General features: G+C 70.3%; 50 protein-coding genes and 1 pseudogene (2 of these 51 running past the window's edge). 26 read left to right on the top strand and 25 right to left on the bottom strand.

The annotated features are described in order from the left end of the window. The 3 genes from ACTMVF_RS11165 to ACTMVF_RS11155 form a co-directional block, all read right to left on the bottom strand. Positions 1-259, bottom strand: the beginning of a protein-coding gene (locus ACTMVF_RS11165; protein WP_441270789.1) for an ABC transporter permease. 761 nt of this gene lie to the left of the window's left edge; 259 of the gene's 1,020 nt are visible here — the first part of the coding sequence; its start codon is at positions 257-259; its stop codon lies off the left edge, out of view. Then, the gene (locus ACTMVF_RS11160) at positions 256-1,776 is read right to left on the bottom strand and encodes a sugar ABC transporter ATP-binding protein (RefSeq protein WP_441270788.1); all 1,521 of its coding nucleotides are present in this window, start codon (positions 1,774-1,776) and stop codon (positions 256-258) included. The genes ACTMVF_RS11165 and ACTMVF_RS11160 overlap by 4 nt, the downstream gene beginning before the upstream one ends. A gap of 133 nt (positions 1,777-1,909) precedes the next feature. Next, a complete protein-coding gene (locus tag ACTMVF_RS11155; RefSeq protein WP_062700740.1) occupies positions 1,910-3,091 on the bottom strand; it encodes an ROK family transcriptional regulator in 1,182 nt (393 codons plus the stop codon). A 258-nt stretch (positions 3,092-3,349) separates the two neighbouring features. Here ACTMVF_RS11155 and ACTMVF_RS11150 point away from each other — a divergent pair, with 258 nt between their 5' ends. Both ACTMVF_RS11150 and ACTMVF_RS11145 read left to right on the top strand, forming a co-directional pair. Further along, positions 3,350-4,165 (top strand): NAD(P)H-binding protein, encoded by an 816-nt coding sequence (locus ACTMVF_RS11150; protein WP_441270787.1) that lies wholly within the window; start codon positions 3,350-3,352, stop codon positions 4,163-4,165. A 43-nt stretch (positions 4,166-4,208) separates the two neighbouring features. Beyond that, positions 4,209-4,469 carry a hypothetical protein gene (locus tag ACTMVF_RS11145; protein WP_441270965.1) on the top strand — a complete coding sequence of 87 codons (261 nt, stop codon included), beginning with the start codon at positions 4,209-4,211 and terminating at the stop codon, positions 4,467-4,469. Here the strand turns inward: ACTMVF_RS11145 and ACTMVF_RS11140 are convergent. The 4 genes from ACTMVF_RS11140 to ACTMVF_RS11125 form a co-directional block, all read right to left on the bottom strand. Then, positions 4,466-5,143: a GntR family transcriptional regulator gene (locus tag ACTMVF_RS11140; RefSeq protein ID WP_441270786.1), complete on the bottom strand. Its 678-nt coding sequence runs from the start codon at positions 5,141-5,143 to the stop codon at positions 4,466-4,468. The genes ACTMVF_RS11145 and ACTMVF_RS11140 overlap by 4 nt on opposite strands. Before the next feature lie 172 nt (positions 5,144-5,315). Next, a complete protein-coding gene (locus ACTMVF_RS11135; RefSeq protein WP_441270785.1) occupies positions 5,316-6,254 on the bottom strand; it encodes a beta-ketoacyl-ACP synthase III in 939 nt (312 codons plus the stop codon). 149 nt (positions 6,255-6,403) lie between these two features. Further along, positions 6,404-6,538: an MFS transporter small subunit gene (locus tag ACTMVF_RS11130; protein ID WP_441270784.1), complete on the bottom strand. Its 135-nt coding sequence runs from the start codon at positions 6,536-6,538 to the stop codon at positions 6,404-6,406. Beyond that, entirely contained in the window at positions 6,519-7,859 is a 1,341-nt protein-coding gene (locus ACTMVF_RS11125; protein WP_441270783.1) for an OFA family MFS transporter, read from the bottom strand. Before ACTMVF_RS11125 ends, ACTMVF_RS11130 begins: the two co-directional genes overlap by 20 nt. A gap of 235 nt (positions 7,860-8,094) precedes the next feature. On the opposite strand from ACTMVF_RS11125, the gene ACTMVF_RS11120 reads away from it, so the two are divergent. Genes ACTMVF_RS11120 through fdhD form a run of 5 tightly spaced genes read left to right on the top strand, consistent with a single transcriptional unit; the run spans position 8,095 to position 14,590 of the window. Further along, positions 8,095-9,066, top strand: a complete 972-nt coding sequence (locus tag ACTMVF_RS11120) for a 2-dehydropantoate 2-reductase (RefSeq protein ID WP_441270782.1) — start codon at positions 8,095-8,097, stop codon at positions 9,064-9,066. Next, positions 9,063-11,012 carry a molybdopterin oxidoreductase family protein gene (locus ACTMVF_RS11115; protein WP_441270781.1) on the top strand — a complete coding sequence of 650 codons (1,950 nt, stop codon included), beginning with the start codon at positions 9,063-9,065 and terminating at the stop codon, positions 11,010-11,012. Before ACTMVF_RS11120 ends, ACTMVF_RS11115 begins: the two co-directional genes overlap by 4 nt. A 10-nt stretch (positions 11,013-11,022) precedes the next feature. Continuing rightward, the gene (locus ACTMVF_RS11110; RefSeq protein WP_441270780.1) at positions 11,023-12,855 is read left to right on the top strand and encodes an NAD(P)H-dependent oxidoreductase subunit E; all 1,833 of its coding nucleotides are present in this window, start codon (positions 11,023-11,025) and stop codon (positions 12,853-12,855) included. Then, positions 12,852-13,712, top strand: coding sequence for a 2Fe-2S iron-sulfur cluster-binding protein (locus tag ACTMVF_RS11105; RefSeq protein WP_441270779.1), 861 nt, complete (start codon positions 12,852-12,854; stop codon positions 13,710-13,712). The genes ACTMVF_RS11110 and ACTMVF_RS11105 overlap by 4 nt, the downstream gene beginning before the upstream one ends. Positions 13,713-13,735: 23 nt before the next feature. Beyond that, positions 13,736-14,590 carry a formate dehydrogenase accessory sulfurtransferase FdhD gene (fdhD, locus tag ACTMVF_RS11100; protein ID WP_441270778.1) on the top strand — a complete coding sequence of 285 codons (855 nt, stop codon included), beginning with the start codon at positions 13,736-13,738 and terminating at the stop codon, positions 14,588-14,590. A 194-nt stretch (positions 14,591-14,784) separates the two neighbouring features. Here the strand turns inward: fdhD and ACTMVF_RS11095 are convergent, their stop codons facing one another. Both ACTMVF_RS11095 and ACTMVF_RS11090 read right to left on the bottom strand, forming a co-directional pair. Then, positions 14,785-15,309 (bottom strand): isochorismatase family protein, encoded by a 525-nt coding sequence (locus ACTMVF_RS11095; RefSeq protein ID WP_441270777.1) that lies wholly within the window; start codon positions 15,307-15,309, stop codon positions 14,785-14,787. Between the two features lie 19 nt (positions 15,310-15,328). Then, positions 15,329-15,766, bottom strand: coding sequence for a MarR family winged helix-turn-helix transcriptional regulator (locus tag ACTMVF_RS11090; RefSeq protein WP_441270776.1), 438 nt, complete (start codon positions 15,764-15,766; stop codon positions 15,329-15,331). 100 nt (positions 15,767-15,866) lie between these two features. Between ACTMVF_RS11090 and ACTMVF_RS11085 the strand changes: the two are divergent. The 3 genes and pseudogenes from ACTMVF_RS11085 (at position 15,867) to ACTMVF_RS11075 (ending at position 19,949) form a co-directional block, all read left to right on the top strand. Continuing rightward, a pseudogene (locus ACTMVF_RS11085) lies at positions 15,867-16,678 on the top strand (quinone oxidoreductase family protein). A gap of 132 nt (positions 16,679-16,810) precedes the next feature. Next, the gene (locus ACTMVF_RS11080) at positions 16,811-18,691 is read left to right on the top strand and encodes an exo-alpha-sialidase (protein WP_441270775.1); all 1,881 of its coding nucleotides are present in this window, start codon (positions 16,811-16,813) and stop codon (positions 18,689-18,691) included. A gap of 19 nt (positions 18,692-18,710) precedes the next feature. Further along, positions 18,711-19,949 (top strand): DUF4185 domain-containing protein, encoded by a 1,239-nt coding sequence (locus ACTMVF_RS11075; protein WP_441270774.1) that lies wholly within the window; start codon positions 18,711-18,713, stop codon positions 19,947-19,949. Here ACTMVF_RS11075 and ACTMVF_RS11070 read toward each other — a convergent pair. Then, on the bottom strand, positions 19,885-20,928 hold the full coding sequence (locus ACTMVF_RS11070; RefSeq protein ID WP_441270773.1) for a bile acid:sodium symporter family protein: 1,044 nt from the start codon (positions 20,926-20,928) through the stop codon (positions 19,885-19,887). The genes ACTMVF_RS11075 and ACTMVF_RS11070 overlap by 65 nt on opposite strands. 194 nt (positions 20,929-21,122) lie before the next feature. Here ACTMVF_RS11070 and ACTMVF_RS11065 point away from each other — a divergent pair, with 194 nt between their 5' ends. Next, positions 21,123-21,986, top strand: coding sequence for a LysR substrate-binding domain-containing protein (locus tag ACTMVF_RS11065; RefSeq protein WP_441270772.1), 864 nt, complete (start codon positions 21,123-21,125; stop codon positions 21,984-21,986). On the opposite strand, the gene ACTMVF_RS11060 is transcribed toward ACTMVF_RS11065, so the two are convergent. Next, the gene (locus ACTMVF_RS11060; protein ID WP_441270771.1) at positions 21,983-22,318 is read right to left on the bottom strand and encodes a hypothetical protein; all 336 of its coding nucleotides are present in this window, start codon (positions 22,316-22,318) and stop codon (positions 21,983-21,985) included. The genes ACTMVF_RS11065 and ACTMVF_RS11060 overlap by 4 nt on opposite strands. 306 nt (positions 22,319-22,624) lie before the next feature. Between ACTMVF_RS11060 and ACTMVF_RS11055 the strand changes: the two genes are divergently transcribed. After that, positions 22,625-24,451, top strand: coding sequence for an AMP-dependent synthetase/ligase (locus tag ACTMVF_RS11055; RefSeq protein WP_441270770.1), 1,827 nt, complete (start codon positions 22,625-22,627; stop codon positions 24,449-24,451). Between the two features lie 103 nt (positions 24,452-24,554). Continuing rightward, entirely contained in the window at positions 24,555-25,388 is an 834-nt protein-coding gene (locus tag ACTMVF_RS11050) for an aldo/keto reductase (RefSeq protein WP_441270769.1), read from the top strand. Positions 25,389-25,464: 76 nt separating this feature from the next. Here the strand turns inward: ACTMVF_RS11050 and ACTMVF_RS11045 are convergent, their stop codons facing one another. Beyond that, entirely contained in the window at positions 25,465-26,076 is a 612-nt protein-coding gene (locus ACTMVF_RS11045; protein ID WP_441270768.1) for a hypothetical protein, read from the bottom strand. 144 nt (positions 26,077-26,220) lie between these two features. On the opposite strand from ACTMVF_RS11045, the gene ACTMVF_RS11040 reads away from it, so the two are divergent. Continuing rightward, positions 26,221-26,964: a glycoside hydrolase family 75 protein gene (locus ACTMVF_RS11040; protein ID WP_441270767.1), complete on the top strand. Its 744-nt coding sequence runs from the start codon at positions 26,221-26,223 to the stop codon at positions 26,962-26,964. Positions 26,965-27,028: 64 nt separating this feature from the next. Here the strand turns inward: ACTMVF_RS11040 and ACTMVF_RS11035 are convergent, their stop codons facing one another. After that, complete coding sequence (locus tag ACTMVF_RS11035; protein WP_441270766.1) at positions 27,029-27,928, bottom strand: class I SAM-dependent methyltransferase; 900 nt, start codon at positions 27,926-27,928, stop codon at positions 27,029-27,031. Between the two features lie 136 nt (positions 27,929-28,064). On the opposite strand from ACTMVF_RS11035, the gene ACTMVF_RS11030 reads away from it, so the two are divergent. Further along, positions 28,065-28,835, top strand: coding sequence for a phytanoyl-CoA dioxygenase family protein (locus tag ACTMVF_RS11030; protein WP_441270765.1), 771 nt, complete (start codon positions 28,065-28,067; stop codon positions 28,833-28,835). A gap of 26 nt (positions 28,836-28,861) precedes the next feature. Here ACTMVF_RS11030 and ACTMVF_RS11025 read toward each other — a convergent pair whose 3' ends face one another. Both ACTMVF_RS11025 and ACTMVF_RS11020 read right to left on the bottom strand, forming a co-directional pair. Beyond that, complete coding sequence (locus tag ACTMVF_RS11025) at positions 28,862-30,580, bottom strand: glycoside hydrolase family 6 protein (protein WP_441270764.1); 1,719 nt, start codon at positions 30,578-30,580, stop codon at positions 28,862-28,864. 36 nt (positions 30,581-30,616) lie between these two features. After that, positions 30,617-32,122, bottom strand: coding sequence for a cellulase family glycosylhydrolase (locus tag ACTMVF_RS11020; protein ID WP_441270763.1), 1,506 nt, complete (start codon positions 32,120-32,122; stop codon positions 30,617-30,619). Positions 32,123-32,373: 251 nt separating this feature from the next. Between ACTMVF_RS11020 and ACTMVF_RS11015 the strand changes: the two genes are divergently transcribed. After that, positions 32,374-35,289 (top strand): glycoside hydrolase family 48 protein, encoded by a 2,916-nt coding sequence (locus ACTMVF_RS11015; RefSeq protein ID WP_441270762.1) that lies wholly within the window; start codon positions 32,374-32,376, stop codon positions 35,287-35,289. Between the two features lie 282 nt (positions 35,290-35,571). Next, positions 35,572-38,238, top strand: coding sequence for a cellulose binding domain-containing protein (locus ACTMVF_RS11010; RefSeq protein WP_441270761.1), 2,667 nt, complete (start codon positions 35,572-35,574; stop codon positions 38,236-38,238). Positions 38,239-38,287: 49 nt separating this feature from the next. Here ACTMVF_RS11010 and ACTMVF_RS11005 read toward each other — a convergent pair whose 3' ends face one another. The 3 genes from ACTMVF_RS11005 to ACTMVF_RS10995 form a co-directional block, all read right to left on the bottom strand. Then, complete coding sequence (locus tag ACTMVF_RS11005; RefSeq protein WP_441270760.1) at positions 38,288-38,890, bottom strand: DUF4352 domain-containing protein; 603 nt, start codon at positions 38,888-38,890, stop codon at positions 38,288-38,290. 147 nt (positions 38,891-39,037) lie between these two features. Continuing rightward, entirely contained in the window at positions 39,038-40,912 is a 1,875-nt protein-coding gene (locus ACTMVF_RS11000) for a rhamnogalacturonan lyase (protein WP_441270759.1), read from the bottom strand. Positions 40,913-40,952: 40 nt separating this feature from the next. After that, the gene (locus tag ACTMVF_RS10995; RefSeq protein ID WP_441270758.1) at positions 40,953-41,903 is read right to left on the bottom strand and encodes a helix-turn-helix transcriptional regulator; all 951 of its coding nucleotides are present in this window, start codon (positions 41,901-41,903) and stop codon (positions 40,953-40,955) included. A gap of 39 nt (positions 41,904-41,942) precedes the next feature. On the opposite strand from ACTMVF_RS10995, the gene ACTMVF_RS10990 reads away from it, so the two are divergent. Together ACTMVF_RS10990 and ACTMVF_RS10985 are read left to right on the top strand one after the other, a co-directional pair. Beyond that, positions 41,943-42,440, top strand: a complete 498-nt coding sequence (locus ACTMVF_RS10990; RefSeq protein WP_441270757.1) for a hypothetical protein — start codon at positions 41,943-41,945, stop codon at positions 42,438-42,440. Continuing rightward, positions 42,437-42,913 (top strand): hypothetical protein, encoded by a 477-nt coding sequence (locus ACTMVF_RS10985; protein ID WP_441270756.1) that lies wholly within the window; start codon positions 42,437-42,439, stop codon positions 42,911-42,913. Before ACTMVF_RS10990 ends, ACTMVF_RS10985 begins: the two co-directional genes overlap by 4 nt. Here the strand turns inward: ACTMVF_RS10985 and ACTMVF_RS10980 are convergent. The 3 genes from ACTMVF_RS10980 to ACTMVF_RS10970 are packed head-to-tail and all read right to left on the bottom strand — an operon-like array spanning position 42,882 to position 44,132. Next, positions 42,882-43,625 carry a class I SAM-dependent methyltransferase gene (locus tag ACTMVF_RS10980; protein ID WP_441270755.1) on the bottom strand — a complete coding sequence of 248 codons (744 nt, stop codon included), beginning with the start codon at positions 43,623-43,625 and terminating at the stop codon, positions 42,882-42,884. The genes ACTMVF_RS10985 and ACTMVF_RS10980 overlap by 32 nt on opposite strands. Before the next feature lie 5 nt (positions 43,626-43,630). Further along, entirely contained in the window at positions 43,631-43,933 is a 303-nt protein-coding gene (locus ACTMVF_RS10975) for a 4a-hydroxytetrahydrobiopterin dehydratase (protein WP_441270754.1), read from the bottom strand. Positions 43,934-43,967: 34 nt separating this feature from the next. Then, positions 43,968-44,132, bottom strand: a complete 165-nt coding sequence (locus tag ACTMVF_RS10970; protein ID WP_441270753.1) for a hypothetical protein — start codon at positions 44,130-44,132, stop codon at positions 43,968-43,970. A 30-nt stretch (positions 44,133-44,162) separates the two neighbouring features. On the opposite strand from ACTMVF_RS10970, the gene ACTMVF_RS10965 reads away from it, so the two are divergent. Beyond that, the gene (locus ACTMVF_RS10965; RefSeq protein WP_441270752.1) at positions 44,163-44,993 is read left to right on the top strand and encodes a helix-turn-helix domain-containing protein; all 831 of its coding nucleotides are present in this window, start codon (positions 44,163-44,165) and stop codon (positions 44,991-44,993) included. Here the strand turns inward: ACTMVF_RS10965 and ACTMVF_RS10960 are convergent. Then, complete coding sequence (locus tag ACTMVF_RS10960; RefSeq protein ID WP_441270751.1) at positions 44,975-45,400, bottom strand: hypothetical protein; 426 nt, start codon at positions 45,398-45,400, stop codon at positions 44,975-44,977. The genes ACTMVF_RS10965 and ACTMVF_RS10960 overlap by 19 nt on opposite strands. A 260-nt stretch (positions 45,401-45,660) precedes the next feature. Here ACTMVF_RS10960 and ACTMVF_RS10955 point away from each other — a divergent pair, with 260 nt between their 5' ends. From ACTMVF_RS10955 to narI, 6 genes are all read left to right on the top strand, one after another. Further along, positions 45,661-46,524 carry a helix-turn-helix domain-containing protein gene (locus ACTMVF_RS10955; protein WP_441270750.1) on the top strand — a complete coding sequence of 288 codons (864 nt, stop codon included), beginning with the start codon at positions 45,661-45,663 and terminating at the stop codon, positions 46,522-46,524. Between the two features lie 157 nt (positions 46,525-46,681). Then, positions 46,682-47,497 carry an SAM-dependent methyltransferase gene (locus tag ACTMVF_RS10950; protein WP_441270749.1) on the top strand — a complete coding sequence of 272 codons (816 nt, stop codon included), beginning with the start codon at positions 46,682-46,684 and terminating at the stop codon, positions 47,495-47,497. 77 nt (positions 47,498-47,574) lie between these two features. Next, positions 47,575-51,150, top strand: coding sequence for a nitrate reductase subunit alpha (locus tag ACTMVF_RS10945; protein WP_441270748.1), 3,576 nt, complete (start codon positions 47,575-47,577; stop codon positions 51,148-51,150). Then, on the top strand, positions 51,150-52,667 hold the full coding sequence (locus ACTMVF_RS10940) for a nitrate reductase subunit beta (RefSeq protein WP_441270747.1): 1,518 nt from the start codon (positions 51,150-51,152) through the stop codon (positions 52,665-52,667). The genes ACTMVF_RS10945 and ACTMVF_RS10940 overlap by 1 nt, the downstream gene beginning before the upstream one ends. Next, positions 52,667-53,161, top strand: coding sequence for a nitrate reductase molybdenum cofactor assembly chaperone (narJ, locus tag ACTMVF_RS10935; RefSeq protein ID WP_441270746.1), 495 nt, complete (start codon positions 52,667-52,669; stop codon positions 53,159-53,161). The genes ACTMVF_RS10940 and narJ overlap by 1 nt, the downstream gene beginning before the upstream one ends. Next, entirely contained in the window at positions 53,158-53,880 is a 723-nt protein-coding gene (gene narI, locus ACTMVF_RS10930; RefSeq protein WP_441270745.1) for a respiratory nitrate reductase subunit gamma, read from the top strand. Before narJ ends, narI begins: the two co-directional genes overlap by 4 nt. On the opposite strand, the gene dnaK is transcribed toward narI, so the two are convergent. The 3 genes from dnaK to ACTMVF_RS10915 form a co-directional block, all read right to left on the bottom strand. Then, entirely contained in the window at positions 53,877-55,733 is a 1,857-nt protein-coding gene (gene dnaK / locus ACTMVF_RS10925) for a molecular chaperone DnaK (RefSeq protein WP_441270744.1), read from the bottom strand. The genes narI and dnaK overlap by 4 nt on opposite strands. Positions 55,734-56,010: 277 nt before the next feature. Then, the gene (locus tag ACTMVF_RS10920) at positions 56,011-56,439 is read right to left on the bottom strand and encodes an OsmC family protein (protein ID WP_441270743.1); all 429 of its coding nucleotides are present in this window, start codon (positions 56,437-56,439) and stop codon (positions 56,011-56,013) included. 74 nt (positions 56,440-56,513) lie between these two features. Further along, on the bottom strand, positions 56,514-56,944 hold the 3' end of the coding sequence (locus ACTMVF_RS10915) for a vWA domain-containing protein (RefSeq protein WP_441270742.1). It continues 1,378 nt past the right edge of the window; only the last 431 of its 1,809 coding nucleotides appear in the window; the start codon falls outside the window, past its right edge; its stop codon occupies positions 56,514-56,516.

The following is a 56,944-nucleotide window of genomic DNA, read 5'->3' as shown; positions in this document are numbered from 1 at the left end:
CGGAGACGATGACGAAGGTCATGCCGACGGTGACGACGCCGATCACGGAGGCCTGGGTGAGGACGAGTTGGAGGTTGCGGGTGTCCAGGAACTCGTCCGGCTTGGTGATGCCGCCGATGACGATCAGTGCGGCGAGGACGCCGAGCAGGGAGAGGGTGCGCAGGTCGGCGCGGGCCATCAGGCCCCGCCAGGCGGGCGGTGCGCCGGCCGACGGCACCTTGCCGGTGCTGTCCCGGGGCGGGGAGGCGTGCTGCGTCATGACGCCGGGCTTCCTTCCATGACGAGGTCGAGGACACGGTGTTCGTCGAGTGCGCGGGCCGGTGCGGTGTGGACGACGCGGCCTTCGCGGAGCACCAGCACGCGGTCGGCGAGGCCCAGCACCTCGGGCACTTCGCTGGATACGAGCAGTACGGCGAGGCCTTCGTCGGCCAGCCGACGGACGACCGCATACAGTTCCGCGCGGGCGCCGACGTCGACGCCGCGGGTGGGTTCGTCGAGCAGCAGGACGCGGCAGCCGCGCAGCAGCCAGCGGGCCAGGACGGCCTTTTGCTGGTTGCCGCCGGAGAGGGTGCGCACGGGCACGGACGGGTTGTCGGGCCGCAGCGACAGCTCGCGGGTCGCGGCCCGAGCGGCCCCCAGTTCGGCGGCCCGGTCGATCCAGCCGCCGCGCGAGAAGCGGGACATGGAGGAGACCGAGACGTTGCGGGTGACGGACTCCAGCATCAGCAGCGCCTGCGCCTTGCGTTCCTCGGGGGCGAGCCCGAGGCCGGCGCGGACGGCGGCGCGTACGCTGCCCGGCTTCAACGGCCGGCCGTCGACCAGCACCTGACCGGCTGTCGGCTTCCGTGCACCGTAGACGGTCTCCAGGATCTCGGAGCGCCCCGAGCCCACCAGTCCGGCCAGCCCGACGATCTCGCCGGGCCGCACGGTCAGGTCGAAGGGCTCGAACTCACCGTCCCGGGCGAGACCTCGGACCTCCAGCAGCGGCTTCCCGTCCGTCACCTCCCTTGTCGGCCGCTCAGGGAAGACGTACTCCACATTGCGGCCCGTCATCAGCGCCACGACCTCACGAGTCGGCGTCGTCTTCGCCGGAAGCCCGCCCGCCACGGCCCGCCCGTCCTTCAGCACCGTCACCCGGTCGCCGATGCGTCGGATCTCCTCCAGCCGGTGCGAGATGTAGACCACGGCGACGCCGTCGGCGGTGAGGTCGCCGACGATGCGGAAGAGGTTGTCGACCTCGTCCGGGTCGAGGGCGGCGGACGGCTCGTCCATCACGATCAGCCGTACGTCGTGGGAGAGCGCCCGCGCCATGGAGACGATCTGCTGCTGCGCCGCCGACAACTCGCCGACCAGGCGGGCCGGATCGATCTCCGGATGCCCAAGTCGCTTGAGCAGCTGGGCTGTTGACGCCCGGGCCACCTTTCCTCGTACGACGAAGCCGGCGGCCGTGGGTTCATGGCCGAGGTGGACGTTCTCGGCCACCGACAGGTGCTCCACCAGGTCGAGTTCCTGGTAGATGGTGGCGATGCCGAGGCGCATGGCGGCGATCGGCGAGCGGAGCGTGACCGTCTCGCCGCGCCAGTGGATCGTGCCGGTGTCGGGCTGGTGGGCGCCGGCCAGGACCTTGATAAGGGTGGATTTGCCGGCGCCGTTCTGGCCGAGCAGGCAGTGCACTTCACCGGCCTGGACGTCGAGGTCGACGCCGTCGAGGGCGCGGACTCCGGGGAACGACTTGGTGATGCCGGACATGCTGAGCAGCGGTGGTTCTGATGCCATGAGGTCCCCTTGGCGGGCGTGCGGGCCGGTTTCAGGGCGCTGTCGGGCAGGCGTGATCGAGACAGGGCAGAGCAGGGCGAAGCAGAGCGCTGTGCGGGGTGCTGTGCGAGTGAGCCGTATCGAGTAAGTGGCTTTACGCGGGTGAGAACAGGTGGTCGCTGATGAGCCGGGCCGCGCCGATGACTCCGGCGGTGGGGCCCAACTCCCCCAGAACGATGGGCAGGTTGCCGGTCGCCAGGGGCAGCGACTGGCGGTAGACCTGGGTGCGGATCGCGGCGAGCAGGGTGTGGCCGAGGCCGGTCACCCCGCCGCCGATCACCACCAGGCCGGGGTTGAAGAAGCTGACGAGTCCGGCGATGACCTGGCCGACGCGGTTGCCGCCCTCGCGGATCAGGTCGAGGGCGGTGGCGTCACCCGCGGCAGCCGCGGCGGCGACGTCCACGGCGGTCAGGGTGCCGTTCGCCGCCAGCCGCGAGGCGAGTTCCTCCGACCGCCCCTGCTGGGCCGCCTCGACGGCGTCCCGGGCGAGGGCCGCCCCGCTGAAGTGGGCCTCCAGGCAGCCCCGGTTGCCGCAGGCGCAGGGGCGGCCGTCGGGCACGGCCTGGATGTGCCCGATGTCGCCCGCGCTGCCGGTGACACCGCGGTGGACGTCACCGCCCGCGACGATCCCGCAGCCGATGCCGGTGCCGATCTTGACGCAGAGGAAGTCGCCCACGGAGCGTGCGACGCCCGCGTGCTGCTCCCCCATCGCCATGAGGTTCACGTCGTTGTCGACCATGACAGGGCAGCCGAGTTCCTGGCTGAGCGCCTCCCGCACCGGGAAGCCGTCCCAGCCCGGCATGATCGGCGGAGCCACCGGGACGCCCTCGGGGAAGCGGACGGGGCCCGGGACGCCGATGCCGGCGCCGTCGTACCCCTCCGCGAGCCCGGAGGCCCTCAACTTAGCTGCCATGGACAGGACTTGCTCGAAGACCGCGACCGGGCCCTCGCGGACGTCCATGGGCTGGTTGAGGTGTCCCAGGATCTCCAGTTCGGCGTTGGTGACGGCGACGTCGACCGAGGTCGCGCCGATGTCGACGCCGAGGAAGCGCAGTCCGGGGTTGAGCCGGACATTGTGGGAGCGGCGGCCGCCGCGCGAGGCGGCGAGTCCGTCGGCCACGACCAGGCCCGTCTCCAGCAGGCGGTCGACCTCCACGGCCAACTTGGACCGCGAGAGGTCGATCTGGTCGCCCAGCTGGGCCCGGGAGTTGGGCCCTCCGTCGCGCAACAGCTTGAGCAGCCGGGCCTGATGGGCGTTCGCGGGTCGCGCCGTCATGCGTCTCACGAGCCCCTCCCCGCCTCAATCGGCCTGCGCGCGCCGGGTTTCGGCCACTCGCGTGGCCTGCTTTCGAGGGGAACGTAGCAGCGGCTGCCGGGAGTGGGAAGAAGTTGCGCAGAGATTGCCCTCAACTTTCTCCACTCACAGGACAAAGCATCGGGGTGCCCTCTGGTGTGATCGGACCCGGCCCCGCAGGATGGGCCCACGCCGGGCCTGCCGCGGCTCGAGGCGGGGAGGGGGGACCGGGTGTTTCTGGTGACGGGTGCCACGGGGAATGTGGGTGCCGAAGTCGTCCGGGCGCTGGCGGAGGCCGGGGAGCCGGTGCGCGCGCTGAGCCGCTCGGGCCGGGCGGAGGGGTTGCCGCCGGGGGTGGAGGCCGTGGCGGGCGACCTGAACCGGCCCGAGACGGTACGGGACGCGCTCGACGGCGTACGGTCACTGTTCCTGATGCCCGGATACGAAGGACAGAGCCGGATCCTGGCCGACGCGCGGGCGGCGGGCGTCGAGCACGTCGTGCTCCTGTCCGGGAAGTCGGCCGGGATCGACGACGACAACGCGGTCACGCGCTATCTACGGGCGGCAGAGTCGGAGGTGCGCGCGTCCGGGATGGCGTGGACCTTCGTGCGGCCGGTGAGCTTCATGTCCAACGCGCTGGCGCTGGCGGACCAGATCCGCAAGGGCGACGAGGTGCGCGTACCGTTCCCGGGCGTGCGCACGGCGGACATCTCCCCCTACGACATCGCCCAGGTGGCCGCCCGCGCGCTCCGCTCGGCCGGGCACGAGGGCCGCGTCCACACGGTGACCGGACCCGAATCCCTGCTGCCCTCGGACCGCGTCCGCATCCTCGGCGAGGTGCTCGGCCGTGAACTGCGCACCGTCGGCCTCACGGACGACGAGGCCCGCGCGGCGATGGGCGCCCACTTCCCGGCCCCGTACGTCGACGCGTTCTTCCGCTTCTTCGTCGACGGGATCCTGGACGAATCCCAGGTGCTGCCGACCGTGCGGGAGGTCACGGGGCGGGCGCCGCGCACGTTCGAGCAGTGGGCCCGGGCCCACGCGGACGCGTTCTGAGAAAACCCTTCGTGGCGCGTCGTCATGGGCTCGCCGATGAGTCGTGGGCGGCGATCGGGCCGTTGCCGGGTCCGCCGCGGTTGCCCACGGCTACCGGGCGAGGCGATCGGCCAGGTCCCGTGGCGGGCTGACAACGAAGATCGAGCAGGCCGTTGCCGACAAGGGCTGCTCCTCCACGAAGATCCGCGCCTACCCGCACAGGCGAGGCATCAAGGCCGCGATCCCGGAACGAATCGACCAGATCAACGGCCGCACCCGGCACGGCAACAGCCTCTGCCGGCTCCACCGGTCGGGCACGACCTAGGACTTCGGCCGGGCGTGGTACGACCGCCGGGTGTGCTCCGTGTGCTCCCGCATCAGCTCCGTGGCCCGCTGCTCGTCCCGCGCGGTGATCGCGGCGATCATGCCCCGGTGCTCGATCCAGGACTGCTGTCCGCGCTGGCGGGCGACGGGCGTGTAGTACCAGCGAACGCGGCGGTCCACCTGTGCGGCGAGCTCGGCGAGGACCGCGTTGCCCGCCAGTTCCATGATCTTCGCGTGGAAGCGGGCGTTGAGGGCGACGGCCGCGTCCACGTCGTCGGCGGCGACGGCGTTCTCGCCCTCCGCGCACAGCGACTCGAGGGCCGCGATGCCGGCGCTGTCGGCGTGGGCGGCGGCGAGCCGGGCGGCCTCGGCCTCCAGAAGGGTACGGACGGTGAGGAGCTGGTCGGCCTCCTGCTCCGTCGGCTCGTGCACGAACGCGCCCTGCGCGGGCCGCAGATCGACCCAGCCCTCGGTGTTCAGGCGCTGCAGCGCCTCGCGCACCGGCTGCCGTGACACGCCGAGATGACCTGCCAGTTCGCTCTCCACCAGGTGCTGGCCCGGCTGGAGGGCGCGGGTGGTGATGAGTTCGAGCAGCGCCTCGTAGACGCGGTCGCGCAGTGGACCGGGCCGTTCGAGCTTGGGCACCGCACCCTGCGGCAGTCCTGTCGACAACATCGGTCCCCCTCCTGGGCGAACTGCGGGCAGCGACTGCATCCGGTAGCCGACCGTCACTGGAAAGCCAGTATCGATTGTCTTTCGTCTACAGTCTACGGCGCACAGAGGCCAGGGGACCGGGGAGTTGGCCTCGTCACACGGGCGCGCAGGGCCGACAGCGAAACGACAGCGGTCAGGGGCAGCGGACGACCTGACCCGCGTACGACAGGTTCCCCCCGAACCCGAAGAGCAGCACCGGATCCCCGGACGACATCCGCCCCTGTTCCACGAGCTTGGAGAACGCCAGCGGAATGCTCGCCGCCGACGTGTTCCCGGACTCGGAGACATCGCGCGCGACCACGGCGTTGACGGCACCGAGCTTGAGGGCAAGGGGCTCGATGATGCGCAGGTTGGCCTGGTGCAGGACCACTCCGGCGAGGTCCTCCGGGACGAGGCCCGCCCGCTCGCAGGCCCTGCGGGCGACGGCCGGCAACTGCGTCGTCGCCCAGCGGTAGACGCTCTGCCCCTCCTGCGCGAACCGCGCGGGCTGTCCCTCGATACGCACCGCGTGCCCCATCTCGGGCACCGACCCCCACAAGACGGGCCCGATGGCGGCCTCCTGGGACGCCTCCACGACGGCCGCGCCGGCCCCGTCCCCGACCAGCACGCAGGTCGTACGGTCGCTCCAGTCGGTCACGTCGGACATCTTGTCGGCGCCGATCACCAGCGCCCGGGCCGCGGCGCCCGCGCGGACGGCGTGGTCGGCGGTGGCCAGGGCATGGGTGAAGCCCGCGCAGACGACGTTCAGGTCCATCGCGGCGGGCGACGGGATGCCGAGCCGGGCCGCGACCCGGGCGGCCATGTTCGGGGAGCGGTCGATGGCGGTGGAGGTGGCGACCAGGACCAGGTCGATGTCGCCGGGCGCGAGGCCCGCCGCCGCGAGCGCCTTGGCGGCGGCGTGCGAGGCCAGTTCGTCGACCGGCTCGTCGGGCCCGGCGATGTGGCGCGTACGGATGCCCACCCGGCTCTTGATCCACTCGTCACTGGTGTCGACCATGCCCGCCAGGTCCTCGTTGGTGAGTACCTTGGCGGGCTGGTAGTGGCCGACTGCGGCGATGCGCGAGCCGTTCATCGATGGTGATCCCCTCGAACCTCGGGTAGCGGGATTCACCAGTCTGATCAGTGACTCACCGGTACGGCTGCACGTGATGCCACAGGAATCGGGCGCCCCTGTTGTCGGCTTCCATCAGGCCCTCGGACGCCCGAACATCTCCCGAACGCCTAGCCGGTGAACAGCTGCGTCGCCTTTTGTACGAGTTCGTAGAGCCCGTACGCGAGCGGTACTCCCACCCATACCCAGGCGAAGGCGATCAGCCCCCGTCGGCCAGTCGGACTGCTAGTGCTGTCGCTGGACATCCGCGGCCTCCTTCTCCTTCTGCTCGTTCGACGCCGGGGCGGGAACGTGGTGGCGGGGATGCACGGGCCGGACGAGTTCGTTGGCGACGAAGCCGACGGCGAGCAGCCCGATCATGATGAACAGGGACATCGTGTACAGGGACGAGCCGCCCTTGCCGGCCTCCTCCTGCCGGTCGGCGATCCAGTTGACGATCAGCGGGCCGAGGACGCCGGCCGTGGACCAGGCGGTGAGCAGCCGTCCGTGGATGGCGCCGACCTGGTAGGCCCCGAAGAGGTCCTTCAGATACGCGGGGATCGTGGCGAAGCCGCCGCCGTAGAAGGACAGGATCACCAGCGCGCACAGGACGAACAGCGGCTTGGACGAGTCGCCGGCCAGCGCGATCAGCCCGTACATGAGGGCGCCGGCGCCCAGGTACAGGCGGTAGATGTTCTTGCGTCCGATCAGGTCGGAGGTCGACGACCAGCCGATCCGGCCCGCCATGTTGGCGGCGGACAGCAGGGCGACGAAGCCGGCGGCGGCCGACGCCGACACCGTTGTCGAGGTGTTCGCGAAGAAGTCCGTGATCATCGGCGCGGCCTTCTCCAGGATGCCGATGCCGGCGGTCACGTTCATGCAGAGCACGATCCACAGACACCAGAACTGTGGTGTGCGCACGGCGTTGCGGGCGGACACCTGCGGTCCGTCGAAGGCGCCGGGCCCGTCGCCGACCGGCTTCTCGGTGCGTGGCACCCGGACCAGCAGCACACCGAGCAGCATGAAGACGGCGTACGACAACCCGTGCACGAGGAACGCCAGCGCGATCCCGGAGCTGTCGCTGCCGAACGACTCCAGCATCTGCGCCGACCAGGGCGAGGCGATGAGCGCGCCGCCGCCGAAGCCCATGATGGCTATGCCGGTGGCCATGCCGGGCCGGTCCGGGAACCACTTGATCAGTGTCGAGACCGGTGAGATGTAGCCGATGCCGAGGCCGATCCCGCCGACGAAGCCGTAACCGAGGACGATCAGCCAGTACTGCTCGGTGGCGGCGCCCAGCGCGGAGAGCAGGAAGCCGGACGAGAAGCAGATCAGGGCGACGGTCATCGCCCAGCGTGGCCCGTTGCGCTCCACCAGCGTGCCGCCGAACGCGGCCGACAGACCGAGCATGACGATGCCGAGCTGGAACGGCAGCGCGCTCTGGGTGCCGCTGAGGCCGAGCGCGGACTCGAGCGGGGGCTTGAACACACTCCAGGCGTAGGCCTGGCCGATGGACAGATGGACCGACAGAGCGGCGGGCGGAACCAGCCAGCGGCTCCATCCCGGGGGAGCTACAGGGGGACTCATGATCCCGAACGGTAGGGAGGAGCGGGAGAGTTGAGAAGGCGGCGCGTCGACGGTATGCGATGAACGGTATGCCGGACGCGACGAACGGTCGAACGCCGTGCGCGAACCCTTGCTGACCCCTCATCCATACTGTAGACAATATTCCGTCGACAGGATTCGGCCCCCGTCTCTGGCCGGTCCGAGAACTTCCCAGCCACCTCCGCGGTACTCCCTCGACCGAACGGAGCGTTCCGAAGTGAAAGTTGCAGTCCTCGGCGCCGGTGCCATCGGCGCCTACGTCGGAGCCGCGCTGCATCGCGCGGGCGCCGACGTGCATCTCATCGCCCGTGGACCACATCTGGCGGCCATGAGGCAGCACGGCGTGCGAGTGCTCAGTCCGCGTGGTGACTTCACCGCCCGTGCCCACGCGACCGACGACCCGGCCGAAGTCGGCCCGGTCGACTATGTCTTCCTGGGCCTGAAGGCCAACTCGTACGCGGCGTGCGGGCCGCTGATCGAGCCCCTTCTGCACGACACCACGGCGGTCGTCGCCGCCCAGAACGGCATCCCCTGGTGGTACTTCCACCGGCACGGCGGCCCGTACGACGGCCACCGCATCGACAGTGTGGACCCGGACGGCGCGGTCAGTGCGGTGCTCGCGCCCGAACGGGCCGTCGGCTGTGTCGTATACGCGGCCACCGAACTCGAAGGGCCCGGTGTCGTAAGGCACTTGGAAGGCACCCGCTTCTCCATCGGCGAACCCGACCGCAGCATCTCCGGGCGCTGTGCCGCGTTCAGCGAAGCCATGGTGGCCGGCGGCCTGAAGTGCCCGGTGGAGCCCGACCTGCGCAACGACATCTGGCTCAAGCTGCTCGGCAACATCTCCTTCAACCCGATCAGCGCGCTGGCCCGCGCCACCATGCGGCAGATGTGCCTGCACGGCGGCACCCGCAAGGTCATCGAGATCATGATGACCGAGACGCTCTCGGTCGCCGAGGCCCTCGGCTGCGAGGTCGGCGTCTCCATCGAGCGCCGGCTCGCGGGCGCGGAGCGGGTCGGCGACCACCGCACCTCCACGCTCCAGGACCTGGAGCGCGGCAAGCCGCTCGAACTCGACGTGCTCCTCGCGGCGGTCGTCGAGTTGGCGGACATCACCGGCGTGGACGTGCCCACCCTGCGCACCGTGCACGCCATCTCGGACCTGCTCGCGCTGAGGAGCGCCGCATGAACTCTGACGAACGCCGCACGAGGAAACGCGATCGGACCCCGAAGACCTACACCCGGCTCACCCATCCCCTCGTGCGGGACTCGCGCGACGAGCCCTTCCGGCAGGCGAGTTGGGAGGAGGCGCTGGACCGTGCCGCCCGCGGCCTGGCGGCGGCCCGCGGCGCGTTCGGCATGTTCTCCTGCGCCCGTGCGACCAACGAGATGAACTACGTCGCCCAGAAGTTCGCCCGCGTCGTCATGGGCACCAACAACGTCGACTCCTGCAACCGCACCTGCCATGCCCCCAGCGTGGCCGGCCTGTCGGCGGCCTTCGGCTCGGGCGGGGGCACCTCGTCGTACGAGGAGATCGAGCACACGGACGTCATCGTGATGTGGGGCTCCAACGCCCGCTTCGCGCACCCGATCTTCTTCCAGCACGTGCTGAAGGGGATCAGGAACGGCGCCCGCATGTACGCCGTCGATCCGCGCCGCACCTCCACCGCCGAGTGGGCGGAGAGCTGGCTCGGGCTGAACGTCGGCACGGACATCCCGATGGCGCACGCGATCGGCCGCGAGATCATCCACGCGGGCCTGACGAACGAGGCGTTCATCGAGCGGGCGACCAGCGGCTTCGAGGAGTACAAGGCGCTGGTCGAGCCGTGGACGCTGTCCCTCGCCGAGAAGGTGACGGGCGTACCGGCCGCCGCCATAAGGGAGTTGGCCCACGCCTACGCCCGCGCCGAGCGCGCCCAGCTGTGCTGGACCCTCGGCATCACCGAGCACCACAACGGCACCGACAACGTCCGCGCGCTGATCAACCTGTCCCTGCTGACCGGGCACGTGGGCCGCTACGGCAGCGGGCTGCAGCCCCTGCGCGGCCAGAACAACGTGCAGGGCGGCGGCGACATGGGCGCGATCCCCAACCGCCTGCCCGGCTTCCAGGACATCCTCGACCCCGCCTCCCGCCTGAAGTTCGAGTCGGCCTGGGACACCGTCATCCAGCCCCACTACGGCCTCAACCTCACCGAGATGTTCGAGGCGATGGAGGAGGGCACGCTCAAGGCCGTCTACTGCATCGGCGAGAACCCGGCGCAGTCGGAGGCCGACAGCGAGCAGGCCGTACGGCGGATGCGGCAGCTGGACTTCCTGGTCGTCCAGGACATCTTCCTGACCAGGACGGCCGAGCTGGCGGACGTCGTCCTCCCCGCGACCGCCGGGTGGGCCGAGACCGACGGCACCACCACCAACAGTGAGCGGCGCGTCCAGCGGGTGCGGCGTGCAGTCACCCCGCCCGGCGAGGCGCGCGAGGACATCGACATCATCTGCGAGCTGGCCGCGCGGCTCGGCCACGACTGGAAGTACGCCGACGCCGAGGCCGTCTGGAACGAGCTCAGGGCCGTCTCGCCGGACCACTACGGGATGACGTACGAGCGCCTGGCGGAGCACCAGGGCATCCAGTGGCCGTGCCCGAGCACCGATCAGCTCGAACCGACCTACCTGCACGGCCGGTTGTGGGAGGCGGACCCGGCCAGGCGTGGCATGCCGGCGCCGTTCGGGATCGTCCAGCACGATCCGCCGGTCGACCTCACCGACGAGGAGTACCCGATCCGGCTCACCACCGGGCGGCGGCTCGACTCCTACAACACCGGTGTGCAGAGCGGGAGTTTCGCCTCCCCGCTGCGGCGCGGCGAGTTCGTCGAGCTGTGCCCGGAGGACGCCGAGCGGTACGGGGTCGTGGTCGGCGAGGAGGTCCAGGTGACCTCGCGGCGCGGTTCGGTCGTCGCGCCGGTGTGGATCGACACCGCGCTACGGCCCGGGCTCGCCTTCATGACCATGCACTTTCCCGACGAGGTGGACACCAACCAGCTGACGATCGAGGCGAACTGCCCGATCGCGGGGACGGCGGAGTTCAAGGCGTCGGCGATCCGGATCGAGAAGCTCCCCGTCGCGACCGTAGTGACGAACTGAGGTGACGTAAGTGGACCTGCACTTCGGCGACAGCAAACCGACGGACGACGAACGGGCGGCCGTGGACGCCCTGTTGGGCCCGCCGGAGTCCTCCTGGGAGGGCGCCGCCCGCGATGAGATGAGGGCCGCCGACCTGCGCTGGGCGCGCGGCGGACGCGAGGCCCGGGACCGCCGCGAACTGCTGTTGCCGGGGCTGCACGCGATCAACGACCGGGTCGGCTGGATCAGCGAGGGCGCCCTCGACTACCTGTGCCGGCGGCTGACGGTGCCGCCGGCGGAGGCGTACGGCGTCGCCACCTTCTACGCCATGTTCTCGGTCAAGCCACGCCCCGCCACCGTGCTCCACGTCTGCACGGACCTCGCGTGCGCGGCAGCCGGGGCGAGCGAGCTGTGCGCCGGCATCGAGGCGCGGCTCGGGCTCGGCAGCGGGGTGAGCGTGGAGCGCAGCCCCTGCCTGGGCCTGTGCGAACGCGCTCCGGCGGCGCTCGCGATCAAGGCGGGCGACCCGGTGCGTACGGCGGTGTCGGCGCCGGCGACCGTGCACGACGCCGTCCTTGCCGCGAGCGCGCCGGACTCGGCGCCCGAGGAGCCGCCCGCCGCGATGGCCGTACCGCAGGCGGGGGATCCCGCGCTGACCCTGCTGCGGCGCGTTGGAGTCGTCGACCCGTCGTCGCTGGACGACTACCGCGCCCACGGCGGCTACACCGCCCTGCGCCGGGCCTTCGGCCTCGGTCCCGCCGGAGTCATCCGCGAGGTCACCGACTCCGGCCTGGTCGGGCGCGGCGGCGCCGCCTTCCCCACCGGCCGCAAATGGCAGGCCACGGCGTCGCAGCCCGACCATCCGCACTACGTCGTCTGCAACGCCGACGAATCCGAGCCGGGCACCTTCAAGGACCGCGTGATCATGGAGGGGGACCCGTACGCGCTGGTGGAGGCGATGACGATCGCGGCGTACGCGATCGGCGCGCACAAGGGATACGTATACCTGCGCGGCGAATACCCGCGTGCCTTGAGCCGTATGCAGTACGCCGTCGACCAGGCGCGTGGACGCGGTCTGCTCGGCGACGACATCCTCGGGCAGGGATACGCCTTCGACATCGAGATCCGCCGCGGCGCCGGGGCATACATCTGCGGTGAGGAGACGGCTCTCTTCAACTCCATCGAGGGCTACCGGGGCGAACCGCGCTCGAAGCCGCCGTTCCCCGTGGAGAAGGGCCTGTTCGGCAAGCCGACGGTCGAGAACAACGTAGAGACGCTGGTCAATGTCTTGCCCATCCTGACGAGGGGTGCCCCCGCGTACGCCGCGATCGGCACGGCGAAGTCCACCGGGCCGAAGCTGTTCTGTGTGTCCGGGAGTGTGGACCGGCCCGGCATCTACGAACTCCCCTTCGGTGCGACGCTGGGCGAACTGCTGGAACTGGCCGGAGTGCGGGGGCGGCTGCGGGCGGTGCTGCTCGGCGGTGCGGCGGGCGGCTTCGTGCGGGCCGACGAGTTGGACATCCCGCTCACCTTCGAGGGCACGCGGGAGGCGGGCACGACACTCGGCTCGGGCGTGGTCATGGCCTTCGACGACACGGTCCCGCTGCCCCGGTTGCTGTTGCGCATCGCCGAGTTCTTCCGCGACGAGTCGTGCGGGCAGTGCGTGCCGTGCCGGGTCGGGACCGTACGGCAGGAGGAGGCGCTGCACCGGATCGTGGAGCGCACGGGTGCGGCGGCCGCCGATGACATCGCCCTGCTCAGGGAGGTCGGCCGCGCGATGCGGGACGCCTCGATCTGCGGTCTGGGACAGACCGCGTGGAACGCCGTGGAATCCGCCATCGACCGTCTGGGGGCGTACGAATGACCGCGATACCGCTGGGAATCCCGCGCCGACTGCTGGAGTTCACCCTCGACGGGGAGCCCGTGCGCGGGGCGGAGGGCTCCACGATCCTCGACGCCTGCCGAGCCGTCGGCAAGGACATCCCGACCCTGTGTCACGGGGACACCCTCACGCCCAAGAACGCCTGCCGGGTGTGCGTCGTCGAGGTCGAGGGGTCCCGGACCCTGGTCCCCGCCTGCTCACGCAAGGCCGAGCCCGGCATGGAGGTGAAGACCGACACCGAACGCGCCCGGCACAGCCGCAAGATCGTCCTGGAGCTTCTCGCGTCGTCGGTCGACCTGTCGACCACCCCGAAGGTCGCGGAGTGGATCAAGGAGTACGAGGCGAAGCCGGACCGCTTCGGCCCCGACGCGGCTCGTCTCGACGAGGAACCGAAGATCGACAACGACCTGTATGTGCGCGACTACGACAAGTGCATCCTCTGCTACAAGTGCGTGGACGCCTGCGGCGACCAGTGGCAGAACAGTTTCGCGATCTCCGTCGCCGGGCGTGGCTTCGACGCCCGCATCGCGGTCGAGCAGGACGCTCCGCTGACCGACTCGGCGTGCGTGTACTGCGGGAACTGCATCGAGGTGTGTCCGACGGGTGCCTTGTCCTTCAAGTCCGAGTTCGACATGCGGGCAGCGGGTACCTGGGACGAGTCGGCGCAGACGGAGACGACCACGGTGTGCGCGTACTGCGGAGTGGGCTGCAACCTCACCCTGCACGTGCAGGACAATGAGATCGTGAAGGTCACCTCGCCGCACGACAACCCGGTGACCCACGGCAACCTGTGCATCAAGGGTCGCTTCGGCTACCAGCACGTACAGAACCGGGACTGATCAGGACTGGTGGGGACAGGGACATGGGACGAGTCACGGAACGACGCAAGGTGATCCGGATCCGGGACGGCGCCGTCTCCACCCGGCCGGACACGCTCGTCGCCGAGGAACCCTTGGAGATCCGGCTCAACGGCAAGCCGCTGGCGATCACCATGCGCACACCCGGCGACGACTTCGCGCTGGCCGCCGGGTTCCTGGTGAGCGAGGGGGTGCTCGCGGAGCAGGCCGATCTGCAGAACATCGTGTACTGCGCGGGCGCCACGGCGGACGGCTCGAACACGTACAACGTGGTGGACGTGAGGACGGCCCCGGGGGTGGCGATCCCTGACATCACCCTCGAACGCAACGTCTACACGACGTCGTCCTGCGGGCTGTGCGGCAAGGCGTCGCTGGACGCGGTGCGTACGACGGCCCGCTGGCCCATCGACGACGGCGAGGGCGCCCCGGTCCGGCTCGACCCCGACCTGCTCGCGGGCCTCCCCGACCGGCTGCGCGCGGCCCAACGGGTCTTCGACCGGACCGGGGGCCTGCACGCGGCGGCCCTGTTCACCGAGGACGGCGAGCTGCTCGACATACGGGAGGACGTGGGCCGGCACAACGCGGTCGACAAGCTGGTCGGCCGCGCCTTGCAGAACGGCGACCTGCCCCTGTCCCGCACGGTCCTCCTCGTCTCCGGCCGGGCCAGCTTCGAGCTCGCCCAGAAGGCGGTCATGGCCGGCATCCCGGTCCTGGCGGCGGTCTCGGCACCCTCGTCCCTCGCCGTGGACCTGGCCGCGGAGACGGGCCTGACGCTGGTGGGCTTCCTGCGGGGCAGCTCCATGAACGTGTACGCGGGCGAACACCGGCTCGCCCTGCGGACCGCGGCCGCCCAGGCCTGACCGGCTCCCCGCGACACGACGGCGGAGCCCCCGACCGGCGGGGAGCGCCCCCTGCGCCGCGAGGGGGCACTGCTGTGTTTGACGGCTCGGTCGCCTACGGGCGCTTTCAGCCGGGGTCGTCGGCCCAGTGACGTTGGTGGGCACTTGCCCGGCCTCGGTGTGGGCCGGCCGGCCCGCTCAGGCGGCTGTGAAGGTCACGTCCTGAAAGTCACGTCCGACGCCCGCACCACCGACCCCAGCCTCGGGAAGTCGAGCCGCACCGAAGCCTCGTGCTCCGCCGGCGTGAACGCCGTCATCGCGTCCTCGACAAAGACCAGCTCGTAGCCGAGGTCGCCGGCGGCGCGGGCGGTGGACTCGACGCCGAGGTTGGTGGCGATGCCGCCGAACACCAGGGTGGTGACGCCGCGTTCGCGGAGGCGGTCGTCCAGGCCCGTGCCCTGGAAAGCGCCGATCGTGCGCTTCACGATCTCGATGTCGCCCTCCTTCAGCAGTCCCGCCACCAGCCCGCTGCCGGGCGGCTGCTCGGCGACCGAGGGGCGTTCGACGCGGACGAGGACGACGGTCGCCCCCGCGGAGCGGAACCGGGCGGCCAACTCCTCGCACGTCACGAGGACTTCGGTTCCCTTGCGGGGCTCCAGGGGCAGGGCGACGATGCGATCCATCAGATCGACGAGCACAAGGGCGGTGCGTGCGCCTTCGAGCGCGAGGGGTGCGGTCATGACGGAACGTTATCCGCCGTCAGCTCTGCGTACCGGAGATCCGGATCAACAGGTCCATGAACCGGTCACGTTCGGCCGCCGAGAGCGGGGCGAGGAGCGCGTCGTTGGCCTCGCGGGCCGCCTTCTCGCAGCGCGTCAGCAGGCGTCCGCCCTCGTCCGTGAGGGAGACCGCGTTCTTGCGGCGGTCGCGGGGGTCGGGCTCGCGCACGACAAGGCCGGCGGACTGCAGGTCGTTGAGGATCCCCACCAGGTCCTTGGGGTCGAGCTGGACGCCGCGCCCCAGGTCGGCCTGGGCGACGGGGGCGAGGTCGCGGACGGCGGAGAGCACCACGTGGTGCCACATCTTCATGCCCTCCGCGGCCAGCGCCTCCCCCACCAGGGAACGCCCCCGGGCGGCGGCACGGCCGAGCAGCCAGCTGGGGAGGGAGCGGATCGCGAGGAGCGGGGCTTCGGACATGCGGACACCCTATCGGGATTTCATTGGACTTCCCAACGACTGGTCGGTAGCGTCAGCGCCGTCGAAACCGTTGGTATCCCCAATGACTTCTGGAGGTGCGATGCGCCGCGTCCGCTACGAGTCCGCCGGTGGCCCCCTGTTCCTGGAGCGGGCCCTCACCCCGGAACCGGGCCCTGGTGAGCTCCTCGTCCGCTGCGAGGCGATCGGCGTGACGCTCCCTGTCGTCCGCAAGGTCACCGAGGCCCCCGAGCCCGTCCCGCTGGGCGGCGAGATCGCCGGCAGGGTCGTGGCCGTGGGCGCCGGGGCCACCCGCTTCCGAACCGGCGACCGCGTCACCGGCCTGTGCTTCGGGCACGGGTACGCCGACTACGCGCTGCTGCACGAGGCCATGGCCTCCCCGATTCCCGCCACCGCACCACCACCGATGCCGTCGCCCTCGTCCGCAGCGGCCTGGTCGCACTCGGCGCACTGGAGGCCGCCCGGCCCGAGCGCGGAGAGGCGGCGCTGATCACCGCGGCGGCAAACGGCGTCGGGCATCTCGCCGTGCAGCTCGCGCGGGCCCGGGGCGCGGGGCGGGTCGTGGGCGCCGTGTCCGATCCGGCCAAGGCGGACTTCGTGCGCCCTCGGCGCCGACGACGTGGTCGCGTACCGGGAGGGCAGTTGGGGAGCCCCCGTCGACTACGTCCTCGACGCGGTCGGCGGCGACCTGCTCACCCCGGCCCTCGCCGCACTCGCCCCGCTCGCGAGGAGCCGGAGTTGTACGAGCGGTGGCGCAGGGAGCTGTGGGAGCTGTTCGCCGAAGGCGCGCTGAAGCCTGCCGTGCACGGGGAGTTCGGGCTGGAGGAGGCGGCCGAGGCGCATGCGGCGATCGAGTCCCGGGGCAACCGAGGGAAAGTCGTACTCCATCCGTGAGGTGACACGTGCACGGTTCTTGTGATGGGTGCGATAGCCCAACTAACGTCTGTGATGCGCACCTTGGACGTGGGATGTCCGAATGTTCAGATGACTGGACGCACGACCAGACGATGAAGGGCGGGCCGCACCATGCCGTCAAGAGTTCGCGCACGTCTCAGAGCTGCCCTCGTCGCGGCCGTCGCCACTACGGCGACGGCCGCGACATTGGGTTCGGCGCCGTCCCAACCGGCCGACCGGACAGCACTGTTCGAGCAGCAGGTGCTCTTCAAGGCCTCCCAGGATCCCGGCTACGCCTGCTTCCGGATCCCGGCGATCGTGAAGACCAAGGACGGCACGCTGCTGGCGTTCGCCGAGGGGCGGGTGCTCAACTGCGGTGACGCCGCCGACATCGACATCGTTCTCAAGCGGTCGACGGACGGTGGCCGCACCTGGGGGCCGCTCCAGGTCGTCAACGAGGGCGACGGCGACACACACGGCAACCCGGCGCCGATCGTGGACCGGGAGACCGGCCGCATCCTCCTGGCGGAGACGTACAACCCGGGCCGTACGGACAGCGGCAGTTGCTCCGTCCCCTGCGAGCGCACCCCTTATCTCCAGTACAGCGACGACGACGGCCGGACCTGGTCCGAGCCGCGCGATCTGAGCGACGAGATACTGCCCGCGAACTGGAACTCGTGGTACGCCACCGGCCCCGTGCACGGCATCCAGCTCACCAGGGGCAAGCACGCCGGGCGGCTCGTCTTCGGCGTCAACACCGAAACCTGGGACGGCAGTCGGGTCACCGCCAACCACGCCGCCCTCATCGTCAGCGACGACGGCGGCGACCACTGGCGGATCGGCGCCACCGACTCCTGGCCCATCGCCGCGGCCGACGGCACCTTCCGGCAGAAGCCGTCCGAAGTGACCCTCACCGAGCGCACGGACGGCACGATCCTCATCAGCGGCCGGGAGCAGGACGGCACCGATCTCGGGCACCGCTCCCAGACGTACAGCCGCGACGGCGGCGACAGCTTCACCGGCCCGTTCCGCGACCTCCCGGACCTGTACACGCCCCAGGTCCAGGGCGCCACGCTCCGTCTGGGCAACCGCCTCCTGCTGTCCGCGCCCGGTGATCCCGACCGCCGTCGGACCATGATGATCCGGTCCTCCTGGAACGGCGGCAGCACCTGGGACAGCGTGGATCGCGGCAAGGTCGTGACCACGGACTGGTCGGGCTACTCCGACATGGTGGGCATCGACGCGTCCACCGTGGGGCTGATGTACGAGGGCGGCGCCGTCGACGCGCGCGACGAGATCCGCTTCGCCCGCTTCGACGAGGCCTGGCTCGGACCGCGCCGCGGCCCCGATCCGACCACCCCCGACCTCGCGCCGAGCGCACCCCGAGCGACCGTCCTCGGTGGCCCCGAGGAGACGGACGGCGTGTTGGGCGACGCCCTGGAGTTCGACGGCGCCGACGACGCCGTACGTCTGCCGTACCGGTCCCGGCTCCCGCTCGGCACCGGTGACTTCACGGCCTCGTTGTTCTTCCGCTACTCCGCCACCGCCGGTGAGCAGCCGTTCCTGTGGATGGGCGGGATCGGATCCACCCAGCCCCAGATCTGGCTGCGTGGCGAGCCCGACAACGACCGGGTGCGCGCCCTGATCACCACACGGCAGGGGTTCGGGACCGTGCGCACCGCGTCCGTGTGGGCCACCGGCGCCCACAACGACGGCGAGTGGCACCACCTCGCCCTGCGGCGCGGCGGAGGACAGCTGACGCTCTTCCTGGACGGTACGGCGATCAGCACCGCGGACGTGCCCGGTTCGGTCAGCCGGAACTCGCCGTTCGGCGTGCACGTCGGCCAGCGCATGGACAGCCGGGCCTTCCTCACCGGCGCGATCGACGACGTCCACGTGTGGAACCGGGCGCTCGGCGACGCGGAAATCAACGCCGCGGCACAGGTCACCGCCCGTAAGGGTTCGGCCACCGAGGGCACCGTACTGTGGCTGCCCATGGACCAGGTGCGCTGAGGCCACTAACGTCCCGGGCGTGCCCGACGACACACGAGCACGGCAGCGCACGGCAACCGGCCTCGGACTCCTGCTGGCCCTGGTTCTCGGGGCCGTGCTGCTCACCGCCCTCCCGGACGACGGCGAACGGGAGGGCGGTGGCACGTGCGCGCCGCATTCGGTCGCGTCCTGGAAGGCCGACGACGGCCTCACGGCCGAGTTCGCCCGCTACGGCGACGACCCCTCCCGCACCGACGACTGGACCGGCGGTGACGGCACCCACTCGGTGCGGCTGCCGGACGGCCGGCTGCTGTGGCTGTTCTCGGACACCTACCTCGGCCAGGTGTACGCCCCGCCCAATCCGTTCGGCGAGTCCCACACCTGGCGGGACACGACCGCCCCCCTGGTGCGCAACTCGGCGGTCGTCATGCGCGACGGACGCCTGGAGCGCACTTTGGCCACCCCGCTCTTCCCCGACCCCGCCCCGAACCAGTGGCGCTGGCCGGTGGCGGCCCGCGTCGAGCCCCGCTCCCCCGGCTCCTCCGAGCAGGTGCTGCGGGTGCTGCTGTGGGTGCGCACGGCCGGGCAGGCCCCCTGGATCTACGGCGTGCCCACCGCCACCGAGGTCGCCACGCTCTCGCTGCCCGACCTGCGGGTCGAGTCGGTCGTCAAGGTCCTCGACCAGCAGCTGGTGCCGGATGCCTCCCGGCGGGTCCTGTTCGGCACGACGCTGGTGGAGCAGGACGGCTGGACGTATGTCTTCGGCGGCGACGACGGGCAGGCCGCGTCCCGGCCTGCCTCGCACGCGTACGTCGCGCGTATCCCCGAGGGCAGGCTGGCCGAGCCGGGTGCCTGGCAGTACTGGAACGGCTCCGCGTGGGGCAAGGCCGGGCGGGCCCAGCCGCGCGCGGTACTCGGGGACGGGCAGCGCAAGGGGGTGGGCAGCGCGTTCTCCGTGGTGCGGGTGCGGGGGACATACGTCCTGTTCACGATGGCCGCGGGTACCGACGGGCTGACCACTGTCACGTCGTACTGGGCCTGCTCCCCCACCGGCCCGTGGCACGGGCCGACGAAGGACTTCAGCCCGGCGCTGCCACAGGGCGGCCAGGTCGCCGCCTACAACCCGCAGACACACCCCGAGCTGAGCGACGACGGACGTCTCGTCGTCAGCTACGACGTCAACTGGCTGGAGACGGGCGGCGCCGCGGCGCAGCTCAACCGGAACGTGTCCCTGTACCGACCGCGGTTCGTGACGTTGCGGCTGGCTCCGACGCGGTGACCGGCTCCGAGGCGTCGGTGTCGACGTCGGCGTCGACCTCGGCGTCGTGGGCCCGGCGCTTTGCGATGACCGCGCACACCATCAGTTGCATCTGGTGGAAGAGCATCAGCGGCAGCACGGCCAGCGAGGCGTGCGCGCCGAACAGGACGCTCGCCATGGGCAGGCCGGCGGCGAGGGACTTCTTCGAGCCGGCGAACTGGATCGCGATGCGGTCCTCTCGGTTGAAGCGCAGCGCCTTGGCGCCGTACCAGGTCAGGGCGAGCATGACGGCCAGCAGCACCACCTCGACGGCGAGCAGTCCGGCCAGCCGTATCGGACTCACCTGGTGCCAGATGCCCTGGACCATGCCCTCGCTGAACGCGGTGTAGACGACCAGCAGGATCGAGCCGCGGTCGACCAGCCCGAGGACCTTCTTGTGCCGGGCGACGAAGCCGCCGATCCAGCGGCGCAGCAACTGCCCGGCGACGAACGGCACCAGCAGTTGCAGCACGATCTTGAGAAGCGAGTCGGCCGAGAAGCCGCCGCCGCTGCTGCCGAGCACGGCCGCCGCGAGGAGCGGGGTGAGGACGATGCCCACGAGGGAGGAGAAGGAACCCGCGCAGATCGCGGCGGGCACGTTGCCGCGGGCCATCGAGGTGAAGGCGATCGACGACTGAATGGTCGACGGGACGAGGGTGAGGAAGAGCAGGCCCTGGTAGAGCGGGTGCGTCAGGAGCACCGGGACCAGGCCGCGGGCGGCCAGGCCCAGCAGCGGGAAGACGACGAAGGTGCAGGCCAGAACGGTGACATGAAGCCGCCAGTGCTTCAGACCGTCCAGCGCCTCACGGGTGGACAGCCGCGCGCCGTAGAGGAAGAACAGGAAGGCGATGGCGGCCGTGGAGGCACCGGACGCCACGTCGGAGGCCGTCCCGCGCGCCGGGAAGAGGGCCGCGAGGCCCACGGTCCCGAGCAGCAGCAGAATGTACGGGTCGATCGGCATCCAACGCGGCCATTGCAGGCGTTTCACTGTGCTCCACTACTTCGCTGTCGTACTCGGCTGTTCCTTCGCGGAACCTCGAGTTCCCGGCACGGGCGTGCCCTCTCCATCGTGCTCCGGCGATCAGCGATCGGGAATCCGGCATACCACTCTGACTGTCATCACGTTTCGCAATAACGGCCGGTAGCCTGAGTGCTGTGTACGACCCCTCCCATCTGCGCACGTTCCTCGCGGTGGCCCAGACGCTGAGCTTCACGCAGGCCGCGCGTCGCCTCGGGCTGCGCCAGTCGACCGTGAGCCAGCACGTGCGACGCCTTGAGGACGCCACCGGGCGCCCGTTGTTCGCCCGGGACACCCACTCCGTGGAGCTGACCGAGGACGGCGAGGCGATGCTCGGCTTCGCCCGCCGGATCCTGGAGGTGCACGAGCAGGCCACGGCGTTTTTCACCGGCACGCGGCTGCGCGGCCGGCTCCGCTTCGGCGCGTCCGAGGACTTCGTCCTGACCCGTCTGCCGGAGATCCTGGAGGGCTTCCGCTACGACCACCCCGAGGTCGACCTGGAACTGACGGTCGAACTCTCGGGCACCCTGCACGAACAGCTGGCCGCCGGAAAGCTCGACCTGGTCCTCGCCAAGCGGCGCCCCGAGGATCCTCGGGGCGAGCTGGTCTGGCACGACCGGCTGGTGTGGATCGGCGCGGAGCGGCTCCGCCTGGAGCCGGATCGCCCGGTGCCGTTGATTGTCTATCCGCCGCCGGGTATCACGCGGGCCCTTGCGCTGGAGGCGCTGGAGCGGCAGGGGCGTGAGTGGCGGATCGTGTGCACCAGCGGCAGCCTCAACGGGCTGATCGCGGCGGCTCGGGCGGGGCTCGGGGTGATGGCGCACTCGCGGGGGCTGATTCCACCGGGGCTGGCGCGCGTGCCCGAGCGGGTCGGCTTGCCGGAACTGGGGCGGGTCGACTTCGTGCTGGTGCACGGGCGCCGGCGGACGGCTGCGCAGGGGGCGGCTGAGGCGTTGGCGGGGGCGATTTTGGCGGGCGGGGACCGGTTGCACCGGCGCTAGGTGTGCTGACCGGAGAGGTCGGTGACGCGGCTGGCCGTACGGGGCTGGTCCCCCCCGGCGTCGCGGGCGCCGCGCCGGCCGCCGTACCGCAGGAGCGGGCGGGCATGGCGGGCGGTGCGGTGAACACCTTCCAGCAGCTCGGGTACGCGCTCGGCATCGCGCTGTACGACACGGCGCTCACCTCGCGGATGGGGGACACGCTGCCGCAGGATGCGGCTCATGCCCTGGCCGGCGGCGGGCTCGACGGGCGTGGTGGCCGGGGTTCTGGTGCTCGCCCTGGTCAGGAGGCAGCCCGCGGTGCAGGCCGGAGTGACGGATTCGACCACCCGCACGCTGACAGAGGAGACGACGGAAGAGACGGACAAGGCGTCGGCGACACACCGGGGATGACATGATCGACAGGGCCCGTATCGGGTAATCGGGTCGTACAGATTCGGTGGAGATTACGGGCCCGAAACTTACTCAACCGTCAGTTTTCTGTCCGACCCTTCCCCATGTGAGCGCATTTTCCCGCACTGACCAGTGCGTACCCGAGCACCGGTCGATTTCCGGCCCCCTCCCGTCCGAAACGCGGGTGGGGTAGCTTTCACCGCGCTGAGCGGAGCTTCAGCCGAGGCATTCGGAGCGGGGAGCGGGGTTTGCGCGAGTTCACCAACCCTCCGTTGGCGTTGGCACCGCCGGTGGGCGGTCTGGCCGACGTCGTCTTCGAGCATGCGCAGGAGGATCCGCTGTATGTCGCCCTCGGCCGCAAGGACGAGGACGGACAGTGGCGGGACGTCACCGCCGCCGAGTTCCGGGACGAGGTGCTCGCCCTCGCCAAGGGGCTGCTCGCCCGTGGCATCCGTTTCGGCGACCGGGTCGCGATCATGTCCCGTACACGGTACGAGTGGACGCTGTTCGACTACGCGCTGTGGACGATCGGCGCCCAGGTGGTGCCGATCTACCCCACCTCCTCGGCCGAACAGTGCTTCTGGACGCTGTACGACGCCGAGTGCTCGGCGGCGATCGTCGAGCACGAGGACCACGCGATGACGATCGCCACCGTCATCGACCGGCTGCCCCGGCTGCACCAGCTGTGGCAGCTGGACTCGGGCGCCGTGCAGGAGCTGTACGACGCCGGCGCCGCCCTCGACGACGAGGTGGTCCACCGCCACCGGCAGGCGGTCACCCCCGACTCCGTCGCGACGATCATCTACACCTCGGGCACGACGGGCCGCCCCAAGGGCTGTGTCATCTCGCACGGCAACTTCATGTACGAGGCGGACACCGTCATCGAGCGCTGGGAGCCGGTGTTCCACTCCAAGAAGGGCGACGAGGCGGCGACGCTGCTGTTCCTGCCGCTCGCGCACGTCTTCGGACGGATGGTGCAGGTCGCCGCGATCCGCGGCAAGGTCCGCTTCGGCCACCAGCCGCAGATGAACGCGGCCGCGCTGCTGCCGGACCTGGCCGCGTTCAAGCCGACGTTCTTCCTGGCCGTGCCGTACATCTTCGAGAAGGTCTTCAACGCCGCCCGCCGCAAGGCCGAGAAGGAGGGCAGGTCGGGCGCCTTCGAGAAGGCCGTCGAAGTCGCCGTGAAGTACGCGGACGCCGTGGAGGCCAAGGCGTGGGGCGTCGGCCCCGGCCCGTCGGCGGGTCTGCGCATGCAGCACCAGCTCTTCGACAAGCTCGTCTACTCCAAGATGCGGGCCGCGATGGGCGGCCGTATCAAGCAGGCGATGACCGGTGGTTCGGCGATGGACCGGCGGCTCGGCCTGTTCTTCGCGGGCGCCGGCGTCCACGTCTACGAGGGGTACGGCCTCACCGAGTCGACGGCGGCCGCGACCGCCAACCCGCCCTATCGCACCCGCTACGGCACCGTCGGCCAGCCCATCCCGGGCATGACCGTGCACATCGCGGACGACGGCGAGATCTGGCTGCGCGGCCCCAACATCTTCCAGGGCTACCTCAACAACCAGAAGGCCACCGACGCGGCCCTGCACGACGGCTGGCTGGCCACCGGCGACCTGGGCTCCCTCGACGAGGACGGCTACCTCACCATCACCGGCCGCAAGAAGGAGATCCTGGTCACCTCCGGTGGCAAGAGCGTCTCACCGGGCGTGCTGGAGGAGCGCGTCCGGGACCACCCGCTGGTCGCCCAGTGCATCGTCGTCGGCAACGACCGCCCGTACATCGCGGCCCTGGTCACCCTCGACCAGGAGGCCGTCGAGCACTGGCTGATGATGCGTGACAAGCCCCAGATGAGCCCGGCCCAGCTGGTCCGAGACGCCGACCTGGAGACCGAGGTGCGGCGCGCCGTCGTGGCCGCCAACACCCTTGTCTCCCAGGCCGAGTCGATCCGCACCTTCCGCATCCTCGCCCAGCCCTTCACCGAGGAGCACGGACTCCTCACACCGTCACTGAAGCTGAAGCGCAAGGCGATCGAGAACGCGTACGCGGGCGAGGTCGAGGCGCTGTACCGGGCCTGAGGCCAACGGATTCCCACGGATTCTCCGGTCAGGAATGCATCGCGGCTCGTGATCGTTGACGATGTCAGTACCACCTGACGACAACCGTAAGGATCAAGAGCTCGTGAGCAGCAAGGTCCCCCAGATCACCCTCAACAACGGCGTCGAGATGCCCCAGCTGGGCTTCGGCGTCTGGCAGGTGCCGGACGACGAGGCGGAGCAGGCGGTCGGCACTGCGCTGGAGGCCGGGTACCGCAGCATCGACACAGCGGCGATCTACGGCAACGAGGAGGGCACCGGCAAGGCCATCGCCGCCGCCGGCATCCCCCGCGAGGACATCTTCGTCACCACCAAGCTCTGGAACAGCGAGCAGGGGTACGACTCCACGCTGCGCGCCTTCGACGTGTCGCTGGGGAAGCTGGGTCTCGACTACGTCGACCTGTACCTCATCCACTGGCCGCTGCCGGCCCGCGACACGTACGTCGACACCTACAAGGCCTTCGAGAAGCTCTACGCCGACGGCCGGGTCCGCGCGATCGGTGTGTCGAACTTCCTTCCGGAGCACCTGCGGCGGCTGATCGGCGAGACGTCGGTCGTCCCGGCGGTCAACCAGATCGAGCTGCACCCCCACCTGCAGCAGCACGCCTCCCGTGAGTACCACGCCGAGCAGGGCATCGCCACCGAGGCCTGGTCGCCGCTCGGCCAGGGCAAGGGGCTGCTGGAGGTCCCGGCGATCGTCGCCATCGCGCGGAAGCACGGCCGTACCCCGGCCCAGATCGTGCTGCGCTGGCACCTCCAGCTGGGCAACGTCGTGATCCCGAAGTCCGTGACGCCGTCGCGGATCAAGGAGAACATCGAGGTCTTCGACTTCAGCCTGGACTCCGAGGACCTCGCGGCGATCAGCGCGCTGAACGAGGACCGGCGGATCGGTCCGGACCCGGCGACGTTCGACGCCTGACACCGCTGCGCGACCGTCCGTCCGCCCGCCGCTCAGCCGTACGAGCGGCGGGCGGACGCGTCAGGGAGGGGGCGCCTCAGTCACCGCGCACGTCGGTGAAGACGACCTCGAACTCCTCCAGCCCGATCACGGACACATGCGCCTTGGCCGCACCTTCGTGCCGGGCCGCCGCCTGGCCCGCGCGGGACGCCGCCAGGGACGCCTGATCGACGAAGACCGCTCCGACCATCCCCCGGCCCCGCTCCCGGTCGACCATCAGCGACGCCCGGGCCAGCCCCGGGAGGGTGTCCAGCTTGGGCACCACCGTCGCGCGGAACGTGTCGGCGAGCAGGTCGGTGTCCATGGGGTCGAACTCCAGCCGGGTGAGCCGTAGTCCGCCGCCCGCCTGCGGCTGCCTGACCTGGTGGAAGACCAACGCCTCGTAGTTGAAGACCGCCAGTGTCCCCGCGAACGGCTCCAGCATGGCCGCCCGCCGCTCGCGCAACACCTCGTCGCTGTTGCGGCGGTCCTCCTCCGACTCCCACCAGCTCGCCGCGAGCAGCTTCCCGAGCGTCCGGTCCACGAAGACACTTGCTCCGCGGTACCCCGGACGGTCTTCCAACAGGTCCCGCCCTTCTGTGTTCATCGTCCTGATGGCCGTGTCGATCTTCGCGGGATCGCCGGTCGTGTAGATGGCGCGTACGAACATGACACCTCCCGGAAATCCGGGCCCACATCCGAAATCTTCGGCACGTCCAGTCTTCTACTGGGGTCATTACGCCGCAATCAGCACAAGTCAGGAAAGTTTCCTAATAGATCTGTCAGAAGAGTTGGAAGAGAGGCGCTTTCCCCAGTGCGCAGCCGAACCCTGACCCTCGCCGCGGCCTCCGTCGCCGCACTGCTCGCCGCCGGACTGTTCCCCGCGAGCGCCTCCGGCACATCACGACCGCCGTCCGCCCGGGAGGGTTCGGTCAGCGCGGCCGACCTGCTCGCGAAGGTGACGTCCTGCTCGCAGATCTCCCACGGCAAGTACCGCACCGACGAGGGCACCCCGGCCACCGTCCCCGTGTGCGGCAAGCACGGCGCCGTCTTCTGGACGGCCGACATGGACATCGACTGCGACGGGCAGCGCACCGACGAGTGCAATGAGGACACCGACCCCTGGTTCCAGCCCGACACGGCCTTCCACCAGTCCGACGGCCTGCCGCTGCGCTCCGACACACTGCCGTATGTCGTCGTCCCCAGGATCAGTGACATCTGGGACCACTCCGCGGCGGGCATCGAGGGCGGCAGCGTCGTCGCCGTCATCCACGACGACCAGGTCCTGTACGCCGTCGTCGGCGACACCGGCCCTCAGGGGGTCATCGGCGAGGCCTCCTACGCCGCCGCCGAGGCCCTCGGCATCGACCCCGACCCGGCGACCGGCGGCACCGCCTCCGGCGTGACGTACATCCTCTTCGAGAACTCCCGCGTCTCGCCCATCGAGAGCCACAGCGCGGCGGTCTCGCTGGGCGAGCAGTTGGCTCAGGAGTTCATCGGGCTCGCCGAGAACACCCGGCGGCAGGTGACCGTACGGCCGCTCGGCCGGCCCGACTGACGTACGGGCATGCTCAGTTGTCCCGCCGCGGCGCCGATGCTTGGAGAGTCCTCGAAGTCAAGGCTCACTTCGTCCGTACCGCCGTGTACACCGTCTGCGCCGCCAGGACGAACACGTCCGGCCGGTGGTGCACGCTCGCCTTGTCGTCCGGGTCGAGGAGCCGGTCGAGGGTCGCGCGGTCGTCGGCGTCGAGGTGGTCGCCGAGGCCCTCGCGGGTGCGGGTCAGGGAGGCGACGACGTAGGCGCGGGCCCGGTCCGTGGTCGGAGCGGGCAGATCGAGGAGGAAGGTGCGGGTTCCGGTGGGCCTGAGGCCGGCGGAGGTGAGCAGCGCCGGCCAGTCCTCGGTCTCGGCGACGGAGCCGGGAAGGTCCGCGCGCATCGCGGCGAACCGCTCCTCTTCCAGCGCATCGAGGCGCGCCTGCAGTCCGGGCCGTCCGAAGCCGAGGTCGCGCGGCAGGAACCGGGCCGGCAGGCCGCCCTCCTGGAGGGCCAGGGTGCCGCCGGGCGTGAGGCGGGCGGCGAACGCGGCGAGGGCGGCACGCTGGTCGCCGAGGTGGTGCAGGCTGCGGCTGGCCCAGAGCAGATCGGCCGGATAGTCCAAGTCGTCGAGGGCGCCCGGGAGTTCACCGGTGAGGGTGCCGAAGCGGTCGGCGACGCCGAGTCGCTCGGCCCGCGCCCGGGCCCGCTCGAGGAGCGGTGCGGATCCGTCGACGGCGACGATCCGCGCGCCCGGGAAGGTGTCGGCGAGCAGGCAGGCGACCACGCCCGGTCCGCTGCCCACGTCCACGATCAGTCCGGGCTCGGTCTGCCGCTTGGCCAGCCAGGCCATGGCGTGCTCGTACAGGGGCGTGAACAGCTCCGCCTGGGCCTCCAGCAGCGGGGCCATCTCGTTCCAGTCGATGTCGGTGTGGTCGTGGTGAGAGTGATGGTGACCGGCCTGGTGGTCTCCGTGGTGGTGCGCCATGCTCGTCAGCCTCTCCTTCGGATGGGGCCAGCGTGCGCCGACGCACCGTCACGGGGCCACTGTCGTTGCCGCAACGGCAAAAAACGACGGCAAAAATGGGATGCGGCCCGCAGGACCGATCACCCACGATGGCCCGATGGACGACGAGATGGTGAGGCGCTTCCTCGAGGACGGGTTCGTGAAGATCGAGGGCGCCTTTCCGCCTCGCGTCGCCGAGCACTGCGCGCGGCTGCTGTGGCGCGAGACGGGGTACGACCCACAGGACCCGGGCACCTGGAAGGACCCCGTGCACTGGGTGTACGACATGGCGCAGGGCCCCTTCGCGGCGGCCGTCAACACGCCCGTCCTGCACGAGGCCTTCGATGTGCTGGTGGGTGAGGACCGCTGGCAGTCACGCTATTCGCTGGGCAGTTTCCCGCTGCGGTTCCCGCACGAGGAGGAACCGGACGACGCCGGTTGGCACATCGAGGGCAGTTACGTGCCCGAAGGCGCCGAGCACCCGCACACGAACGTGCACTCGAAGGACCGTGCGCTGCTGATGCTGTTCCTGTTCAGCGAGGTCACCGAGGACGACGCCCCGACCCGGATCCGGGTCGGCTCGCATCTCGACGTACCGCCGGTCCTGGAGCCGTACGGCGAAGCGGGCGCCTCCTTCCTGGAGCTCGGCCCGAAGGTCGCCGAGGCCTCCGCGCACCGCCCGCTCGCCCACGCCACCGGCAGCCCCGGCGACGTCTACCTCTGCCACCCCTTCCTGGTCCACGCCGCCCAGCCGCACCACGGCACCCGGCCCCGCTTCATGGCGCAACCGCCCCTGCACACGGCGGTGCCGTACGAGCTGGAGCGGGCCGACGGCGACTACTCGGTGGCGGAGTTCGCGATCCGCCGGGGCCTGTCCCGAGAGAGCTGACCCCGGCGGACCGCGGATTCACCGCGTCACGACAGCGGCGGGTACGCGTTCTGCATGAGCTGCTGGAACTGCGCCGAGAACCAGTGGCCGGACAGCGGGGCGTTCGCCAGGGCGCCGGACATGTTGTTGTTGTTGCGCGGGTTGCCGGTGTACGTCGGGTCGCACATCCGGTCGAAGCCCTTGCCCTCGTCGTTCGGGATCGCGCTGCTGGCGCCGTCGGACTCACCCGGGGGCTTCATCCACACGTAGGCGTCGATCCCGGCCGCCGGGGAGGCCTGCGGGCGCTCGCCGAGACCGGCTCCGGACTGGTTGCACCAGTTGCCGGTGTTGATGCGCCGGTCGATGCGACCGCCGTTGACGTAGGTGTCCACGTCCGTCATGGCGCCCGGACCGGTCGGCCGGGCACTGCCGCCCCAGCCGTTGCGGGAGGTGTCGATCAGCATGCCGACGCCCGAGGGGAAGCCCTGGTTCACGGCCTCCGCCCGGAAGGCCTGGGCGTAGGAGAGCTCGTCGACGTAGCGGTTCCAGTCCACCCACTTCGACTCGCGCACGGACTTGCCGTTCACGGAGTCGCTGATGGTGAAGTACTGCTCCTTCAGCGCGCTGTAGTTGGCGGTGTTGGTGATGAAACCGGCCACGTCGTTGACGGTGGCGCCTTCGGCCGTCGCGGCCTGCTTGATCAACTGGACGCTCGCCGAGAAGTTGTCGTCCCAGCCGAGCCAGCCGTGGTGCCCGGCGTCCACGTAGTTGTAGACGTTGGCGCTGTCACCGAGCTTGTTCAGCGCGTAGCCGACACCCTTGATGTAGTTGCCGTTGGCCTTCATCGTGTCGCAGTTCGGGGTGGCCGTGACCCGCGGCGAGACGTTGGTGACGAGGTTCGGCAGCGAGTCGAGTTCGACCGTGTTGACGATCCGCAGCGAGGCATACTTGGGATCGGCGAGGATCGCGGCGATCGGGTCGATGTACTGCGTCTTGTACTTGTCGATCTCCGTCGGCCCGAGCTCACCGTTGGAGGCGAGCGCGGCGCAGTCGCGGCCCGGCAGGTTGTAGATCACCAGCTGGACGACGAGCTCGCCGCTGCCCTTCTGCTTCAGGGCCTCGTCGAGGTGGGCGCGCAGGCCCATCTTGCCGCCGGCGCCGTTGATCGCGGCGGTCCGGTCCAGCCACACGCCGGTGGGCTGGTTGGCGATGCGACTGCCGCCCGGCTCGGCGGCGGCGTTGGCGGACCACTCCGGGTTCACGTACACCTTGGCGCCGGAGTACGGGTTGTCGGCCTTCGGCCCGGTGGGGTCGGGGTCGGGCGGGTCCGTGGGTCCGCCGCCGCCGTCGACGTTGCAGGTCACGCCGTCGAGGGTGAAGGTGGCCGGGATGGCGTTGGTGCCGCTGTAGGTGCCCTGGAAGCCGAAGCTGACCGAACCGCCCGTCGACAGTGTCCCGTTGTAGGTCTCGTTGGTGGCGGTGACGGCCGCGCCGCTCTGGCTGATCTTGGCGTTCCAGCCGTTGGTGACCTTCTGGTTTCCGGCGTACGACCACTTCACCGACCAGTTGGACTTGGCGGCGCCGCTGTTGGTGACGGTCACGGCGGCGGTGAAGCCGGTGTCCCACTGGTTCTGCACCTTGTAGTCGACGGTGCAGGGGACGGCGGCCGTGCCGACGTCCGTGGGGACGGCCGCGGCGAGCGCGGTTCCCGAGGACCCGGCGACCAGCGCCAGGGCGGCGAGCATCGCTGTTCTGGTACGACTCATGAGTGCGGGTTCCTTCTCCGTGAGGGGTGAGAGGGGTTATCCGTCGAGGGCGCGCAGATGATCACGCAGCCCTGTGCCGTACGACGTGGGAGTTCCGTCGTAACTGGAGATCAGGGCGGGCCCGGAGTTGCAGTTCCAGGTGTTCCAGGTCCAGCCCAGATAGGACAGGCCGCGGTCGTCGAACCACTTCATGACCTGGTCGATGAACGAGTGTGCGCAGGTGTTCTCTCCGATCTCCCCCGCCACCAGCGGCACTTGGGCCGCGACGGGGGCGAGCGTGGAGTTCCAGCAGCTCTCGTTCGCACAGGCGTTGAAGTTGTAGACGTGCCATGCCGCGGCGAGATTGCCCGCCGGATCGGTGGGCTTGTACGTCAGCCACTGGCTCAGGTCGTTCGAGTACGCGAGCCCGCCGAGCAGGATCAGGTTGTCGGCGCCGGTGTCCCGTACGGCGTCGACGAGGTCCTGCATGCCGGCGACCTCGTACCCGATGCCGGGACAGGTGCCGCCGTCCCGCCAGCACTGCCACGCCTGGGTGGTCGTGGACGTCGCGCGGTCGGGGTAGGGCTCGTTGAACAGGTCGAAGACGACGGTCGGGTCGTCCTTGAAGGTGCCGGCCACCGACGCCCAGAACGCGGGTGTGTACTGCATGTTGGGCATCGGCTTCTGGCAGCCGGCGTGCACGTCGGAGCAGCCCGCCGAGTTGCCGGTGTACTGGCCCCAGGACCAGTGGAGTTCGAGCATCGGCGTCATGCCGTGCGCCTTCACTCGGGCCACCAGGTCCTTGACGGCGTTGATGTAGTTCGCGCCGCCGTACTCGGGCTTGATGTGGGACAGGCCCAGCCAGCACTCCTCGTTCAGCGGAATGCGGACGGTGTTGGCGTTCCAGTCGGCGATCGCCTTGATGGCGGCGTCGTCGACCGGGCCGTCCCAGATGCCGTAGCCCTGGACGCACATGAACTCGCCGCCGGAACGATTGACGCCGAGCAGGCGACGGGTGGTGCCGTCGGCGTCCACGAGCTCGTTCCCGGAGACGTGCAGGGCCGGCACCGTGCCGTCACCGGGGCCCGTCGGATCGGTCGGATCCGTGGGGTCCGTGGGATCCGTCGGATCGGTGGGCGACGGTTCGGCGTCGACATTGCAGGTGGTGCCGTTGAGCTTGAACGCCGTCGGTACGGCATTGCTCCCCGACCAGGACGCGATGAAACCGGCGCTGACGCCGGCGCCGGTGCCGAGCGCGCCGTTCCAGTTCTCATTGGTCGCGGTCACCGTCGTACCGGACTGGGACCACTTGGCGTTCCAGCCCTGGGTGACCTTCTGGCCGCCCGCGAAGTCGAAACTCAGACTCCAACTGCTCACGGCGGCCGTGTTGTTGGTGATCGCCACGGCACCCTGGAAGCCGCTGTCCCACTGACTGGTGACGGAGTACTCCACCGTGCAGGCGGGTGCGGCTCCCTGCGCCGTGACCACCGGCACCGTCACGGCCCCGAGGAGGGCGACCGCGCCGGTGACGGCTAAAAGTACTGAACGCGGGGGGTGTCGCATGAGCGACTCCTTGCAGATCAGGCGCGTCGTGACGGACGCGTCGACTGATGGAATCGCTCCCACTGGTGTCAATGAAGCTAGCGCCAAGTGAGGGTAAAGGACAGAGGAGTTGCTGACTTTCCCTCAACTAAATCCGTCGAATCTTTTCGACTCTTCAAGCACCTTGACCCCTTGCACCCCCGTCCCCACTATGGGAGCGCTCCCACTGGTTCAAGCCTTGACTTCTCCGAGCCGCAAGGAGGAACCAGCACGTGCATCCCCCACGCAGACGCAGAACCGTACGACGGTTGTGGACGGCCGCCGTCGCGGCCCTGGCGCTTCCCTTGACGATGCTGAGCACGGGTTCGACACCCGCTCAGGCAGCGGCAGTTCAGTGCAGTGTCGACTACAAGACCAATGACTGGGGCTCCGGCTTCACCGCGGAGCTGACGATCACCAACCGCGGTACGGACGTCATCGACGGCTGGACCCTGACGTACGGCTACGCGGGCAACCAGAAGCTCAGCAACGGCTGGAACGGCACCTGGTCCCAGTCCGGCCAGTCGATCACGGTGAAGGACGCCGGCTACAACGGCAGGATCGCCGCCGGAGCCGCGGTCACCACCGGCGCGCAGTTCACCTACAGCGGCGCCAACGCCGCTCCGACGAACTTCGCGATCAACGGCATCTCCTGCACCGGCGCCCACCAACCCCCCATCACCGTGCTGACCAGCCCGGCGGCGGGCGCCGTCTACACGCAGGGCGGCGCCGTCCCGCTCGCGGCCACCGCCGCGGCCGCGGACAACGCGACCATCAGCAAGGTCGAGTTCTACGACAACACCACGCTGCTGGGCACGGACACGACGGCGCCGTACTCACTCTCGGTCTCAAGTTTGACCGTGGGCAGTCATTCACTCCTCGCGAAGGCGTACGACAGTCTGGGCGCGTCCGCCGAGTCGACCCCGGTCGGCATCACGGTCGCCTCGGGTCCCGCCGTGGTGACCTCGCAGACCCAACTCCCGGTTCAGCAGGGCAAGTCGGCCTCGTACGACGTCAAGCTGTCGACCCAGCCGTCGTCCAACGTGACCGTCACGACTGCCCGCGCGAGCGGCAACTCGGGCCTGTCGGTGACCGGCGGCGCCTCGCTCACCTTCACCCCGTCGAACTGGAACACCGCGCAACGGGTGACCATCACCGCCGACAGCTCCGGCACCGGCGCGGCGACCTTCGAGTCGACGGCCAACGGGCACGCGAAGGCGTCAGTCACGGTGACCCAGATCGCGGCGACGAAGGCGTACGACGCCCGCTTCCTGGAGCTGTACGGCAAGATCACCAACCCGGCGAACGGCTACTTCTCGCCCGAGGGCATTCCCTACCACTCGGTCGAGACGCTGATCGTCGAGGCACCGGACCACGGTCACGAGACGACGTCCGAGGCCTACAGCTACCTTCTCTGGCTGCAGGCGATGTACGGCAAGGTCACGGGCGACTGGAGCAAGTTCAACGGGGCCTGGGAGATCATGGAGAAGTACATGATCCCGACCCACGCCGACCAGCCGACCAACTCCTTCTACAACGCCTCGAAGCCGGCGACGTACGCGCCCGAGCTGGACACCCCGAACGAGTACCCGGCGAAGCTCGACGCGTCGGTCTCGGTCGGCTCGGATCCGATCGCCGGTGAACTGAAGACCGCGTACGGTACGGACGATGTCTACGGCATGCACTGGCTGCAGGACGTCGACAACGTCTACGGCTACGGCAACTCGCCGGGCAAGTGCGAGGCCGGTCCGACGGACACCGGGCCGTCGTACATCAACACCTTCCAGCGCGGCGCGCAGGAGTCGGTGTGGGAGACGGTGCCGCAGCCGACCTGTGACGCCTTCAAGTACGGCGGCAAGAACGGGTATCTGGACCTGTTCACCGGTGACGCCTCTTACGCCAAGCAGTGGAAGTTCACCAACGCCCCGGACGCCGACGCGCGTGCGGTGCAGGCCGCGTACTGGGCCGACAAGTGGGCCGACGAGCAGGGCAAGGGCAGCCAGATCTCCGCGACCGTGGCCAAGGCCGCGAAGATGGGTGACTACCTGCGCTACTCGATGTACGACAAGTACTTCAAGAAGGTCGGCAACTGTGTGGGCGCCTCGTCCTGCCCGGCGGGCACCGGCAAGGACGCCTCGCACTACCTGATGTCCTGGTACTACGCCTGGGGCGGCGCCACCGACACCTCGGCGGGCTGGGCCTGGCGCATCGGCTCCAGCCACGCGCACGGCGGCTACCAGAACCCGATGGCCGCGTACGCCCTGTCCAACTACGCCGACCTGAAGCCCAAGTCGGCTACGGGGCAGGCGGATTGGGCCAAGTCACTTGAGCGGCAGGTCGAGTTCTATCGCTGGCTCCAGTCCAGCGAGGGCGCGATCGCGGGCGGTGCGACCAACAGCTGGGCGGGCCGGTACGCGACCCCGCCGGCCGGCAAGTCGACCTTCTACGGCATGTACTACGACCAGCAGCCCGTCTACCACGACCCGCCGTCCAACCAGTGGTTCGGCTTCCAGGCGTGGTCGATGGAGCGGGTGGCCGAGTACTACCAGCAGACGGGGAACGCGGCCGCGAAGGCCGTCCTCGACAAGTGGGTCGACTGGGCGCTGTCCGAGACGACCGTCAACCCGGACGGTACGTACCGGATCCCGTCGACGCTTCAGTGGTCGGGGCAGCCCGACACCTGGAACCCGTCAAGTCCGGGCGCCAACAACGGCCTTCACGTCACCGTCGTCGACTACACCAACGACGTCGGTGTGGCGGCCGCGTACGCCAAGACCCTGACGTACTACGCCGACCGCTCCGGTGACACCGAGGCCGCGACGACGGCGAAGGCGTTGCTGGACGGCATGTGGGACAACTACCAGGACGATCTCGGTATCGCCGTCCCGGAAACCCGCGCCGACTACAACCGCTTCGACGACGGAATCCACATCCCGAGCGGCTGGACCGGCACCATGCCGAACGGCGACGCGATCAACTCGTCGTCGACCTTCGACTCCATCCGCTCGTTCTACGAGGACGACCCGGCCTGGTCGAAGATCGAGGCGTATCTCGCGGGCGGTGCGGCGCCGTCGTTCACGTATCACCGGTTCTGGGCCCAGGCGGACATCGCCTTGGCCATGGGTTCGTACGCGGAGCTTCTCGAATAGCCCCCGCCGGGCGCTCCGCGGGTTGGGCCGTGTTCGACTGCGGGTCCGGTTGTGGCTGGTCGCGCAGTTCCCCGCGCCCCTGAAAGACAGGGCGTGGCAGTTCACGGCGTTTCCTCGGAACCGCCTGAAGAGTTTCGCGTGCGTGGTCTCGTCACCTGACGGCGGGACCGAACTGCCGGGCGGCCCCCTCCCGCACTGGGGGTCGCCCGGCAACTCTCGCGATCGATGGAAAGCGCTTGCCATCACTGGTCTCCTCTCCCCCCACACCGGAAAGGACCCCTCGTGCGAAGAACCCGCATCCTCACCGCCGCGCTGGCCCTCGCGGCCGGGCTGCTCGCGGGCACCCCGCCCGCGCTCGCCGCTCCTGCCGCGAAGGACGTGTCGATCAGTGCCGACACCTACACCTGGAAGAACGCCCGCATCGACGGCGGCGGTTTCGTGCCCGGCATCGTCTTCAACCGCAAGGAGAAGAACCTCGCCTACGCCCGTACCGACATCGGCGGCGCCTACCGCTGGCAGGAGGCGTCGAAGACGTGGACGCCGTTGCTGGACTCGGTCGGCTGGGACGACTGGGGGCACACGGGTGTGGTGAGTCTGGCGTCCGACTCCGTGGACCCGGACAAGGTGTACGCGGCGGTCGGCACGTATACGAACAGCTGGGATCCGACGAACGGCGCCGTCATGCGCTCCTCCGACCGCGGCGCCAGCTGGCAGAAGACCGACCTGCCGTTCAAGCTGGGCGGCAACATGCCGGGCCGCGGCATGGGTGAGCGGCTGGCGGTCGACCCGAACAAGAACAGCGTGCTGTATCTGGGCGCGCCCAGCGGCAAGGGGCTGTGGCGCTCGACCGACTCCGGGGTGAGCTGGTCGCAGGTGGGGAACTTCCCCAACGTCGGCAACTACGTGCAGGATCCGAGTGACACGAGCGGGTACGCCAGCGACAACCAGGGGATCGTCTGGGTCACCTTCGACGAGTCCACGGGGACGTCGGGGAACGCGACCGAGACGATCTACGTCGGGGTCGCCGACAAGGACAACGCCGTGTACCGGTCGACCGACGCGGGCGCCACCTGGTCGCGGGTCGCCGGGCAGCCGACGGGATACCTCGCGCACAAGGGCGTGCTGGACGCGACGAACGGCTACCTCTACCTCGCCTACAGCGACAAGGGCGGTCCGTACGACGGCGGCAAGGGCCGGCTGTGGCGGTACGCGACGGCGACCGGCACCTGGACGGACATCAGCCCGGTCGCCGAGGCCGACACCTACTACGGCTTCGCCGGCCTGACCGTCGACCGGCAGAAGCCCGGCACGGTGATGGCGACGGCGTACAGCTCCTGGTGGCCGGACACGCAGATCTTCCGCTCGACGGACAGCGGCGGGACGTGGACGAAGGCGTGGGACTACACGTCGTATCCCAACCGCGCCAACCGCTACACGATGGACGTCTCGTCGTCACCGTGGCTGAGCTGGGGCGCGAACCCGTCGCCGCCCGAACAGACGCCGAAGCTGGGGTGGATGACGGAGGCGCTGGAGATCGACCCGTTCGACTCGAACCGGATGATGTACGGGACGGGCGCGACGATCTACGGCACCGAGGATCTGACGAAGTGGGACAGCGGAAGCCAGTTCACCATAAAGCCGATGGTGCAGGGCCTGGAGGAGACGGCCGTCAACGACCTCGCCTCTCCCCCGTCGGGCGCCCCGCTCCTGAGTGCCCTCGGTGACATCGGCGGCTTCCGGCACACGGACCTCACCAAGGTGCCGTCGATGATGTTCACGCAGCCGAACTTCACCACGACGACGAGCCTGGACTACGCCGAGTCCAACCCCAACACGGTCGTCCGGGTCGGCAATCTCGACTCCGGTCCGCACATCGCGTTCTCGACGGACAACGGCGCCAACTGGTTCGCAGGGACGGACCCTTCGGGCGTCAGCGAGGGCGGCACCGTGGCCGCGGCGGCGGACGGCAGCCGGTTCGTGTGGAGCCCCGCCGGTACGGGAGTGCAGTACACGACGGGCTTCGGCACCTCCTGGTCGGCCTCCAGTGGCATTCCGGCGGGGGCGGTCGTCGAGTCCGACCGGGTGGACCCGAAGGTCTTCTACGGCTTCAAGTCCGGGAAGTTCTACGTGAGTACGGACGGCGGGGCGACCTTCACCGCGTCCTCGGCGACGGGGTTGCCGAGCGGCGACAGCGTCCGCTTCAAGGCGCTGCCCGGGGTGAAGGGGGACGTGTGGCTGGCAGGGGGTGCGACGGACGGGGCGTACGGGCTGTGGCACTCGACCGATGGCGGCGCGACCTTCACGAAGCTCTCGAACGTCGAGCAGGCCGACTCGATCGGCTTCGGCAAGGCGGCGACGGGAGCCTCGTACCAGACGCTGTACACCAGCGCGAAGATCGGCGGCGTACGCGGCGTCTTCCGGTCGACGGACAAGGGCGCGACCTGGACCCGGATCAACGACGACGCCCACCAGTGGGGTTGGACGGGGGCGGCGATCACGGGTGATCCGCGCGTGTACGGCCGGGTGTACGTCTCGACGAACGGCCGGGGCGTCATCTACGGCGACACCTCCGACACGGGTGGCGGAGACGGCGGCGGTGGCGGAACCGACCCCACCCCTGCGCCGACCGGCGCCTGCGCGGTGACGTACAAGGTCACCAACCAGTGGTCGGGCGGTTTCCAGGCGGACGTACAGCTGTCCAACACCGGTTCACGTGCCTGGAGCGGCTGGTCCCTCGGCTGGTCCTTCCCGGACGGGCAGCGGGTCACGCAGGTGTGGAACGCCGAGCACACCCAGTCGGGCTCGGCGGTGACCGCGAAGAACGTCGGCTGGAACGGCAACGTGGCGGCGGGTGCGTCCGTGAGCTTCGGGTTCACGGGAAGCTGGTCGGGGGTGAACGCGAAGCCGACCGCGTTCAAGCTGGGCGATCAGACCTGCACGGTGAGTTGAGCGAGCCCGAGGGCGCGTGCCGGCGACGGTACGCGCCCTCGGTGCTGTCCTACAGCGTCCACTCCCCGATCTGCTCGGCGAAGCCCGAGTCCATCCCCCACGTGACCGTGGCCGCCTTCGACGCCTTGGGCACCTCGAAGACGACCCAGCCGAGCGCCTTGGCGCCGGGCTTCAGCCGGACGTCCGACGACATCGACGGGCCGGCCGTGATATCGGCGAGGACGGTCCCGAACTGCTGGCCCTGGTCGTCGGTCATCTTCGCCCCGTTCACGGGAGCGTCGGAGTAGACCTTGGTGCCGGCGTTGACGAGCTGGAACTGCACGCCGATCCACCGGTTTCCGGACTCGGGGGCGAAGAACTCGTCACTGGACTTGGCGTTGTCCACGACCTTGACGACGGTGACGTCGAGTCCGCTGCCGTCCTCCATGCCCTTGAGGGCGAGCGTGTCGCCGACCTTGGCGACGTCGGGCGCGGCGCTGCTCTTCTCGGCGGCGGGCTCCTTGGCGTTGCCGCTGTCGGCCTTGGCGGAGGCCTTCGCCTTCGGCTTGTCGACGACCTCGTCGCCGGAGCCGGAACCGCAGGCGGTCAGGCCGAGCGCGGCGACGGCGACGGCCGCGGTGGCGGCGAGACGTATGCGGGTGTGGTGGACCATGTTCTCCCCAGGTTTCGGTGGTACGCGTGTGAATGACCTGTGAAGGACCCGCATGGTTGCACGGAGCATCGAAAAAAATCGGGCGCGCGAAGCAACCTGGCAGCCCGTCACTACGTCCGGGCTGCCAGGTCGGGTGAGTTGGTCCGCTCAGGGCGTGTACACCGTCGGCCGGGGCGCCGTCGGCATGCCGTTGCCGATGAAGAAGCTCGGGTGCGGGGGCTGGTTGTAGGCAGTGTTCTGCCATGCCAGGGCCGTGCGGTACATCGGGTCGTGGAGCAGGGTCGTGATCTTCGTGCTCGTTTCGTACGGCGTCGAATAGATCCTGAGCGCCGTGTTGCCGCTGGTGCGCCAGATGACCTCCTCGCGCCAGTCGCCGAGGATGTCGCCGGAGAGGACGGGCGTGGCCTTCGTGCCGTTGTTGGAGGAGACACCGGAGCCGGTCAGCAGGCGGGTGTCGGACGACGTGCCGTACTTGTCGATGCGGGTGCCGTCGAGGAGTTCGCGGACGGGGTCGCCGTCCCACCAGGACAGGAAGTTGATGCTGGACGGCTCCCGGCCGAGGGAGCCGCCGGTCGCCGAGCGCAGCGTGGTGTCCGAGGCGGACCAGGCCTCGGCGCCCGCGCTGCCGGCGTAGATGTCACCGGCGACGCCGCGGCCGTTGTCGGCGCCCGAGGCCGTCTGCCACAGGAGCGAGCCGGTGCGCGCGTCGGCCATCCAGGAGCCGGGCTTGCTGGAGTCCTCCGAGACCTTGAAGTACTCCAGGCCCGCGCGGGACGGGTTGAGGTCCCCGACGTGGCCCGCGTCGCCGTGGCCCAGTTTCGTGGTCCACAGCCCCCAGCCGTTGTCGTCCACGGTCATGGCGCCGTACACGATCTCGTCCTTGCCGTCGGCGTCGACGTCCGCGACGGACAGGCTGTGGTTGCCCTGACCGTCGTAGCCCTGGCCGCTGTTGGTGGAGGAGTTGGTGTCGAAGGTCCAGCGGCGGGTGAAGGTGCCGTTGCGCCAGTCCCAGGCGGCGATGACCGTGCGGGTGTAGTAGCCGCGGGCCATGATGAGGGAGGGACGGGCGCCGTCCAGGTAGGCGGTTCCGGCGAGGAACCGGTCGACCCGGTTGCCGTACGAGTCGCCCCACGAGGACACCGTGCCCCGGGCCGGCACGTAGTCGACCGTCCCCATCGCCTTGCCGGTCTGCCCGTTGAACATGGTCAGGTACTCGGGCCCGGAGAGGATGTAGCCGCTCGCATTGCGGTGGTCGGCGGACGAACTGCCGATCACCGCGCCGGTGCCGTCCCGCGTACCGTCGGCCGTCTTCATGGCGACCTCGGCCTTGCGGTCGCCGTCGTAGTCGTACACCTGGAACTGCGTGTAGTGCGCGCCGGAGCGGATGTTGCGGCCCAGGTCGATGCGCCACAGCCGGGTGCCGTCGAGCTTGATGCCGTCGACGAAGGTGTTGCCGGTGTAGCCGGACTGCGAGTTGTCCTTGGCGTTGGTGGGCTGCCACTTCAGGACGATGTCGAGGGCGCCGTCGCCGTCGAGGTCGCCGACGGAGGCGTCGTTGGCCTCGTAGGTGTACGCCACTCCGTCGGGGGTCGTACCGCCGGCGGGCGGGCTGATCGGGACGTCCTTGTACCCCGGCCGGAACTGGATGGCGTGCACGGAGTCGGCCTGCTCCACGCCGCCCACGATCGCGCGGACCGTGTAGTCGGCCTGTTCGGGAGCGCCCGAGTGGAAGTAGTTCGTGGAGCCGGTGATCGGGGTCGAGTTGACCTTCGTACCGGCCCGGTAGACGTTGAAGGAGACGTCGTTCGGGTCGGTGCCCAGCCAGCGCCAGCTGACCAGGTTGCCGCCGGCCGTGTGGACGCTGACCACACCCCGGTCGAGGGCCTCGACCTGGCGGGCGGTGGCGGCCTCGGCAATATCGGCGCCGTTCAGCGTGGTGAGTCCGGCCGCGACCAGGGCAGCGGTGGCCAGGGTCACGGAGAGGGCGGTGCGGCGTCTACGGTGCTTGCGCGGGTGCTGCACGTGACGTACCTCCTCGGGAGGACGGACGGGTTCCGTCCCCTCAGTCGCCGCCGCGCGCCCTCACGTTGCCGTATCTCTCGGCCAGTTCGGCCACCGTCCGGGCGATCTTCGCGCGCAGTTCCGGCGGTTCGAGCACCTCGACGCCGGCGCCCAGACGCAGGAACTCGGCGTGGGCGTGGTCGACGGACTCGATGGGGACGGTGACCCGGGTCCAGCCGTCCGCCTCCGTACGGGGGTGTGCCGCGCGGTCGAGGATCACGCCGGGCGCCAGCCGGACCACCGCCTCGCCGGGGCGGAGCCGGTCGAGGAAGTCGCGCTGGTACGCCGCCCAGTAGGCGGCCAGGCCGAAGTCTTCGGGGCGGGTGAACTCCTCGCCCGTGACGTCGAGTCGGAGGATCTGGTCGACGCGGTACGTGCGAGGTCCGGGGCCCGCGACGACGTACCAGCGCCCCGCCTTGAGGACGAGTCCGTACGGCTCCAGGCGGCGCTCCACATCGGTGGGTTCACGCCAGCGGCGGTACAGGACATGCAGGACGCGGCTGTTCCAGACGGCGTCGGCCACCGCGGGGAGGTACGGCGTCTCGTCGGCGTCGGCGTACCAGCCGGGTGCGTCGAGGTGGAAGCGGCCGCTGATCCGGTCGGCGTGGGGGCGCAGTTCCTGCGGCAGGGCGGCGCGGACCTTGAGCTGGGCGGCGGCCAGGACGGAGCCGAGGCCCAGCTGGGCGGCAGGGCCGGGGGCACCGGCGAGGAAGAGGGCCTCGGCCTCGTCGGCGGTGAGTCCGGTGAGGCGGGTGCGGTAGCCGTCGAGGAGGCGGTAGCCGCCTGCGTGGCCCGCATCGCCGTACAGCGGGACGCCGGCGGCGCTCAGCGCCTCGACGTCCCGGTAGACCGTGCGCACCGACACCTCCAGTTCCTCGGCGAGTTGGGCGGCGGTCATCCGGCCGCGGGTCTGGAGCAGCAGGAGGACGGAGACGAGTCGGCTGGACTTCACTGATACAGGATGTCAGTGAAGGGCTCCTAGCGTGCCGTCATGGCCTTCACGGAGAAACCGGCCTTCGCCGAGAAGCTGTTGACCGTGCCCCCGCCGATCGAGGTGGCCGGGCGGCACGTCAAGCGCTACCACGTCACCGCCGACCCCGCGGGCATCGCACCCGAGGTGGAGAAGGCGGCGTACGAGATCCTGCCGGCACTGCTGCCGGAGCCGGACGGCACGCCGCCGGCGACGTTCGTGGTCCTGCACCGAGGTGGGGACGACGGCGCCTACCTGAACGCCTACAGCTGGGTCTGGGACAACGTCCTGCACTTCAGGGGCGCCGCGGCGGGCCAGCCGGTGCTGGGCTGTCCCGACCACGACCCGACCCACTTCGTCACGCCCGACCTGCCGTGGATCGGCTGCGTCTGGGAACTCCCGCCGATCCTGCACGAACGGGACGCCTGGGTACGGCACCTGCTCGCGCCCGAAGTCCCCGACCTCAAGGCCTACTTGGCCGACTCCCTCCCCCCAGGAACCACTGGAGACCGCGCATGAGCAGCCCGCACGACTTCGACTTCTTCCACGGCGAGTGGGAGGTCCTCAACCGCCGCCGCACCGACTTCCTCGACCCCGAAAGCGGCTGGGAGGAGTTCCCGGCCACCAGCCACTGCCGGCCGTTGTTCGACGGGGCCGCCAATGTCGACGAGATCGACATGCCGTACCTGGGCTCGAAGGGGCTGACGTTGCGGCTGTTCGACCGGGAGACCGAGCAATGGTCGCTGAACTGGTCCTCCAGCGGCAGCGGCAAGCTGTTCCCGCCGGTCATCGGGCGCTTCGAGGGCGACCGCGGGGAGTTCCACGGAGACGACACTCACGACGGGAAGGACGTGCGGGTGCGATTCGTCTGGTCGGGCGTATCCGCCGGCTCGGCCCGCTGGGAGCAGGCGTTCTCCGTCGACGGCGGGGAGACCTGGGTGACCAACTGGGTCATGGAGTTCACTCGGGCTTCCGGAACGCCCGGAGGCTGAACACCGGGTCCGGCCGGGGGCGGTCCTGGTCCGGCAGTTCCGCCAGCCGGGCGGCGAACTCGTCGGCGAGCGCGCCGCCCGGCGGCAGGGCGACGAACCAGCCCCGGCGCAGGTCGGCGATCGTACGGCGGGGGCTGCGCCCCTGGCCACGGCCGGTGAAGCGGGCCTGCCCGGCCGGGACCAGGCCGTGGTCGAAGGCGTACGACTCGACGAGCGCCGCCTCGTCCCGGGCCGGGCGGCGCGGGCGGGAGGCCAGCACGGCATCGATGTCACTGCCCACGTTGTGCGCGGCGGCCTTGTCGACCGTGGTGACGTACACCCCGCCGGGCCGCAGCACCCGGGCACACTCACCGACGATGGTCCGCACGTCCTCGTCGGTCGCTGCCAGGTGCAGCAGCCACACGCTGCTGACAGCGTCGAACCGGGCGTCCCGCAGCGGCAGCCGGCGACTGTCGGCGAGCAGGACGGCGCCGGGCAGGCGGGCGGCGGCCTGCCGGGCCATGCGGGGTGCGAGGTCGACACCGGTGACGCACAGACCGTCCCGCGCGGCGGCGAGCCGACGCGTCACGATGCCGGTGCCGCAGGCGACGTCGAGCAGGCGCCGGGTCCCGTCCGGCAGGAGCCCCAGCACCGCCTCGGCCGCGGCCGCCGCCCGGGGCTCGCCGCCGCGCGAGGCGTCGTACCGCTCCGCTTCCTTGTCGTAGTCCAGCACGCCCGTCAGTGTGCCCCGTGGCCGGGAGCGAGATCCTCGATTTTCCGGGCGAGGGCGAAGTCCCGCTCGGTCACCGCGCTCACGGTGTGGGTGTTCACGGTGAGGGACACCGTGTTGTAGCCGAGGGTGAGGTCGGAGTGGTGGTCGAGCTCCTCCTGGACCTGGGCGATGTGCACGACCATCGCCGTGGCCGCGAAGTGCGAGGGGAGCCGGTAGGAGCGGGCGAGGCGGTCGCCGTCCAGTGACCAGCCCGGCAGCTCCGCGAGCCGGTCCTCGATCTCCTTCTGCGACAGCGGTTCGAGGGGCATGGCCTCGCTCCTTCCTGCGGTGGGGGGTCCGTCTTCAGCCTGCCACAGCCTGGCCCCGGCGGCCCGCACCCACTCGGGCGAGGGGGGCGTGGTCGCCGTACACCGGGCGCCCTGCGCGCAGGATCGCGCCCTCCAGGGGCTCGTCCCTGACGAGGTGCACGGCCTCGCCCGCCGGGGACGACATCCACGGCTCGGTCACTCCACGCGGTCCTCGACTACGGTCGTACCCATGACCATTGGCCCGTCCGCAGACGCCGCGCACGCCACCGCCCCCACCGACCAGGGCGTAGGCCCTCTGCTACGGGGCTGGCGGGTGCAACGGCGGGTCAGCCAGCTGGAGTTGGCGCTGCGGGCCGACTCCTCGGCGCGGCACATCAGCTTCATCGAGACGGGCCGTTCGCGGCCGAGCGAGGAGATGGTGCTGCGGCTGGCCGAGCACCTGGAGGTGCCGGTGCGTGAGCGCAACGCGCTGCTGCTGGCGGCCGGGTACGCCCCGCGCTACCCGGAGACCCCACTCGACGATCCCGCGCTGGACGCCGTCCGCGCGGGCATGGAGCAGCTGATCCAGGGCTACGAGCCCTACCCGGCCCTCGTGGTCGACGCGATGTACAACGTCCACGCCGCCAACCGGGGCATCCTGATGCTGCTCGACGGCATCCCCGAGCACCTTCTCGCGCCCCCGCTGAACGCGATGCGCCTGACCCTGCACCCGGAGGGTCTCGCGCCGCGCATCCGCAACCTGCGTGAGTGGCGCGGGCATCTGCTCGCCCAGATGGACCGGCAGATCGCGCTGCACCGCTCCGAGCCGCTGCGGAAGCTGTACGAGGAGGTGGCCGCGTACCCGGTGCCGGAGGAGGCACCGGACGCCGAACCCGCCGGGCCCGTCCCGTACTTCGCGCTGCCGTTGCAGGTCGAGCACGAGGGCCGGGTCCTGTCCTTCGTCTCCTCCATCTCCACCTTCAACACACCCATGGACGTGACCGTCGCCGAGCTGGCCATCGAAACCCTCCTCCCGGCCGATCCGGCGACGGTCAAGTACCTTCAGTCGCTGATGTCCTGACTGCTCCTCAGCGCCGCGTACTGCAACCCGGCGAACCCGGCCACGGTGAGCGCCTGGAGCACGGTCCACACCGCACCCGCCGTGGTCGGCGCCAGCCACACCACGAGGGCCACGAGGCTCAGCACCGCCCAGGCGAGGTTGGCCTCGATCACGGCCCGCACCGGGAAGGCGCCGGGGCGGGCGCGGGAGGCGAGCAGGCCGACGGCGGTGGCGTAGACGGTGAGGAAGGCACCGAGCGCGAGCAGCAGCGCGCTGTCGACCCCGAGCAGCCGCCCCAGCGGCCCGGACGCGGCGAGATAGGCAAGCCCGTTCGCCCCGGTCACCACCGCGTCAAGGGCCAGGAATCGGCGCAGCACGGTCTGCGGGTCGGAGGTCCGAGCGAGCGCGGCGAGCGAGGTGGCGGACATGACGAGTCACCCTCCATCGGGGTCGAGTTGCGGTGACCCAACGATCCCGCGGACGGCCGGTGCGGTCGATTACCTGTGAGGTAAAGCAGGGCTGCGGGCAACGCCGTCAGGGGCGCGGGGCTGTAGCGGTGTGCGGCTCCGCCGCGCGGGCGCGATCAGCCCCCACGAACCCGCAGACCGCATACAACAGGGGCCACCCCATGGGCACCCGGAACATGGCACACTGCCTCCGTACTTCCGGCGCACAGGGGAGACGTGGCGTGAGTGAGCGGCGACCGGCCCCCACCGTGGGCCAGGTGGTGCTCGGCAAGCGCCTGCAGGAACTGCGCGAGGCGGCCGGCCTGAGCCGTGACGAGGCCGCACGGGTCCTGCGGGTGGCCTCGGCGACCGTCCGCCGGATGGAGACCGCCGAGGTCGCACTGAAGATCCCGTATGTGCAGGTGCTCCTGGAGACGTACGGCGTGCCCGAGGAGGACGCGGCCGCGTTCGTCGCCCTGGCCGAGGAGGCCAACCTGCCGGGCTGGTGGCAGCGGTTCCACGACGTACTGCCGGACTGGTTCAGCCTGTACGTCAGCCTGGAGGGCGCCGCCCGCATCATCCGCTCCTACGAGCCGCACTTCGTGCCCGGTCTGCTGCAGACGGAGGAGTACGCGCGTGCCGTGATGGAGGCGGGGACGATCGGGCAGACGGGGCCGGAGACCATCGAGCGGCATGTGGCGCTGCGCATGGCGAGGCAGCGGCTGCTGGAGCGCCCGGACCCGCCCCACCTGTGGGTGATCATGGACGAGACGGTGCTGCGTCGCCCGGTGAGCGCGCGCGGCGAGGTGATGCGCGACCAGCTGGACAAGCTTCTGGAGTTCGCCGAGCGCGACCGGGTCACTCTGCAGATCGCCGAGTTCGCCTCCGGCCCGCACCCGGGGACGTACGCACCCTTCACCCTGTTCCGCTTCGCCGAGCCCGAGCTGCCCGACATGGTCTACACCGAGTATCTGACCGGCGCCCTGTATCTCGACTCCCGCAAGGAGGTCGCCGCGCATCTGGAGGTCCTGGACCACATGTCGACGGCCGCCGCGTCGGCCGAGCGCACGAAGAAGATCCTGCGGGAGCATCGCGAGGGCTTCTGACGGCGAGGACTTCTGACGCGAGGACTCCTGACGCGAGGACTTCTGAGCGGCGCACGCCCCGATCTTCCCGGTCCTGCACGGCAACCTTCGCACCCCGTGCGGCGACTTCCGAGTGACTCCCCCAGCTCCGTTCCGAGACCAGAGGAGAACACACCGCATGACCGGATCCAAGGCCGAGCCCACCCGCGTCGACACCAGCCGACCGCATCCGGCCCGCGTCTACGACTGGTGGCTGGGCGGCAAGGACAACTACCCGGTGGACGAGGAGCTGGCCCGGAAGATCCTCGCCGTGGACGGCACGGTCCTGCGCGGGGCGCGCGCCAACCGCCGGTTCATGCACCGGGCCGTGCGCACCGCCGCCGAGGCCGGGATACGCCAGTTCCTGGACATCGGCACCGGCATCCCCACCGAGCCCAATCTGCACCAGGTGGCACAGGACGTCGCCCCGGAGTCCAAGGTCGTGTACGCCGACAACGACCCGATCGTGCTGCGGCACGCACAGGCGCTGCTGCACGGCACCGCCGAGGGCAGCACCGACTACGTGCACGCCGACGTCCGAGACATCGACGCCCTGCTGGGCCGAGCGGGCGAGTTGCTGGACTTCGCCGAGCCGGTCGCGCTGTCGCTGGTCGCGCTGACCCACTACCTGGGCGACGATCCGGACGGCGACGACGTATACGGCCTGCTCCAGAAGTACGTCGCCGCGCTCGCCCCGGGCAGCTATCTGATCCTGTCCCAGGTCACCCCCGACCTCAGTCCGGAGGCCATCGAGAACGCGGCGAACCAGTTCCGGCGCAGCGGCACGCCGTTCTTCCCCCGGTCGCTGGCCGAGTTCTCCCGCTTCTTCGAGGGCCTGGAGTTGCTCGGCCCCGGCGTCATCCCCGTGTACGGCTGGCGTCCGGAGCCGGCGGACGTGGCGGCGCAGGCGGAGGGCATCGTGCCGGTGTACGCGGGGGTCGCCCGCAAGAACTGACCCGTACGGCTGCCGTGAAGGGGTGCGCTCCCGCGCCTCGCCCTAGGTTCGGGACCAGGGCAAGCAAGGGAGCGCCGGTGACCGACACGCAGATACCGCCCACCTCGCCCGCCGAACCGCCGGCCGAGCCGGGCGCGGCGCTGCTGAAGGCGGGCAGGTTCTTCCGGCCGGGCATGCCCGCGCCCGATCTGCACAGCGTCGAGCTGACCGGCGGGCGCGAGGCGGACGCCTTCTACCGGGTCCGGTCGAGCGCCGGCCCCGACCGCCCCGGGTACGAGCCCCGCGGCGACGCCTTCTCCTGGTACACCTACTCCCCCACCCGGGTCCGCTACCCGTACATCCGCGGGGTGCTCCTGGAGATGTACCGGGAGGCGAAGGAGCGTCTGCGCGACCCCGTCCTGGCCTGGGCGGACGTCCAGAACGACCCCGACCGTCGCCGCCACTACCAGCAGGTCCGCGGCAAGGGCGGCCTGGTACGGGCGAGTTGGGACGAAGCGGTCGAGCTGGTCGCCGCCGCGCACGTCCACACCATCAAGACATACGGCCCCGACCGCATCGCCTGCTTCTCCCCCGCCCCCGCGATGTCGATGGTGTCGCACGCGGCGGGCGCCCGCTTCCACTCCCTGATCGGCGCGCCGATGCCGTCGTTCCACGACTGGTACGCCGACCTGCCCGTGGCTTCCCCGCAGGTCTTCGGCGACCAGAGCGACGTACCGGAGTCGGGCGACTGGTGGGACGCGGCGTATCTGATGATGTGGGGCTCGAACGTCCCGGTGCCCCGCCCACCCGACGCGCACTGGATGGCGGAGGCCCGCTACCGGGGCCAGAAGGTCGTGGTGGTCGCCCCCGACCACGCCGGCAACGCCAAGTTCGCCGACGAGTGGCTCCACCCGCACCCCGGCACGGACGGCGCACTGGCCCTCGCCATGGGCCACGTCGTGCTCAAGGAGTTCTTCGTCGACCGTGAGACACCGTTCTTCGCGGACTACGTACGGCAGTTCACCGACCTGCCCTTCCTGGTCACGCTGGAGGAGCGGGACGGCGCCTACGTCCCCGCGAAGTTCCTGCGCGCTTCGGAACTGGGCCAGGGGGGCGGAAGCGCCGAGTGGAAGACGGTCGTACTCGACGAGGTGACGGGCCGCGCGGTCGCCCCGCACGGCTCTCTCGGCTTCCGCTGGTCCGAGTCGGGCGAGGGCAGATGGAATCTCGAACTCGACGGGACACAGCCGCAGTTGACCCTGTACGGCAGTGAGGTCGCCGCTGGTGTGGAGGTGCTGCTGCCCCGCTTCGACACCGAGGGCGGGCCGCACGGGCAGGGACGCGGGGATGTCGTCCGGCGTGGTGTTCCGGCGACGAAGCTCGGCGGCGCCCACGGGCCCCTGGTGACCACGGTCTTCGACCTGCTGCTCGCCCAGTACGGGGTGGGGCGGCAGGGGCTGCCGGGCCGCTGGCCGGTGTCGTACGACGACGCCGACGCGCCCGGCACGCCCGCCTGGCAGGAGGCGCACACCTCCGTCCCGGCGGCCAAGTGCATACGCATCGCGAGGGAGTTCGCGCGGACGGCCGAGCGGTCGAAGGGCCGCTGCATGATCCTGACGGGCACCGGCACCAACCACTGGTTCCACTCCGAGACGATTCTCCGCGCGTTCCTCGCCCTGCTCCAGCTCACCGGCTGCCAGGGCCGCAACGGCGGCGGCTGGGCGCACTACCCGGGCCAGGAGAAGGGCCGTCCGGTGACCGGCTGGGCGACGCTCGCGGCCGCGTCGGACTGGTCGCGGCCGCCGCGCCAGATGATCGGCACGGCGTACTGGTACCTCAACACCGGCCAATGGCGCTACGACGGGTTCACGGCCGACATGCTGGCCTCGCCGCTCGGTCAGGGCCGGTTGCGGGGGATGACGGGCGCGGATTGTCTGGCGCTGTCGGCGCGTGCGGGATGGATGCCGTCGTATCCGACCTTCGACCGCAATCCGCTGGAGCTGGGCGAGGTGTTCGGCGATCCGGTGGCGCGGGTGGTGGCGGAACTGCGGGCGGGCACCTTGAAGTTCGCCTGCGAGGACCCGGACGCGCCGGAGAACTGGCCGCGGGTGCTGACGCTGTGGCGGGCCGACCTGCTGGGCTCGTCGGCCAAGGGCGCCGAGTACTTCACCCGAGACCTGCTGGGCACGCACTCGTCCCTCCAGGCGGAGGAGGCCGCCGAGGACATACGGACGCGGGAGGTGACCTGGCGCGACGAGGCGCCCGAGGGCAAGCTCGATCTGCTGCTGTCGCTGGACTTCCGACAGACGCCGTCCACGCTGCTGTCGGACGTCGTCCTGCCCGCCGCGACCTGGTACGAGAAGCACGACCTGGCCGGCACGGACATGCATCCCTACGTCCGCTCCTTCACCCCGGCCGTGGATCCGCCGTGGCAGGCCCGCACCGACTTCGACACGTTCAAGGCGCTGGCCGAGCGGCTCAGTGAGCTGGCCGTCGGCCATCTGGGGGTGCGCAAGGACCTGGTAGCGACTGCGCTCCAGCACGACACCCCGGGCGAGATCGCCCAGCCGGGCGGGGTCGTCCGGGACTGGAAGCGCGGCGAGTGCGAGCCCGTACCCGGCAGGACCATGCCGCACCTGACCGTCGTCGAGCGCGACTACACGGCGATCGGCGCCCGGTTCGCCTCGCTCGGTCCGCTGGTGGAGCAGCTCGGCCTGCCGACCAGGGGCATCACGCTGCAGCCGGACGAGGAGGTCGAGGACCTCCGGCGGCTGAACGGCATGACACCCGACGGCCGCCCCTTGCTCGATACGGCGGTGAAGGCGGCGAACACCGTCCTCGCCCTCTCCGGCACCACCAACAGCCGCCTCGCCACCCAGGGTTTCCGCGCCCTTCAGGCCCGTACCGGGCAGGAGATGGCGCATCTGGCGGCCGACGACGAGGGCAAGCAGATCACATACGCGGACGCCCAGGCCGCGCCCGTGCCGGTGATCCCCTCACCGGAGTGGTCGGGCAGCGAGTCGGGCGGGCGCCGCTACACCGCCTTCACGCTCAACACCGAGCATCTCAAGCCCTGGCACACCCTCACCGGCCGCCAGCACTTCTTCCTGGACCACGACTGGATCCACGAGCTGGGCGAGGCGCTCCCGGTCTACCGGCCACCGCTGGACATGAACAAGCTGTTCGGCGAGCCGCGACTCGGCCCGGACGGGCAACCGGAGGTGGCGGTGCGTCACCTCACCCCGCACGACAAGTGGTCCATCCACTCCGAGTACCAGGACGACCTCTTCCTGCCGGCTCTCTCCCGCGGCGGCCAGAGCATCTGGATGTCCCCACAGGACGCGGAGGCGATCGGCGTCGTGGACAACGACTGGGTCGAGGCCGTCAACCGCAACGGCGTGGTCGCCGCCCGGGCCGTCGTCTCGCACCGTATGCCGCCCGGCACCGTCTCCATGCATCACGCACAGGAACGCAACGCCGCCGTCCCGAGGACGGAGTCCACCGGCAAGCGCGGCGGTATCCACGATGCGCTCAACCGGCTGATCCTCAAGCCGTCCCATCTCGTCGGCGGCTACGCCCAGTTGTCCTGGGCGTTCAACTACCTGGGTCCGACGGGCAACCAGCGCGACGAGGTGACGGTGATCCGCCGCCGCAGCCAGGAGGTCGAGTACTGATGCGTCCGATGGCCCAGATAGCGATGGTGATGAACCTCGACAAGTGCATCGGCTGCCACACCTGCTCGGTCACCTGCAAACAGGCGTGGACCGATCGGCAGGGCATGGAGCACGTCTGGTTCAACAACGTCGAGACCCGCCCCGGCCAGGGCTACCCGCGCGGCTACGAGGACCAGGAGCGCTGGCGCGGCGGCTGGGAGCTGAACCGGCGCGGCGCGCTGAAACCGAAGTCGGGCGGGCGGCTGCGCAGGCTTGCCGGGATCTTCTCCCACCCCGAACTCCCGGAGATCAAGGACTACTACGAGCCCTGGACGTACGACGACGAGAACCCCGCGGACGCTCCGGCGTACGGCGGCCCGGACCCCATGGTCGAGCGGGCGCGCCGACAGGCCTCGGACAAGGTGCGGTTCGAGTTCGAGCAGACCTTCATGTTCTCTCTGCCGCGCATCTGCGAGCACTGCCTCAACCCGTCCTGCGTGGCCTCGTGCCCGTCCGGCGCGATGTACAAGCGGGCGGAGGACGGCATCGTCCTCGTCGACCAGGACCGGTGCCGGGGCTGGCGGATGTGTGTGACGGGATGCCCGTACAAGAAGGTGTACTTCAACCACCGCACCGGCAAGGCCGAGAAGTGCACGCTGTGCTCTCCGCGCATCGAGGCCGGCATGCCGACGGTCTGCTCGGAGACATGCGTGGGCCGGCTGCGCTACCTCGGGGTGGTGCTCTACGACGCCGACAAGGTGACGGCCGCCGCCTCGGTGCGCGACGAACACGACCTGTACGAGGCGCAGTTGGGCGTGTTCCTCGATCCCGAGGACAGTGAGGTGCGGCGGGCGTGCGAGGAGGCGGGGATCCCGTACGACTGGCTGGAGGCCGCCCGTCACTCACCCGTGTACGCGCTGATCAGCAAGTATCGGGTGGCGCTTCCGCTGCATCCGGAGTACCGGACGATGCCGATGGTCTGGTACATCCCGCCGCTCTCCCCGGTGGTGGACGCGCTGTCGGAGACCGGACACGACGGTGAGGACGCGGGCAACCTGTTCGGCGCGATCGACAGTCTGCGCATTCCGCTGGAGTACCTGGCGGAGTTGTTCACGGCCGGTGACGTCGGCCCGGTCCGGTCCTCGCTGGAGAAGCTGGCCGCGATGCGCTCCCACATGCGGGCGGTCAACCTCGGCGAGGAGCCGGATCCTTCGGTGCCGGCCGCCGTGGGCATGGGCGTCTACGAGATCGAGCAGATGTACCGGCTGCTGGCGATCGCCAAGGACGAGGAGCGGTACGTGATTCCGACGGCAGCCGTCGGGGACGCCCGCCGCCTGGAGGAGTCGGCGCTCCCGGAGGGCTGCAGTCTGGACTACGACGGCGGGCCCGGGATGGGCGGGGACGGCCCCTTCGGCCGGGACTCGGGCCGCAGGCTGCTGCCGCTGATGCCGGTGGAGAACTTCCACCTCCTGCGCGGACGACAGACCGCGGACGACGCGGCGCACACCACTTCTACAGCCGACGCCGAGGAGGCCTGATGCCGTCCTTCGAGGTGCTCTACCAGGCGGCCGCGCTCTGCCTGACCTACCCCGACGACGAATTCCGCGCCCGCCTGCCGCTCCTGCGCGAAGCCGCCCCGCAACTACGCGAGTTCACCGACCACGCGAGGGTCACGCCCCCGCAGGAGCTGGCCGCCCACTACGTCCAGGTCTTCGACTTCGACAACCGCCACAGCCTGTACCTGAGCTGGTGGCGCGACGGGGACACCCGGCGGCGCGGCATGTCGCTGGTCCGCTTCAAGGACGTCTACCGCGCGCACGGACTGGAGTGCACCGACGAGGAGCCGCCCGACTTCCTGCCCGCGGTACTGGAGTTCACGGCCCGCACCGGCAACACCGACCTCCTGCTGGAACACCGGGACGCCCTGGAAGAGCTCCGCTCCGGGCTCGCCGACTTCGGCACACCGTACGCGTCCGTCCTGGACGCCGTGTGCGCCACCCTTCCGACCGCACAGACGGGGGCGCGGCCATGACCACACTCCTGTGGGGCGTCCTGCCCTACGTCACGTTCGCCCTGCTCGTCGCCGGCCTGGTCTGGCGTCACCGCTACGACCGGTTCGGCCGACCCGCACGCTCGTCCCAGGTGTACGAGTCTAAGCTCCTGATCATCGCCTCGCCCGCCTTCCACTACGGCATCCTGTTCGTGCTGGTCGGCCATGTGGTGGGGCTGTTCATCCCGGAGTCCTGGACAGACACGCTGGGCGTCAGCGCGCACGGCTACCACCTGTTCTCCCTCTACGGCGGCACGGCGGCCGGCGTGCTCACGGTCGCCGGGATCCTGTTGCTCGTATACCGCCGCCGCACCAACGCCCCCGTCCTCCGTGCGACGACCGCCAACGACAAGCTCATGTACGTCGTCCTGCTCGCGGCGATGGTGCTGGGCATGGTCGCCAAACTGGCCCACGCTTCCGGCGACGGGTACGACTACCGCCAGTCCATCGCCCCTTGGGCCCGCAGTCTGTTCACCCTCCAGCCGGATGTCGACCGCATGGCGGGCGTGCCGGTGCTGTACGAGGTCCACGCGGTGATCGGCATGACGTTGATCGCGCTGGTGCCGTACACGCGGCTGGCTCACATGTTCAGCGCGCCGGTGCAGTATCTGTTCCGGCCGTATGTGGTGTACCGGGCGCGTGACCCGCGGCAGCTGGGACCGCGCCCGGACAAACAAGGCTGGGAGACGAGCCGTCGCTAGGCCGCTCCGCCCTTCTGCTCCTTCTCGTCGTCGACGATCTCCGCGTCCACCACGCCCTCTTCGTCGGGGGCGCTCGCCTTCGGCTCATCGGCTGAACCGCCGGAGGCCGACGCGTACATCGCCTGGCCCATCTTCTGGCTGACCGTGGCGAGCTTCTCGACGCCCGTGCGCAGGGCGCTCGTCTCGGCGTTCTGCTCCAGTTGCCGCTTCAGTTCCGTGACCGCCGACTCGACCTCCGACCTGGTGTCCGCCGGGACCTTGTCCTCGTTGTCGCGGAGGAACTTCTCGGTCTGGTAGACGAGTTGTTCGGCCTGGTTGCGCGTCTCCGCCGCCTCGCGTCGCTTGCGGTCCTCCTCGGCGTACTGTTCGGCCTCCCGCATCATGCGGTCGATGTCGTCCTTCGGGAGCGCCGAGCCGCCCGTGACCGTCATCTTCTGCTCACGGCCGGTGGCCAGGTCCTTGGCGGAGACGTGCATGATCCCGTTGGCGTCGATGTCGAACGCGACCTCGATCTGCGGGACGCCGCGCGGCGCGGGCGGCAGACCGGTGAGGTCGAAGACGCCGAGCTTCTTGTTGTACGCCGCGATCTCGCGTTCGCCCTGGTAGACCTGGATGCCGACGGAGGGCTGGTTGTCGGTGGCGGTGGTGAAGATCTCCGAACGCCGGGTGGGGATCGTCGTGTTGCGTTCGATGAGCTTCGTCATGATGCCGCCCTTGGTCTCGATGCCGAGGGACAGCGGGGTGACGTCGAGCAGCAGGACGTCCTTGACGTCGCCGCGGATGACGCCCGCCTGGAGGGCGGCGCCGACGGCCACGACCTCGTCGGGGTTGACGCCCTTGTGCGGGTCCTTGCCGGTGAGTTCCTTCACCAGGTCGGTGACGGCGGGCATGCGGGTGGAGCCGCCGACGAGGATGACGTGGTCGACCGCGGAGAGCTTGATCCCGGCGTCCTTGACGGCTTGGTGGAAGGGGGTCTTGCAGCGGTCGAGGAGGTCGGCGGTGAGCTCCTGGAACTGGGCACGGGTCATCTTCTCGTCGAGGTGCAGGGGGCCCTCGGCGGAGGCGGTGATGTAGGGCAGGTTGATCGTCGTCTCGGAGGAGCTGGACAGCTCGATCTTGGCCTTCTCGGCCCCCTCACGCAGCCGCTGCAGCGCCATCTTGTCGTTGCCGAGGTCGATGCCGTACTGCCCCTTGAACTTCTTCACCAGGTGCTCGACGACCCGCTGGTCCCAGTCGTCGCCGCCCAGGTGTGTGTCACCGTTGGTGGCCTTGACCTCGATGACTCCGTCGCCGATCTCCAGCAGGGAGACGTCGAAGGTGCCGCCGCCGAGGTCGAAGACCAGCACCGTCTGTTCCTCGCCCCGGTCGAGGCCGTAGGCGAGGGCGGCGGCCGTGGGCTCGTTGATGATCCTCAGGACCTTCAGGCCCGCGATCTCCCCGGCCTCCTTGGTGGCCTGCCGCTGGGCGTCGTCGAAGTACGCGGGCACGGTGATCACCGCGTCGGTGACGTCCTCGCCGAGATAGGACTCGGCGTCCCGCTTCAGCTTCTGCAGCACCCGGGCCGACAGCTCCTGCGCCCGGTAGCGGGTGCCGTCGATGTCGCCCTGGTCCGGGAAGCGCCAGTTCCCGTCGCCCATGTGCCGCTTCACGGAGCGGGCGGTGCGCTCGACGTTCGTCACCGCCTGCCGCTTGGCCACCTCACCCACGAGTACTTCGCCGTTCTTGGCGAAGGCCACGACCGACGGTGTGGTCCTGGCCCCCTCCGCGTTGGCGACGACCGTGGGCTCACCGCCCTCCAGGACGGCCACCACCGAGTTCGTGGTCCCGAGATCGATCCCGACCGCGCGTGCCATCGCTGTCCCCTTCCGCCAGGGCGCCCCTTGAACTCCAGCACAAAACTTGAGCGGGTTCTTGTCAATGGGACGGGTGACCGGGGGGAGCGGTGCCAAACGAGGGCTGAGCGCTCGCTCAGGGCCTGGGCCTGGGAGCGCCCCTAGGGGGCAGGCCCGCAGGGCCGCCCCCTAGGGGCGCGGGGCTGTATCGATATGCGGCTCCGCCGCGTGGGCGCGACAAGCCCCCACACCGCCGCAGACGCCACACAGCCGCCGCGGCACCCCCATGGGCGAACCGCTACGACAACTTCGCCGACAGCGTGATCGGCACCGCCTTCAGCGCCTGGCTGACCGGGCAGTTGACCTTGGCGTCCTCGGCCCTGGCCTGGAAGTCCTCCTCGGAGATGCCCGGAATCGTGGCCTCGACGGTGATGTGGATTCCGGTGATGCCCTCGCCCGGCTGGAACGTCACATCGGCGGAGGTGACCAGCTTGGTCGGCGGGGTGCCGGCCTTGTCGAGGATGTTCGAGAAGGCCATGGAGTAGCAGCTGGAGTGGGCGGCGGCGATCAGCTCCTCCGGGCTGGTCTTGCCGTTCGCGTCCTCGGCGCGCGACGCCCACGTGACCGGCTGCTGGGCGATGCTGCCGGAGGAGTCGAAGGAGACGACGCCATTGCCCTTGAACAGATTGCCTTCCCACACGGTGTGTGCGGAGCGCGTGGTTGCCACGATGAATCCCTTCGCATGCTTACGGGGAGGTCCCGGGTACGGGTTCCGTGTCCCCCATCCGATCACACTCAGGCTCACTGCACTCGGAAGACCGGCCCACGCGGGGTGAACGGCAGGCGACGTCCCTGGGGGATCAGGTACGCGTGCTCGCGCCGCACCCTCAGCACGTCGCACCAGCCGTCCGTGATGACCAGGACGGGCGCGCCCGGCGGGAAGTCGTCCGCGCGCTGGAGGAGATCGATCCCGGGCTGCAGGACCGTACCGCCGCGGCCGTGCACCCGCACCCGCCCGGCGATCTCGGTCACCGGCACATACCCGGCGTCGTAGGGGGCGGCGTCGCAGAACACCACCCGCGCCGCCGGTACGTCCCGGGCCGCCGCGTAGGAGGCGATGGCGCCCAGCGCCTTGCCGAGCAGGACGGCCCCCATGGAGCCGGAGGTGTCCAGGACCACGCCGAAGGTGCAGCGGGCGATCTCCTCGGGCGGGAACCAGCGGCCCGCGCGCG

The organism is Streptomyces sp. SD31 (genome assembly GCF_052068475.1).
In the GTDB taxonomy this organism is placed as follows: domain Bacteria; phylum Actinomycetota; class Actinomycetes; order Streptomycetales; family Streptomycetaceae; genus Streptomyces.
Note: the sequence above shows the minus strand (reverse complement) of the source record. Positions and strands in the feature narration are given on the sequence as shown.

What these genes read in the sequence shown, in the direction of transcription:
- ACTMVF_RS11105 (WP_441270779.1), top strand. Translation starts at nt 12,852, where the DNA reads ATGACCGCGATACCGCTGGGAATCCCGCGCCGACTGCTGGAGTTCACC.
- ACTMVF_RS11135 (WP_441270785.1), bottom strand. Translation starts at nt 6,254, where the DNA reads ATGAACGGCTCGCGCATCGCCGCAGTCGGCCACTACCAGCCCGCCAAG.
- ACTMVF_RS11035 (WP_441270766.1), bottom strand. Translation starts at nt 27,928, where the DNA reads ATGGCGCACCACCACGGAGACCACCAGGCCGGTCACCATCACTCTCAC.
- fdhD (WP_441270778.1), top strand. Translation starts at nt 13,736, where the DNA reads ATGGGACGAGTCACGGAACGACGCAAGGTGATCCGGATCCGGGACGGC.
- ACTMVF_RS11005 (WP_441270760.1), bottom strand. Translation starts at nt 38,890, where the DNA reads ATGGTCCACCACACCCGCATACGTCTCGCCGCCACCGCGGCCGTCGCC.
- ACTMVF_RS11080 (WP_441270775.1), top strand. Translation starts at nt 16,811, where the DNA reads ATGCCGTCAAGAGTTCGCGCACGTCTCAGAGCTGCCCTCGTCGCGGCC.
- ACTMVF_RS11140 (WP_441270786.1), bottom strand. Translation starts at nt 5,143, where the DNA reads ATGTTGTCGACAGGACTGCCGCAGGGTGCGGTGCCCAAGCTCGAACGG.
- ACTMVF_RS10975 (WP_441270754.1), bottom strand. Translation starts at nt 43,933, where the DNA reads ATGCCCCTCGAACCGCTGTCGCAGAAGGAGATCGAGGACCGGCTCGCG.
- ACTMVF_RS10940 (WP_441270747.1), top strand. Translation starts at nt 51,150, where the DNA reads ATGCGTCCGATGGCCCAGATAGCGATGGTGATGAACCTCGACAAGTGC.
- ACTMVF_RS11020 (WP_441270763.1), bottom strand. Translation starts at nt 32,122, where the DNA reads ATGCGACACCCCCCGCGTTCAGTACTTTTAGCCGTCACCGGCGCGGTC.
- ACTMVF_RS11090 (WP_441270776.1), bottom strand. Translation starts at nt 15,766, where the DNA reads ATGTCCGAAGCCCCGCTCCTCGCGATCCGCTCCCTCCCCAGCTGGCTG.
- ACTMVF_RS11070 (WP_441270773.1), bottom strand. Translation starts at nt 20,928, where the DNA reads ATGCCGATCGACCCGTACATTCTGCTGCTGCTCGGGACCGTGGGCCTC.
- ACTMVF_RS11155 (WP_062700740.1), bottom strand. Translation starts at nt 3,091, where the DNA reads ATGACGGCGCGACCCGCGAACGCCCATCAGGCCCGGCTGCTCAAGCTG.
- ACTMVF_RS11125 (WP_441270783.1), bottom strand. Translation starts at nt 7,859, where the DNA reads ATGAGTCCCCCTGTAGCTCCCCCGGGATGGAGCCGCTGGCTGGTTCCG.
- ACTMVF_RS11130 (WP_441270784.1), bottom strand. Translation starts at nt 6,538, where the DNA reads ATGTCCAGCGACAGCACTAGCAGTCCGACTGGCCGACGGGGGCTGATC.
- ACTMVF_RS11045 (WP_441270768.1), bottom strand. Translation starts at nt 26,076, where the DNA reads ATGTTCGTACGCGCCATCTACACGACCGGCGATCCCGCGAAGATCGAC.
- dnaK (WP_441270744.1), bottom strand. Translation starts at nt 55,733, where the DNA reads ATGGCACGCGCGGTCGGGATCGATCTCGGGACCACGAACTCGGTGGTG.
- ACTMVF_RS10965 (WP_441270752.1), top strand. Translation starts at nt 44,163, where the DNA reads ATGACCATTGGCCCGTCCGCAGACGCCGCGCACGCCACCGCCCCCACC.
- ACTMVF_RS10990 (WP_441270757.1), top strand. Translation starts at nt 41,943, where the DNA reads ATGGCCTTCACGGAGAAACCGGCCTTCGCCGAGAAGCTGTTGACCGTG.
- narI (WP_441270745.1), top strand. Translation starts at nt 53,158, where the DNA reads ATGACCACACTCCTGTGGGGCGTCCTGCCCTACGTCACGTTCGCCCTG.
- ACTMVF_RS10950 (WP_441270749.1), top strand. Translation starts at nt 46,682, where the DNA reads ATGACCGGATCCAAGGCCGAGCCCACCCGCGTCGACACCAGCCGACCG.
- narJ (WP_441270746.1), top strand. Translation starts at nt 52,667, where the DNA reads ATGCCGTCCTTCGAGGTGCTCTACCAGGCGGCCGCGCTCTGCCTGACC.
- ACTMVF_RS11025 (WP_441270764.1), bottom strand. Translation starts at nt 30,580, where the DNA reads ATGAGTCGTACCAGAACAGCGATGCTCGCCGCCCTGGCGCTGGTCGCC.
- ACTMVF_RS10960 (WP_441270751.1), bottom strand. Translation starts at nt 45,400, where the DNA reads ATGTCCGCCACCTCGCTCGCCGCGCTCGCTCGGACCTCCGACCCGCAG.
- ACTMVF_RS10985 (WP_441270756.1), top strand. Translation starts at nt 42,437, where the DNA reads ATGAGCAGCCCGCACGACTTCGACTTCTTCCACGGCGAGTGGGAGGTC.
- ACTMVF_RS11115 (WP_441270781.1), top strand. Translation starts at nt 9,063, where the DNA reads ATGAACTCTGACGAACGCCGCACGAGGAAACGCGATCGGACCCCGAAG.
- ACTMVF_RS11030 (WP_441270765.1), top strand. Translation starts at nt 28,065, where the DNA reads ATGGACGACGAGATGGTGAGGCGCTTCCTCGAGGACGGGTTCGTGAAG.
- ACTMVF_RS11095 (WP_441270777.1), bottom strand. Translation starts at nt 15,309, where the DNA reads ATGACCGCACCCCTCGCGCTCGAAGGCGCACGCACCGCCCTTGTGCTC.
- ACTMVF_RS11160 (WP_441270788.1), bottom strand. Translation starts at nt 1,776, where the DNA reads ATGGCATCAGAACCACCGCTGCTCAGCATGTCCGGCATCACCAAGTCG.